This window comes from Pseudomonas sp. M20, assembly GCF_045037865.1.
GTDB lineage: Bacteria > Pseudomonadota > Gammaproteobacteria > Pseudomonadales > Pseudomonadaceae > Aquipseudomonas.
The window spans coordinates 6,287,678-6,345,348 of sequence record NZ_CP173611.1 but is presented as its reverse complement, the minus strand read 5'-3'; the positions used below and the strand labels follow the sequence as shown (position 1 = coordinate 6,345,348).

At 59.4% G+C, this 57,671-nt stretch carries 47 protein-coding genes and 1 tRNA gene (2 of these 48 running past the window's edge); 31 read left to right on the top strand and 17 right to left on the bottom strand.

Features of this window, described 5'->3' with window-relative positions; all coding sequences use genetic code 11:
- A protein-coding gene (locus ACI514_RS28210; protein ID WP_160059654.1) for a multifunctional CCA addition/repair protein crosses the window boundary here: on the top strand, positions 1-510 show its end. 720 nt of this gene lie to the left of the window's left edge; only the last 510 of its 1,230 coding nucleotides appear in the window; its start codon lies off the left edge, out of view; the stop codon is at positions 508-510.
- Positions 511-594: 84 nt separating this feature from the next.
- Here ACI514_RS28210 and folK read toward each other — a convergent pair whose 3' ends face one another.
- Positions 595-1,113 (bottom strand): 2-amino-4-hydroxy-6-hydroxymethyldihydropteridine diphosphokinase, encoded by a 519-nt coding sequence (gene folK, locus ACI514_RS28205; protein WP_160059655.1) that lies wholly within the window; start codon positions 1,111-1,113, stop codon positions 595-597.
- Positions 1,104-1,460 carry a dihydroneopterin aldolase gene (gene folB, locus ACI514_RS28200; RefSeq protein WP_160059656.1) on the bottom strand — a complete coding sequence of 119 codons (357 nt, stop codon included), beginning with the start codon at positions 1,458-1,460 and terminating at the stop codon, positions 1,104-1,106. The genes folK and folB overlap by 10 nt, the downstream gene beginning before the upstream one ends.
- Positions 1,461-1,534: 74 nt before the next feature.
- Between folB and plsY the strand changes: the two genes are divergently transcribed.
- Complete coding sequence (plsY, locus tag ACI514_RS28195) at positions 1,535-2,104, top strand: glycerol-3-phosphate 1-O-acyltransferase PlsY (RefSeq protein WP_038363312.1); 570 nt, start codon at positions 1,535-1,537, stop codon at positions 2,102-2,104.
- Between the two features lie 23 nt (positions 2,105-2,127).
- On the opposite strand, the gene tsaD is transcribed toward plsY, so the two are convergent.
- The gene (gene tsaD / locus ACI514_RS28190) at positions 2,128-3,153 is read right to left on the bottom strand and encodes a tRNA (adenosine(37)-N6)-threonylcarbamoyltransferase complex transferase subunit TsaD (RefSeq protein WP_405122763.1); all 1,026 of its coding nucleotides are present in this window, start codon (positions 3,151-3,153) and stop codon (positions 2,128-2,130) included.
- A 199-nt stretch (positions 3,154-3,352) separates the two neighbouring features.
- Here tsaD and rpsU point away from each other — a divergent pair, with 199 nt between their 5' ends.
- The 16 genes from rpsU to ACI514_RS28110 all read left to right on the top strand — a co-directional run bounded on the left by rpsU (position 3,353) and on the right by ACI514_RS28110 (position 24,167).
- Positions 3,353-3,568 (top strand): 30S ribosomal protein S21, encoded by a 216-nt coding sequence (gene rpsU / locus ACI514_RS28185; protein WP_002551877.1) that lies wholly within the window; start codon positions 3,353-3,355, stop codon positions 3,566-3,568.
- A 486-nt stretch (positions 3,569-4,054) separates the two neighbouring features.
- Positions 4,055-6,019, top strand: coding sequence for a DNA primase (gene dnaG / locus ACI514_RS28180; protein ID WP_405122762.1), 1,965 nt, complete (start codon positions 4,055-4,057; stop codon positions 6,017-6,019).
- A gap of 67 nt (positions 6,020-6,086) precedes the next feature.
- On the top strand, positions 6,087-7,931 hold the full coding sequence (gene rpoD / locus ACI514_RS28175) for an RNA polymerase sigma factor RpoD (RefSeq protein WP_077574775.1): 1,845 nt from the start codon (positions 6,087-6,089) through the stop codon (positions 7,929-7,931).
- Positions 7,932-8,057: 126 nt separating this feature from the next.
- Positions 8,058-11,804 carry a bifunctional diguanylate cyclase/phosphodiesterase gene (locus ACI514_RS28170; protein ID WP_160059659.1) on the top strand — a complete coding sequence of 1,249 codons (3,747 nt, stop codon included), beginning with the start codon at positions 8,058-8,060 and terminating at the stop codon, positions 11,802-11,804.
- A gap of 15 nt (positions 11,805-11,819) precedes the next feature.
- A tRNA-Ile gene (locus ACI514_RS28165) sits at positions 11,820-11,896 on the top strand.
- Positions 11,897-12,043: 147 nt separating this feature from the next.
- Positions 12,044-13,123: an acyltransferase family protein gene (locus tag ACI514_RS28160; protein ID WP_405122761.1), complete on the top strand. Its 1,080-nt coding sequence runs from the start codon at positions 12,044-12,046 to the stop codon at positions 13,121-13,123.
- A gap of 119 nt (positions 13,124-13,242) precedes the next feature.
- Complete coding sequence (locus tag ACI514_RS28155) at positions 13,243-13,704, top strand: Lrp/AsnC family transcriptional regulator (RefSeq protein ID WP_160059661.1); 462 nt, start codon at positions 13,243-13,245, stop codon at positions 13,702-13,704.
- 222 nt (positions 13,705-13,926) lie between these two features.
- Positions 13,927-15,609 (top strand): flavin monoamine oxidase family protein, encoded by a 1,683-nt coding sequence (locus tag ACI514_RS28150; protein WP_405122760.1) that lies wholly within the window; start codon positions 13,927-13,929, stop codon positions 15,607-15,609.
- 12 nt (positions 15,610-15,621) lie between these two features.
- Complete coding sequence (locus ACI514_RS28145; protein ID WP_405122759.1) at positions 15,622-16,416, top strand: carbon-nitrogen hydrolase family protein; 795 nt, start codon at positions 15,622-15,624, stop codon at positions 16,414-16,416.
- A 38-nt stretch (positions 16,417-16,454) separates the two neighbouring features.
- Complete coding sequence (gene pqqF / locus ACI514_RS28140) at positions 16,455-18,869, top strand: pyrroloquinoline quinone biosynthesis protein PqqF (RefSeq protein ID WP_405122758.1); 2,415 nt, start codon at positions 16,455-16,457, stop codon at positions 18,867-18,869.
- Between the two features lie 156 nt (positions 18,870-19,025).
- Complete coding sequence (pqqA, locus tag ACI514_RS28135; RefSeq protein ID WP_003422658.1) at positions 19,026-19,100, top strand: pyrroloquinoline quinone precursor peptide PqqA; 75 nt, start codon at positions 19,026-19,028, stop codon at positions 19,098-19,100.
- A gap of 81 nt (positions 19,101-19,181) precedes the next feature.
- Positions 19,182-20,093 (top strand): pyrroloquinoline quinone biosynthesis protein PqqB, encoded by a 912-nt coding sequence (pqqB, locus tag ACI514_RS28130; RefSeq protein ID WP_405122757.1) that lies wholly within the window; start codon positions 19,182-19,184, stop codon positions 20,091-20,093.
- 140 nt (positions 20,094-20,233) lie between these two features.
- A complete protein-coding gene (gene pqqC, locus ACI514_RS28125) occupies positions 20,234-20,986 on the top strand; it encodes a pyrroloquinoline-quinone synthase PqqC (RefSeq protein WP_093429953.1) in 753 nt (250 codons plus the stop codon).
- Entirely contained in the window at positions 20,983-21,258 is a 276-nt protein-coding gene (pqqD, locus tag ACI514_RS28120) for a pyrroloquinoline quinone biosynthesis peptide chaperone PqqD (protein ID WP_007910068.1), read from the top strand. The genes pqqC and pqqD overlap by 4 nt, the downstream gene beginning before the upstream one ends.
- Positions 21,251-22,390 carry a pyrroloquinoline quinone biosynthesis protein PqqE gene (pqqE, locus tag ACI514_RS28115; RefSeq protein ID WP_405124249.1) on the top strand — a complete coding sequence of 380 codons (1,140 nt, stop codon included), beginning with the start codon at positions 21,251-21,253 and terminating at the stop codon, positions 22,388-22,390. Before pqqD ends, pqqE begins: the two co-directional genes overlap by 8 nt.
- Positions 22,356-24,167: a S9 family peptidase gene (locus tag ACI514_RS28110; protein ID WP_160059667.1), complete on the top strand. Its 1,812-nt coding sequence runs from the start codon at positions 22,356-22,358 to the stop codon at positions 24,165-24,167. Before pqqE ends, ACI514_RS28110 begins: the two co-directional genes overlap by 35 nt.
- A gap of 111 nt (positions 24,168-24,278) precedes the next feature.
- Here ACI514_RS28110 and ACI514_RS28105 read toward each other — a convergent pair whose 3' ends face one another.
- Together ACI514_RS28105 and ACI514_RS28100 are read right to left on the bottom strand one after the other, a co-directional pair.
- Complete coding sequence (locus ACI514_RS28105; protein ID WP_003228885.1) at positions 24,279-24,437, bottom strand: YqaE/Pmp3 family membrane protein; 159 nt, start codon at positions 24,435-24,437, stop codon at positions 24,279-24,281.
- 194 nt (positions 24,438-24,631) lie between these two features.
- Positions 24,632-25,915 carry an aspartate aminotransferase family protein gene (locus tag ACI514_RS28100; RefSeq protein WP_160059668.1) on the bottom strand — a complete coding sequence of 428 codons (1,284 nt, stop codon included), beginning with the start codon at positions 25,913-25,915 and terminating at the stop codon, positions 24,632-24,634.
- 169 nt (positions 25,916-26,084) lie between these two features.
- Here ACI514_RS28100 and ACI514_RS28095 point away from each other — a divergent pair, with 169 nt between their 5' ends.
- A complete protein-coding gene (locus ACI514_RS28095; protein ID WP_077574788.1) occupies positions 26,085-26,999 on the top strand; it encodes a LysR family transcriptional regulator in 915 nt (304 codons plus the stop codon).
- A gap of 227 nt (positions 27,000-27,226) precedes the next feature.
- Here the strand turns inward: ACI514_RS28095 and ACI514_RS28090 are convergent, their stop codons facing one another.
- From ACI514_RS28090 to bioB, 10 genes are all read right to left on the bottom strand, one after another.
- A complete protein-coding gene (locus ACI514_RS28090) occupies positions 27,227-29,005 on the bottom strand; it encodes an acyl-CoA dehydrogenase C-terminal domain-containing protein (protein ID WP_405122756.1) in 1,779 nt (592 codons plus the stop codon).
- Positions 29,006-29,217: 212 nt separating this feature from the next.
- On the bottom strand, positions 29,218-31,014 hold the full coding sequence (locus tag ACI514_RS28085; protein ID WP_405122755.1) for an acyl-CoA dehydrogenase C-terminal domain-containing protein: 1,797 nt from the start codon (positions 31,012-31,014) through the stop codon (positions 29,218-29,220).
- A gap of 90 nt (positions 31,015-31,104) precedes the next feature.
- Entirely contained in the window at positions 31,105-32,394 is a 1,290-nt protein-coding gene (locus ACI514_RS28080) for a GGDEF domain-containing protein (RefSeq protein WP_095050296.1), read from the bottom strand.
- A 298-nt stretch (positions 32,395-32,692) separates the two neighbouring features.
- Positions 32,693-34,498: a phenylacyl-CoA dehydrogenase gene (locus tag ACI514_RS28075; protein ID WP_077574793.1), complete on the bottom strand. Its 1,806-nt coding sequence runs from the start codon at positions 34,496-34,498 to the stop codon at positions 32,693-32,695.
- Between the two features lie 275 nt (positions 34,499-34,773).
- Positions 34,774-35,070: a pyrroloquinoline quinone biosynthesis protein PqqE gene (locus ACI514_RS28070; RefSeq protein ID WP_160059671.1), complete on the bottom strand. Its 297-nt coding sequence runs from the start codon at positions 35,068-35,070 to the stop codon at positions 34,774-34,776.
- Positions 35,071-35,177: 107 nt separating this feature from the next.
- Positions 35,178-35,858, bottom strand: coding sequence for a dethiobiotin synthase (gene bioD, locus ACI514_RS28065; RefSeq protein WP_134178024.1), 681 nt, complete (start codon positions 35,856-35,858; stop codon positions 35,178-35,180).
- Positions 35,855-36,664: a malonyl-ACP O-methyltransferase BioC gene (gene bioC / locus ACI514_RS28060; RefSeq protein ID WP_160059672.1), complete on the bottom strand. Its 810-nt coding sequence runs from the start codon at positions 36,662-36,664 to the stop codon at positions 35,855-35,857. The genes bioD and bioC overlap by 4 nt, the downstream gene beginning before the upstream one ends.
- Positions 36,657-37,388: an alpha/beta fold hydrolase gene (locus tag ACI514_RS28055; protein ID WP_160059673.1), complete on the bottom strand. Its 732-nt coding sequence runs from the start codon at positions 37,386-37,388 to the stop codon at positions 36,657-36,659. Before ACI514_RS28055 ends, bioC begins: the two co-directional genes overlap by 8 nt.
- A gap of 10 nt (positions 37,389-37,398) precedes the next feature.
- Positions 37,399-38,559 carry an 8-amino-7-oxononanoate synthase gene (bioF, locus tag ACI514_RS28050; RefSeq protein ID WP_405122754.1) on the bottom strand — a complete coding sequence of 387 codons (1,161 nt, stop codon included), beginning with the start codon at positions 38,557-38,559 and terminating at the stop codon, positions 37,399-37,401.
- Positions 38,560-38,707: 148 nt separating this feature from the next.
- Positions 38,708-39,763: a biotin synthase BioB gene (bioB, locus tag ACI514_RS28045; RefSeq protein WP_160059674.1), complete on the bottom strand. Its 1,056-nt coding sequence runs from the start codon at positions 39,761-39,763 to the stop codon at positions 38,708-38,710.
- A gap of 91 nt (positions 39,764-39,854) precedes the next feature.
- On the opposite strand from bioB, the gene ACI514_RS28040 reads away from it, so the two are divergent.
- The 5 genes from ACI514_RS28040 (at position 39,855) to rarD (ending at position 45,737) form a co-directional block, all read left to right on the top strand.
- Positions 39,855-40,589 carry a ComF family protein gene (locus ACI514_RS28040; protein ID WP_405122753.1) on the top strand — a complete coding sequence of 245 codons (735 nt, stop codon included), beginning with the start codon at positions 39,855-39,857 and terminating at the stop codon, positions 40,587-40,589.
- 176 nt (positions 40,590-40,765) lie between these two features.
- Complete coding sequence (locus ACI514_RS28035) at positions 40,766-41,530, top strand: TOBE domain-containing protein (RefSeq protein WP_160059676.1); 765 nt, start codon at positions 40,766-40,768, stop codon at positions 41,528-41,530.
- A 70-nt stretch (positions 41,531-41,600) separates the two neighbouring features.
- Positions 41,601-43,502 carry a PhoX family phosphatase gene (locus ACI514_RS28030; RefSeq protein ID WP_160059677.1) on the top strand — a complete coding sequence of 634 codons (1,902 nt, stop codon included), beginning with the start codon at positions 41,601-41,603 and terminating at the stop codon, positions 43,500-43,502.
- Positions 43,503-43,669: 167 nt separating this feature from the next.
- Positions 43,670-44,644, top strand: coding sequence for a serine/threonine protein kinase (locus ACI514_RS28025; protein ID WP_016983182.1), 975 nt, complete (start codon positions 43,670-43,672; stop codon positions 44,642-44,644).
- A 205-nt stretch (positions 44,645-44,849) separates the two neighbouring features.
- A complete protein-coding gene (gene rarD, locus ACI514_RS28020) occupies positions 44,850-45,737 on the top strand; it encodes an EamA family transporter RarD (protein ID WP_160059678.1) in 888 nt (295 codons plus the stop codon).
- 223 nt (positions 45,738-45,960) lie between these two features.
- Here the strand turns inward: rarD and ACI514_RS28015 are convergent, their stop codons facing one another.
- On the bottom strand, positions 45,961-46,479 hold the full coding sequence (locus tag ACI514_RS28015) for a glycine cleavage system protein R (protein WP_160059679.1): 519 nt from the start codon (positions 46,477-46,479) through the stop codon (positions 45,961-45,963).
- A gap of 504 nt (positions 46,480-46,983) precedes the next feature.
- Between ACI514_RS28015 and ACI514_RS28010 the strand changes: the two genes are divergently transcribed.
- The gene (locus tag ACI514_RS28010) at positions 46,984-49,161 is read left to right on the top strand and encodes a malate synthase G (protein WP_160059680.1); all 2,178 of its coding nucleotides are present in this window, start codon (positions 46,984-46,986) and stop codon (positions 49,159-49,161) included.
- Between the two features lie 261 nt (positions 49,162-49,422).
- Here the strand turns inward: ACI514_RS28010 and ACI514_RS28005 are convergent, their stop codons facing one another.
- Positions 49,423-49,869 (bottom strand): response regulator, encoded by a 447-nt coding sequence (locus ACI514_RS28005; protein WP_160059681.1) that lies wholly within the window; start codon positions 49,867-49,869, stop codon positions 49,423-49,425.
- 258 nt (positions 49,870-50,127) lie between these two features.
- Here ACI514_RS28005 and ACI514_RS28000 point away from each other — a divergent pair, with 258 nt between their 5' ends.
- The 6 genes from ACI514_RS28000 to ACI514_RS27975 form a co-directional block, all read left to right on the top strand.
- Positions 50,128-52,062 (top strand): putative nucleotidyltransferase substrate binding domain-containing protein, encoded by a 1,935-nt coding sequence (locus tag ACI514_RS28000; protein ID WP_342794316.1) that lies wholly within the window; start codon positions 50,128-50,130, stop codon positions 52,060-52,062.
- On the top strand, positions 52,059-52,766 hold the full coding sequence (locus ACI514_RS27995) for a PolC-type DNA polymerase III (protein ID WP_405122752.1): 708 nt from the start codon (positions 52,059-52,061) through the stop codon (positions 52,764-52,766). The genes ACI514_RS28000 and ACI514_RS27995 overlap by 4 nt, the downstream gene beginning before the upstream one ends.
- A gap of 353 nt (positions 52,767-53,119) precedes the next feature.
- Positions 53,120-53,596, top strand: coding sequence for an RNA polymerase sigma factor (locus ACI514_RS27990; RefSeq protein ID WP_189684071.1), 477 nt, complete (start codon positions 53,120-53,122; stop codon positions 53,594-53,596).
- Complete coding sequence (locus ACI514_RS27985) at positions 53,593-54,567, top strand: FecR domain-containing protein (RefSeq protein ID WP_405122751.1); 975 nt, start codon at positions 53,593-53,595, stop codon at positions 54,565-54,567. The genes ACI514_RS27990 and ACI514_RS27985 overlap by 4 nt, the downstream gene beginning before the upstream one ends.
- Before the next feature lie 208 nt (positions 54,568-54,775).
- Positions 54,776-57,202 (top strand): TonB-dependent siderophore receptor, encoded by a 2,427-nt coding sequence (locus tag ACI514_RS27980; protein WP_405122750.1) that lies wholly within the window; start codon positions 54,776-54,778, stop codon positions 57,200-57,202.
- A 74-nt stretch (positions 57,203-57,276) separates the two neighbouring features.
- Positions 57,277-57,671 carry the start of a PepSY-associated TM helix domain-containing protein gene (locus ACI514_RS27975; RefSeq protein WP_405122749.1) on the top strand. It continues 736 nt past the right edge of the window, so 395 of the gene's 1,131 nt are visible here — the first part of the coding sequence; its start codon is at positions 57,277-57,279; the stop codon falls past the right edge of the window.

Here is a 57,671-nt window from a genome sequence, read left to right as displayed (position 1 = left end):
CTGCACAAACAACCGCTGACCGTGCGCTGGGCGTGTCTGCTGCACGACCTCGGCAAAGGCCTGACCCCGGAAGAAGAGTGGCCACGACACATCGCCCATGAGCACAAAGGGCTGAAGCTGATCAAAGCGGTCAATGAACGTTTCAAGGCTCCGAAGGACTGCCAGGAATTGGCTTTGCTGGTAGGCCAGTTCCACACCCACGGTCATCGGGCGCTGGAGCTGAAAGCCTCGACACTACTGGAGTTACTGCAAAGTTTTGATGTGTATCGCCGACCACAGCGCTTTGAAGAGTTTATTGCGGCATGCGAAATGGATGCTCGCGGACGCAAAGGGCTCGAGCAGAGAAGTTATCCACAGGCCGATTATTTACGTGGTGCGGCGAAGGCAGCACGGGAAGTCGCGGTGCAGCCATTGCTAGAGAAGGGATTCAAAGGCCCGGAGCTAGGCGAAGCGCTGAAGCGTGAGCGACTGAAGGCGCTGAAAGCCTACAAAGACGCGGCGTCCGCTTGAAAAGCTTCGCGAGCAGGCTCGCTCCCACATTTTGGAATGCATTTCCCTGTGGGAGCGAGCCTGCTCGCGAAGACGTCAGTCGATCTAAAGCAAATCTGAAGGCGTGAGCCGCTGCCCGCGCCACTCGAACGCAACCGGCGCCAGCACCTGATCAATCTGCGCCTCAGCCCACAACGTCGCGAAGCTTTTTCCCACACCCGGATGCATGCGATCCGGCGCAATCAGCGACAACGGCCACAACACAAAGGCATTTTTCAGAATCTCGGCACGCGGCAAAACCAACCCGTCGAAATTCCCCGCCAGTTCGCCATACAGCAGCACGTCGATATCCAGCGGCAAGCCTTTGCGATCAGGCGCGTAGCGGCCGTTATCCGCCTCAATGAATTTCAAGCGGCGATCCAGTTCCATCAACGGCAGGTCGGTATACGCCGACACCACAAAATTGAAGAACGGCCCGCTCTTGATCCCCACTGGCTGGCTCTCGAACACCGCGGAACAGCGGATATCCACCAGAAACGTCGCCAAAGCGTCGAGACCAGCGCACAAATGGATTTCGCGCTCGATATTGCTACCGAGCCCGAGGTACACCTGAGTCAGCGACATCCGCGCTCGATCTCCACACCCACGCCGCCCTTAGCCGCTGGCACCGCACCAGGCTTGGTCAGCTTCAGCCGCACCCAGGTGATGTCGAATTCGCTCATCAGTACTTCGACCAGACGCTCGGCGAATGTCTCGACCAGTTGGAACTGAGCCTGTTCGGCAAAAGCCTGAATGCGCGTGGACACGCTGGCATAGTCGAGCGCCAGGGTCAGGTCGTCACCGGCGGCGGCCGGGCGATTGTCCCAGGCGAAGCTCAGATCAAGTCGCAGGCACTGTCGGATGCCGCGCTCCCAGTCGTAGGCACCGATCACGGTGTCGACTTCCAGGCCCTCGATAAACACTCTGTCCAAGCACTTCTCTCCACTGCACGACAAGGGCGCAATGCGCCGTTAGAATCAGGGCGTCCTCGCCCGGAATAGTTAGCATGTTTTGGTTACTGGCGACTTTCGCCTACCTGCTCGGCTCGCTGTCCTTCGCCATTTTGCTCAGCCGCCTGACCGGAAATCCGGACCCGCGAATGAGTGGCTCGGGCAATGCCGGCGCCACCAACATGCTGCGCCTGGCCGGTCGCAAACTGGCGATCCTGACCCTGCTGGGTGACCTGTGCAAAGGCCTGGTGCCGGTGCTGATCGCCTCGGCTGTCGGCCTTTCGCTGCAGGATCAGGCGTGGATCGGCGTGTGCGCCGTGATCGGTCACCTGTTCCCGCTGTACTTTCGCTTTCGTGGCGGCAAGGGTGTCGCCACCGCTGCCGGCATGCTGCTGGGCCTGTATCCGCCCGCCGCGCTGCTGGCAGTATGCGCTTGGTTGCTGACGTTTTACCTGACCCGCACCAGCTCGCTTGCAGCGCTGATCGCCACGCCACTGACCCTACCGTTGCTGGCCTGGCAGGAACCGGAGGCGCTGTTGCCGATGAGCGCGCTGACACTGCTGATCGTCTGGCGCCACCGCGGCAATCTACGCGACCTGTTTGCCGGGCGCGAACGGCATTTCTGAATACCGTCCATGAGCGCCACTCATCACAGCGCCGACAACTGCTCCATCGGCCAGCGCGCCTGCACGCTGATTGCCAGACTTTCCTGCTGACCGGCCTGCAAGCGCTGGCAACCGGCAAACGCGATCATCGCGCCATTGTCGGTGCAGAACTCGGGACGGGCGTAGAACACCTCACCTTTCATGTCGCCGAGCATCTTTTCCAGCGAAACGCGCAGGGCCTTGTTGGCGCTGACGCCACCAGCGATCACCAGACGCTTCATGCCGGCCTGCTTAAGGGCCCGTTTGCACTTGATGGTCAAAGTCTCCACCACGGCCTGCTGGAACGCCAGCGCGATGTCGCAACGGGCTTGCTCATTGTCGTCCCCGGCGCTGACGCACTGCTGCCAGGCGTTGAGAGCAGAGGTTTTCAGACCACTGAAGCTGAATTGCAGACCCGGACGATCACACATCGGACGCGGGAAGGTAAAACGTCCTGCGCCCCCCTTCTCGGCCAGTTTGGCGATTTCCGGGCCACCCGGATAATTGAGGCCCATCATTTTCGCGGTTTTGTCGAACGCTTCGCCGGCGGCATCGTCGAGCGTTTCGCCAAGCAGACTGTATTGACCGATGCCATCGACCTGAACCAGCTGCGTATGACCGCCGGAAACCAACAAAGCGACGAACGGGAATTCTGGCGGTTTCGGCTCCAGCATCGGCGCCAGCAAATGCCCTTCCATATGGTGCACACCGAGCGCCGGAATGCCCCAGGCAAAGGCCAGCGCCTGAGCACAGGAAGCACCGACCAGCAGCGCGCCAACAAGCCCAGGACCCGCGGTATAGGCGATCGCATCGATCTCGGTCGGCACGCAGTCCGCCTCGGCCAACACCTGACGAATCAAGGGCAGCATGCGCTTGACGTGGTCACGCGAGGCCAGTTCCGGCACCACGCCGCCATAGGCGCGGTGCAGGTCGATCTGGCTGAACAGCGCGTCAGCCAACAGGCCACGCTCACTGTCGTATAATGCGACGCCGGTTTCGTCGCAGGAGGTTTCTAATCCCAGTACTAGCATGGGTTTGCGCCTTGTTTAGGCTGAATTCGAAGGCGCGCATAATAGTCCCCGCGTGATGCCCCGACCAGCGGTTTTCGATCAGAGGCTTTGCATTCCGAGCGATGAGGGGTTAACATCCGCAACCCTTAAAAACCGACGTCTTCAAGTGCTCTTTTGCCGCGAGGATGTTGACCCCGGTAATGAATGAAGGTAGCTCTGGATGCCAGCCGTCAAAGTTAAAGAGAACGAACCCTTCGACGTAGCTCTGCGTCGTTTCAAGCGCTCCTGCGAAAAAGCCGGTGTACTGGCTGAAGTTCGTAGCCGCGAATTTTACGAGAAGCCAACTTCTGAGCGTAAGCGCAAAGCAGCAGCCGCTGTTAAGCGTCACGCCAAGAAAGTTCAGCGCGAACAGCGCCGCGCCGTTCGTCTGTACTAATACACAGACGTTCGTTGCAAGCTTCTTTGCCTAAGCCCGGCTCTCAGCCGGGCTAATGGCATTTGCGTAAAACGCTTGATGCTTCAACGTCGAAGCCGCACACGCGACCTAGACGAATCTGCTTCACACGTCAGACCTGGCTCTTTTGCCAGCGGTGCACGTCTTTTCTGACGAGCCTTTCAAGGCTACTGACGAGCACACCCACTGATTCCTCTTACGACGATCAGCCCAAGGCACCTGCATGCGTGCCCGCTTTATTGAGCTATCCGAGGCCCCTAACCGGCCGTCAGCGGATTCAGCGCAACACTTTCAAATAGTCGAAGACTGATGAGTACTAACGTCAGGGGATTTTCGGCAGATACACTTCCCGACAGCGATTACGCAGACGACACCGGTCGAGCCGCATATTTTGCGCGCTTCAAACAATGACCCGCGTCCGGCAGCCTTACGCATCGGACTTATTACAGCGCAGACGACGAGTACGCCATGGCCGGGCTGATTCCCCAGAGCTTCATTGACGACCTGCTGAACCGCACCGACATCGTCGATGTGGTCAGTTCGCGCGTGCAATTGAAGAAGGCCGGCAAGAACTACACCGCTTGTTGCCCGTTTCACAAAGAGAAAACCCCGTCTTTCAGCGTCAGCCCCGATAAGCAGTTCTATTACTGCTTCGGCTGCGGCGCCGGCGGCAATGCCCTCGGCTTTCTCATGGATCACGACAACCTGGATTTCCCCCAGGCCGTCGAAGATCTGGCGAAAGCCGCCGGCATGGAAATCCCTCGCGAAGAAAGCGGCCGCCCGCACAAACCGCGCCAGCCAACCGATTCGCCGCTGTATCCGCTACTCACCGCTGCCGCCGATTTTTACCGGCAAGCCCTCAAGAGCCATCCATCGCGCAAAGCTGCGGTGGATTACCTCAAGGGCCGCGGCCTGACTGGCGAGATCGCCCGGGATTTCGGGCTCGGCTTCGCGCCGCCCGGCTGGGACAACCTGTTCAAACATTTGAGCAGCGACACGCTTCAACAGAAAGCCATGATCGACGCCGGCCTGCTGATCGAGAACGCCGAAACCGGCAAACGCTATGACCGCTTCCGCGATCGCGTGATGTTCCCGATCCGCGACACCCGTGGGCGCATCATCGCCTTCGGCGGCCGCGTACTCGGCGACGACAAGCCCAAGTACCTGAACTCACCGGAAACCCCGGTATTCCATAAAGGTCAGGAACTCTACGGCCTTTATGAAGCACGCAAGAACAACCGTAACCTCGACGAAATCATCGTCGTCGAAGGCTATATGGACGTCATCGCCCTCGCTCAGCAAGGGCTGAAGAATGCCGTCGCGACGCTCGGCACCGCGACCAGCGAAGAACATTTGAAGCGTCTGTTCCGCGTAGTGCCGAACGTGCTGTTTTGCTTCGACGGCGACCAGGCCGGCCGCAACGCCGCATGGCGCGCACTGGAAGCAACGCTTTCAAGCCTGCAGGACGGGCGTCGTGCACGCTTTCTGTTTCTACCCGAAGGCGAAGACCCGGACACCTTGGTTCGTGCCGAAGGCACTGACGCATTCAAGGCCCGGATCAATCAGCACGCTCAGCCGTTGGCGGATTATTTCTTCCAGCAACTGACCGAAGAAGCCGACCCGCGCTCGCTTGAGGGCAAGGCGCACATGGCCACCCTTGCCGCACCGCTGATCGACAAAGTACCCGGGGCAAACCTGCGCATTCTGATGCGTCAGCGCCTGACCGAAATTACTGGCCTAAGCAGCGAGACCGTCAGTCAGCTAGCACAAAGTGCGCCGCAGGAAGCACCGCCCGCCTACGATCCGGGTATCGATTACGACGCGATGCCGGATTACAGCGACTACCATCAGCCGCAGGCACAGGACATGTATGTGCCGCAGCAGGAGTGGACGCCAAAGAAACCCGGCGCTGGCGGCAAAAAGTGGGACAAGAAGCCCTGGGACAAGAGCGGCAAACGTGGTGAGCGCGGCCCATATGTACCACCCCGCACCGAAATCGCGGTCGAACCTCCAATATTTACCGCAATTCGCACCCTTATCCACCACCCCGATATGGCTGCCAAGGTTGAAAGCGCCGACCATTTTGCTAATGAGGCAAACAAGTATGCGCAACTACTGGTAGCCCTCATTGAGTCCTTGCAGAAAAATCCTCAGCTAAACTCATTTCAGTTGATGTCCAGATGGCACGGTACTGATCAGGGCCGCCTACTCAAGCAGCTCACGGAAAAGGAATGGTTAATTCAGGGGGATAACCTTGAACAACAGTTTTTAGACACCATTACTAAGATATCCGCTGGCCAAAACATACAAACTCTGGACGAGCTCATCAAAAAGGCGAGCGACCCAGCAATGACCGCGGAACAAAAAATGCAGATAGCAATCCAGATGCGCGACCTATTTTCCGCATCAAACCCGACCTCAACTGGCGCGTGAGGTCATAGCTCAGGTATAATCCTCGGCTTGTTTTTTGCCCGCCAAGACCTTCAGTGGATAGGGTGTTATGTCCGGAAAAGCGCAACAGCAGTCTCGTATTATTGAGTTGATCAAACTGGGTCGTGAGCAGAAGTATCTGACTTACGCCGAGGTCAACGACCACCTGCCCGAGGATATTTCAGATCCTGAGCAGGTGGAAGACATCATCCGCATGATTAACGACATGGGGATCCCCGTACACGAGAGTGCTCCGGATGCGGACGCCCTTATGTTGGCCGACGCCGATACCGACGAGGCCGCTGCGGAAGAAGCAGCAGCCGCGTTGGCAGCGGTGGAGACCGATATCGGTCGCACCACTGACCCAGTGCGCATGTACATGCGTGAAATGGGTACGGTCGAGCTTCTGACTCGTGAAGGCGAAATCGAAATCGCCAAGCGTATCGAAGAGGGCATCCGTGAAGTGATGAGCGCAATCGCGCACTTCCCTGGCACGGTTGACCACATTCTCTCCGAGTACACCCGCGTCACCACCGAAGGTGGTCGCCTGTCCGACGTCCTGAGCGGTTATATCGACCCGGACGACGGCATTGCGCCGCCAGCCGAAGTGCCGCCGCCTGTCGAAGCGAAAGTGGCGAAAGCCGACGACGAGACCGACGACGATGAAGCCGAATCTTCCGATGACGAAGAAGAAGCCGAAAGCGGTCCGGATCCGGTCATTGCTGCCCAGCGCTTTGGCGCCGTGGCTGATCAGATGGAAATCACCCGCAAGGCCCTGAAAAAGCACGGTCGCAACAACAAGGCAGCGATTGCCGAGTTGCTGGCACTGGCCGAGCTGTTCATGCCGATCAAACTGGTACCGAAGCAATTCGAAGGCCTGGTCGAGCGTGTTCGCGGTGCCCTGGATCGTCTGCGTCAGCAAGAGCGCGCGATCATGCAACTGTGTGTACGTGATGCACGTATGCCACGCGCCGATTTCCTGCGTCAGTTCCCGAGCAACGAAGTCGACGAAAGCTGGTCCGACGCCCTGGCCAAAGGCAAGAGCAAGTACGCCGAAGCCATTGGCCGCGTGCAGCCGGATATCATTCGTTGCCAGCAGAAACTGATCGCGCTGGAAACCGAGACCGGTCTGACCATCGCAGAAATCAAGGACATCAACCGTCGCATGTCGATCGGTGAGGCCAAGGCCCGCCGCGCGAAGAAAGAGATGGTTGAAGCCAACCTGCGTCTGGTTATCTCGATCGCCAAGAAGTACACCAACCGCGGCCTGCAATTCCTCGATCTGATCCAGGAAGGCAACATCGGCCTGATGAAAGCGGTGGACAAGTTCGAATACCGTCGTGGTTACAAGTTCTCGACTTATGCCACCTGGTGGATCCGTCAGGCGATCACTCGCTCGATCGCCGACCAGGCCCGCACCATCCGTATTCCGGTGCACATGATCGAGACGATCAACAAGCTCAACCGTATTTCCCGGCAGATGTTGCAGGAAATGGGTCGCGAACCGACCCCGGAAGAGCTGGGCGAACGCATGGAAATGCCTGAGGACAAGATCCGCAAGGTATTGAAGATCGCTAAAGAGCCGATCTCCATGGAAACCCCGATCGGTGATGACGAAGACTCCCACTTGGGTGACTTCATCGAAGACTCGACCATGCAGTCGCCAATCGATGTCGCCACTGTTGAGAGCCTGAAAGAAGCGACTCGCGAAGTGCTGTCTGGCCTCACTGCCCGTGAAGCCAAAGTACTGCGCATGCGTTTCGGTATCGACATGAACACCGACCACACGCTCGAAGAAGTGGGCAAACAGTTTGACGTAACGCGTGAGCGGATCCGTCAGATCGAAGCCAAGGCGCTGCGCAAGCTGCGCCACCCGACGCGAAGCGAGCATCTGCGCTCCTTCCTCGACGAGTGATACCAGAACCCCCGGCCCAGGCCGGGGGTTTTGTTTATATGGCAGATTAAATCCTTCGCAACACCCCTCCCCCGCATACCCCGTCTACACTCGAAACAATCATCCCCGAGCCATAACGAGAGCGTTATGCCCAGATTGGCGTCCGTGCTTTTTTTGCTGTCACTGATGATCTGGACCGCAACGGCTGACGCGCTGACTCTGACTGATGAAGAACGTAGCTGGCTGGCGGCTCACCCGGACTTGCGCCTGGGTGTAGATGCTTCGTGGCCGCCCTTTGAATTTCGCGACGACCAGAATCGCTATCAGGGCTTGGCGGCCGACTATATCGATGTGATTCGCCAACGCCTGGCGATCAAGTTGACCCCCATTGAGCCAGTGAGCTGGACGGTGGTGCTGGAGCAGGTCAAATCGGGCAAAATCGATCTTCTCCCCGGCATCATGTCCACCCCTGAGCGCCAGACCTACCTGTCGTTCACCCGCCCTTATCTTGATTTCCCGATTGTCATACTTGCCCACATCGGCGGCGCGCAACCGCGCAAGCTCGACGACTTGTACGGTTTGAAAATCGCCGTGGTGGAAAACTATGCACCCCACGAACTGCTGCGCACCCACCACCCTGATCTGAATCTGGTGGCCATGCCCAATGTCAGTTCGGCGTTGCAGGCACTGGCGACCGACGAAGTGGACGCTGTGGTCGGCGACCTCGCTTCGAGTGTCTGGAGCCTGCGCCAGCTCAAGCTCGACGGCCTGTACGTCAGTGGCGAAACCCCGTATCGCTACCAACTGGCAATGGCCGTGCCCCGCGATAACAAGGTACTGGTGGGGATTCTCGACAAAGTGCTCGCGGACATGAGTCCTGATGAAATCAGCAGCATTCAGGAGCACTGGGTCGGTAACGTCCTTGATCATCGGACATTCTGGTCGGATCTGTTGATCTACGGTTTGCCGGGGCTGTTGCTACTGGTGACGATCCTCGCCGTGGTGATCCGTATCAACCGCCGCCTGAGCTCGGAAATCGCCCGACGCATCGACCTCGAACAGGAGCTGCGCAGCAGCGAATATCACTATCGCGGACTGGTCGAGAGCCTGTCAGCCATCGCCTGGGAAGCGCGGATGAGCGACTTCACCTACAGCTATGTCTCGCCCCACGCCGAAGACTTGCTCGGCTATCCACAATCGCACTGGTTGATCCCCGGCTTCTGGCACAACATCATTCACCCGGCGGATCTGACCCGTACGCAGAGTTACTGCAAAGAAGCCCTCAGCGAGGGCCGTGATCACATCGTCGACTATCGAGTGATCACCGCCGACGGTCGCTGCTTGTGGGTGCGCGACATCGTCAGCCTGATCGAACATGGCCATGAGCCTGTGATGCGCGGTTTGATGATCGACATCAGCGAAATCAAGCGCACTGAAGAAGCACTGCAGCTCTCGGAGCAAAAGTTCGCCTCGGTCTTCCAGCAGTGCCCGGACATTCTGGTGATTGCACGGCTGTCCGACGGTTGCCTGCTCGAGGTCAACGAAGCGTTTGAAGAACAGATCGGACTGAAAGCTGAAGAAGTGCTGGGGCAAACGGCGACCGACCTGAATATCTGGGGCATTCCCGGCGTCGGTCCGGGACTGCTGCAACGTTTGCAGGCGGGCAGCATTCGCAACCTGGAGATGCCCTTTCGCCGCAACAACGGCCAACTGTTCACTGGCCTGATTTCCGCCGAGCCGTTCGATCTGGACACCACGCCAGCGCTGGTGGTCGTTGTGCGTGACATCACCCAGCTCAAGGAAACCCAACAGCAACTGCAAACATCCGAGGAGAAGTTCGCCAAAGCCTTCCATGCCTCACCGGACGGTTTGTTGTTGTCGCGCCAGAGCGATGGTTTGCTGCTGGAGGTCAACGAAGGTTTCAGTCGCATTACCGGTTTCAATAGCGCCATGTCGGTGGATCGTTCAGCGCTGGATCTGGGGATCTGGGTCAACCTCAACGAGCGCAAACAGATGCTCGATCTGTTGCATCGCGACGGCTTCGTCCGTGACTTCACCTGCCATATCCGCCGCAGTGACGGGCAGATTCGCCTCTGCGAAGTCTCCAGTCGTCCGCTGCCGATCGGCGAAGAAGACTGCATGCTGACCATCGCCCGGGACATAACCGAGCGCCATTTGATGCAGGAAAAACTGCAACAGGCCGCCACCGTGTTCGAAAGCACCGCTGAAGGCGTATTGATCACCGACACCCAACAGCACATCAGTGCCGTCAACCGCGCCTTCACCGAGATTACCGGTTACAGCGAAAGCGAAGCGCTCGGCCATACACCACGCTTGCTCGCCTCCGGCCTGCATGACAGCGCGTTCTACGCGGCAATGTGGCACCAGTTGACCGACGAAGGTCACTGGCAGGGCGAGATCTCCAACCGGCGCAAGAACGGCGAGTTGTACCCGAGCTGGCTGACCATCAGTGCTGTGCGCAACCGCGACAAGTTCATCACCCACTTTGTCGCGGTGTTTGCCGATATCTCCAGCCTCAAGCACGCACAGGCCAAGCTCGACTATCAGGCGCACCACGACCCACTTACCGGCCTGCCGAACCGCACGCTGTTCGAAAACCGTTTGTTGATGGCGTTGAACAGTCAGCAGGAAAACGGCGGTCAGGGCGCGGTGCTGTTTCTCGATCTCGACCGCTTCAAACACATCAATGACAGCCTCGGTCACCCGGTTGGCGACCTGCTGCTCAAGGGCATCGCCGTGCGCCTGAAAGAGCAACTGCGCGACATCGATACCGTGGCGCGTCTGGGCGGTGACGAATTCATCATTCTGCTGCCCGGCCTGCAACAGGCCAGTGATGCCGACAACATCGCCACCAAACTGCTCAATTGTTTCGGTGCGCCGTTCCAGGCTGGCGAACATGAGTTCTTCATCAGCGCCAGCATTGGCACAAGTCTCTATCCTCGGGACGGCTGCGACGTCGCCACGCTGGTGAAAAACGCCGACGCGGCGATGTACCGCTCCAAGGCCAAGGGCCGCAACCGCGTCGAGAGCTACACCCGCGACCTCACTGCCCAGGCCAGCGAGCGCATTGCACTTGAGCACGAACTGCGCCGGGCCATTGAACGGGATGAGTTGTTCCTCTACTACCAGCCGAAAATCAGCCTCGACGACCACCGCCTGGTCGGTGCTGAAGCGCTGATCCGCTGGCGTCACCCAACCTTCGGCGATGTACCGCCAGAACATTTCATTCCGCTGGCCGAAGAAAACGGCATGATCCTGCAAATCGGTGACTGGGTGCTCGAGACCGCGTGCCGGCAGATGTTCGAATGGAATCAGGTCTACGACAGCCTCGGCCCACTCTCGGTGAACCTCGCCGGCGCGCAACTGCGTCAACCAAATCTGCTCGGGCGCATCGAACAACTGCTCAACGACAACCGCCTGCAGCCGGATTTACTGCAACTGGAAATTACCGAGAATTTCATCATGAGTCAGGCCGAAGAGGCGCTGGCCGTGCTGCACCAGCTCAAACACCTCGGCGTACAACTAGCGATTGACGACTTTGGTACCGGTTATTCTTCGCTCAGTTACCTCAAACGCCTGCCGCTGGACATCCTCAAGATCGACCAGTCATTCGTCCGCGGACTGCCCGACGACCCCCATGACGCGGCCATTGTCCGGGCCATCATCGCGCTGGGACGGAGCATGCAATTCACCGTCATCGCCGAGGGCGTGGAAACCCAGGCCCAACAACAATTTCTGGCTGCTGAAGGCTGCGAACAGATCCAGGGCTACATCGTCAGCCTGCCGTTACCGCCGGAAGAATTCGCGGCAACGTTTCTTCGTGTAACCGTATCGGATTTTTCGGATAGCACAGCCGAGAAACCGTCGCTATAATCCGCGGCCTACTGAGGGCCTATAGCTCAGTTGGTTAGAGCAGAGGACTCATAATCCTTTGGTCCACGGTTCAAGTCCGTGTGGGCCCACCAAATACGAAAGCCGTGCTAAATGCGCGGCTTTCGCGTTTCTGGCGTTTGAAAGTAGCCAGCCCACCCCACGCTGTCATACTTGCGCCCGTGAAGTGTAACTTCCAGAATGCCAGCACAGGATGTCTTTCGGATTAGGGATAAATAACCGTGTACAAACTCTCCTCGCTACAAGCTGCCAGAGGACTGGCGGCGCTTTTTGTCGTAGCGTTTCACTCACTCTTCATCAATGCCAAATATGTGCAAGGCGAAAGCCTGTTACCGGAGCTATTTGTTTTTGGCCAAACCGGCGTGGATCTGTTTTTTGTCATCAGTGGTTTTGTGATGGTTCTGGCTTTTCGCAACAAGTTTGGTCTTAAAGGCCAAGTCGCTGGCTTTCTCAAAGGGCGATTCCTGCGAATTTATCCGACCTACTGGGTTTATTTTCTCGCCCTCTTCTTTGTCGCTCAGATCAAACCTGAACTGGTCGGTGGCTCCCAAAATGGGACTGTCGACATGACGTCATCATTTTTCCTGCTCCCGGATTCAGCGTTACCGCTATTAATGGTTGCCTGGTCGCTTATCCACGAAGTCTGGTTTTATCTGGTGTTTGCCTTGATTCTTATGCTGCCGGCCAAGTGGATGACCCATGCATTTGCGTTCTGGCTAATCACGATCATCGGCGTTTCGATCTTCACCCATACGTCAGACAACCCCTATCTTCGAGTGATGTTCCATGAGTTCTCCATTGAATTCATCTTCGGCGCCTTGGCCGGAATCGCATATCTGCGGCTTTCGCTGGTTACCTCACCGCCCCTTTTCAGCATTCTCCTGATGGTACTGGCTGGACTGGCCGGCCTCGTCTACGCACTTGCTTCAGACGTAGTCGGCGACGCCGATGTCATTCAATCGATAACCCTGGAGCGTGCATTTGCGATCGGTGGCGGTTACACGCTTTTACTGTTGGCATTTGCACTGCTGGAAGCAAAAGGTAAATGGATGGCATCCGGTCTGCTCAGATCGGTCGGAGATATGTCCTACTCGCTATACCTGTCGCATGTTCTGACACTCAGCGTGTGCGGGCGCCTCTGGGTCATGACGGGACTTAACGGTAACAGCGTCTGGCATGCGCTATTGTTCTGGGCGGTGTCCTACACTGCAGTGCTTGTGGTGGCTTACTTCAGTTATCAGTTGATAGAGCGCAAATTGTTGAATCTCTCGCACCACTTTCGACTGCCTGTACGCGCGTAAAAAAACCGCGCTTTTGCGCGTTTTTTTCAGGTCTGAGTTCAGCTTCATCACCTGCAAGCGGTCCGCAGACTGAGCCTGTAACATGCGCAGGCCAACTATCCGCGCCAATGGAGCCGCCCTTGCCAGACATCCGCCCGCCCGTGCTCGATGAAATCGATCGTCAGTTGATCGCCGCCCTGCAGATCAATGCCCGTGAGAGCGTGGCCATGCTCGCCCGGCAATTGGGCATTGCGCGCACCACCGTGACGTCGCGTCTGGCGCGGCTGGAAAGGGCTAAAGTGATCACCGGTTATGGCGTACGCCTCGGCCAGCGAGTGGTCGACGGCGGCTTGCAAGCGTATGTCGGGATCAAGGTACAGCCACGCTCTGGCAAAGAGGTGCTACGCCGGTTGAGTGCAATGGCGCAGGTGCAGCAGTTGTGTGCGGTGAGTGGGGAGTTTGACTATGTCGCCTGGTTGCGTACGGATTCGCCGGAGCAACTGGATCAGTTGCTGGATCAGATTGGCGGAGTGGACGGGGTGGAGAAGACCACGACGTCGATCATTTTGAGTAGCAAGATTGATCGAGGGCAGCCGGTCTAAGATTTTGATCGGGCTTCTCCGGTGAATTCCAGGGCCTCTTCGCGAGCAGGCTCGCTCCCACATTTTGGTCGGTGTGCAGTCTAAAATCGTCATATTGATCGTTAATCTGGCAAAACGACGACAATTTGCGTCTTATTAACGTGTTCTACGCTCCCTAGAATGGCTGGCATCTTTTCCTATACTCAGACGCGCATCCGCGTCGGGTCGCCAGCAAGGTCAGCCATGAACAAGAACAATCGCCATCCTGCAGACGGTAAGAAGCCAGTCACCATTTTCGGCCCGGACTTTCCGTTCGCGTTCGACGACTGGATCGAACACCCGGCCGGTCTCGGCAGCATTCCTGAGCACAATCACGGCGCTGAAGTGGCGATCGTCGGCGCTGGAATCGCCGGGTTGGTAGCCGCATACGAGTTGATGAAACTCGGCTTGAAACCGGTGGTTTACGAAGCCTCGAAACTGGGTGGCCGTCTGCGCTCGCAGGCTTTCAACGGCACCGACGGCATCGTCGCTGAACTCGGTGGCATGCGCTTCCCGGTGTCCTCCACCGCGTTCTATCACTACGTCGACAAGCTCGGTCTGGAAACCAAACCGTTCCCGAACCCGTTGACGCCAGCCTCCGGCAGCACCGTGATCGACCTGGAAGGCAAAACCCATTACGCACGGAAGCTGGCGGACCTGCCTGCATTGTTTCAGGAAGTGGCTGACGCCTGGGCGGATGCGCTGGAGGCCGGTTCGCAATTCGCCGATATCCAGCAGGCTATTCGCGATCGCGATGTACCCCGTCTGAAAGAGCTGTGGAACACGCTGGTGCCGCTGTGGGATGACCGCACGTTTTATGACTTTGTCGCCACCTCGGAAGCCTTCGCCAAACTGTCGTTCCATCACCGCGAAGTGTTCGGTCAGGTTGGTTTCGGTACCGGCGGTTGGGACTCGGACTTCCCCAACTCGATGCTGGAAATCTTTCGCGTGGTAATGACCAACTGCGACGATCACCAACACCTCGTGGTCGGCGGCGTCGAGCAAGTGCCGCAGGGCATCTGGCGGCATGTGCCGGAACGCTGCGTGCACTGGCCCGAAGGCACCAGCCTGAAATCCCTGCACCGTGGCGCGCCGCGCTCCGGCGTGAAGAAAATCGCCCACGCGCCAGATGGCCGTTTCGCGGTCACCGACAACAACGGCGACACCCGCGAATACGCCGCCGTGCTGACCACTTGCCAGAGCTGGCTGCTGACCACGCAGATCGAATGCGACGAAAGCCTGTTTTCGCAGAAGATGTGGATGGCCCTGGACCGTACGCGCTACATGCAGTCGTCGAAAACATTCGTGATGGTCGACCGGCCATTCTGGAAGGACAAAGACCCGGAAACCGGCCGCGACCTGATGAGCATGACCCTCACCGATCGCCTGACCCGTGGCACGTATCTGTTCGACAACGGCGACGACAAGCCGGGCGTGATCTGCCTATCGTACTCGTGGATGAGTGACGCGCTGAAGATGCTCCCGCATCCGGTGGAAAAACGCGTCGAACTGGCGCTGAACGCGTTGAAAAAGATCTACCCGAAAGTCGACATCGCTGCACGGATCATCGGCGATCCGATCACCGTGTCGTGGGAAGCCGACCCGTACTTCCTTGGCGCCTTCAAAGGTGCCCTGCCCGGCCACTATCGCTACAACCAGCGCATGTACGCGCACTTCATGCAGGACGAGATGCCGGCCGAGCAGCGCGGGATTTTCATCGCCGGCGACGACGTTTCGTGGACTCCAGCATGGGTCGAAGGCGCAGTGCAGACGTCGCTCAACGCGGTGTGGGGGATCATGAAGCATTTCGGTGGCTCGACACATAAAGCGAACCCCGGCCCGGGTGATGTGTTCAAAGACATCGGCCCTATCGCCCTGCCCGAGTAAGAGGAATCCCTGATGCGTGTAGCCCTTTACCAATGTCCACCGCTGCCACTGGACCCCGCCACCAACCTGCAACGCTTGCATCAACTGGCGATGGAGGCCAAGGGCGCTGACCTGCTGGTGCTGCCGGAGATGTTCATGACTGGTTACAACATCGGCGCCGAAGCGGTCAGCACATTGGCCGAGGTCTACAACGGTGAATGGGCGCAGCAGATCGGACGAATCGCCAAAGCCGCAGGTTTGGCGATTGTTTACGGCTATCCGGAGCGCACTGCCGACGGGCAGATCTACAACGCCGTGCAGTTGATCGATTCGCACGGCGAGCGCCTGTGCAATTATCGCAAGACGCATCTTTTCGGCGATCTGGATCGTTCGATGTTCAGCCCCGGCGATGATCATTTCCCCATCGTCGAACTCAACGGCTGGAAACTCGGCTTCCTGATCTGTTACGACCTGGAGTTTCCGGAAAACACTCGCCGTCTGGCACTCGCCGGCGCCGAACTGATTCTGGTGCCGACGGCGAACATGATTCCGTTCGACTTCGTCGCCGATGTCACCGTGCGTTCGCGCGCCTTCGAAAACCAGTGCTATGTGGCCTACGCCAACTACTGCGGTCACGAAGGTGACATCCATTATTGCGGGCAAAGCAGCCTCGCCGCGCCTGATGGCAGCCGCACCGCTCAGGCCGGACTCGACGAAGCATTGATCATCGGAGAACTGGATCGCCAGCTAATGATCGATTCGCGCGCCGCCAATCGTTACCTCGGCGACCGCCGCCCGGAGCTTTACGCCGCGCTGAATCAGCGCTAATCCGCTAGCATTGGCACTTCACTGTTCTGGAAGTGCCCATGCCTGCGCCGACTCACCCCCGCCCTCACACTGAAACCCTGGCCAACGGCTTGCGCGTGACCCTGCGTCATGCGCCCGGCCTGAAGCGTAGCGCCGCCGCTCTGCGCGTGGCTGCCGGTAGTCATGACGTGCCGTTGGCGTGGCCGGGGCTGGCGCATTTTCTCGAGCATTTGCTGTTTCTCGGCACCGAGCGTTTCCCGGCGAATGAAGGGCTGATGGCTTACGTGCAAGGTCACGGTGGCCAGGTGAATGCCAGCACCCGCGAACGCACCACTGATTTTTTCTTTGAGTTGCCGACACAAGCGTTCAGCGCTGGGCTGGAGCGTCTGTCAGACATGCTCGCCAGGCCGCGTAAGAATCTGGACGATCAGTTGCGCGAACGCGAAGTGCTGCAAGCAGAATTTGTCGCTTGGTCGCAGGATACTGCGGCGCAGCAGCAGTTTGCCGTGTACGAAGGTTTACCGGCAGAGCATCCGTTGCGCGGATTTCATGCAGGGAATCGTGACAGCCTGCAAGTCGAACAGCCTGCGTTTCAACAGGCCTTGAAGGACTTCCACCAGCAGTTTTATCAGACTGGGCAGATGACCCTGAGCCTGGTCGGACCGCAGAGCCTCGCAGAACTAAAAGCACTGGCTGAACAATTTGCGGCGGTTTTGCCCGTTGGGGATAAAGTTGCGCAGGCGGCATCCCTACCGCTGGCGGTAAAAAGTTATCAACTGCTCGGTGAGCGACGCGGCAACCTGATGTTTGCGTTCGATGCCTTGCCTGAGTCGTCTGTCGAGGCTTTGACGTTTCTTTGCCATTGGATGAACAGCACCAAACCCGGCGGGTTACTGGCGCATTTGCAGCAGCAGAATCTGGCTGATGGTTTAAAAGCTGCGCCGGTCTATCACTTTGACAGCCAGGCGTTGCTGCATCTGGAGTTCATCGCAGCTTCCGAATCGTTAAACGCCATTGGCGCGCAGGTGCTGGATTGGCTGAGTTTCTTTGCTCAACAAGATTGGGCGCCACTGCGCAAAGAATACGCAACTCTGCTTCAGCGCCAGCAGCAAGTCAGCGGCGCGCTGCAGTTGGCGCGACTCGACAGTGAACAGTTGGAAAATGGCCTGTCTGAGGCAGGCGTTGAGGCCCTTGTTCACATCCTCGGTGAAATCGGCACTGTGGATAACTTCAGCGATCACTGGAGCCTGCCTGCTGCCAATCCTTTTCTGCGAGCCAGCGAACCCTTGGCCAACGCCGGACTGATTCGCGGCCAGACCAGCGCCCACCGGGGGCTGCGCACGTTCGCTCAGGATCGCTCACGCGGTCGTCGTGAGCGCTCGCCGATGCAATTCAGCCAGGCGCTGCCAGACACTGGCGATGAAGGTGCGATCTATCTGCGTTGGCAAGTAGAAGCCGCAGCCGGTGCTGATCTGCAATCGCGGTTGCAGCGCAGTCTGCAGCAAACTCAGCAAGACGCGCGGGAGGCCGGTGTCGGTCTGTCTTTCAGCGTCTCTGGCAATCAATGGCTGCTGAAGCTCACCGGCCTGCAAGAACCGATGCCCAGTGTCCTCGAACACGCGCTGAAATGTCTGACGCAAGTTGATGCGGATTCCCTGCGCAGCGAGCCGGAAACGCCGCTTGTCGCCATCCGCCAGCTGCTTAAAGCGCTGCCGGAACATGTTCTGCAATCAGCCGAAACCGGCGACGACGCTAAACACCTGTGGACAACTTCGCGCTGGGACGGCCTAGCTCTGGGACTTAACCAGCAGACGCAATCCGCCATGGGCCTGGCCTTGAGCCGTATTCCCGGGATCCCTGACAATCAGTTGGCTGCGCCGACGACGATTCCCGCGCAAAAACTCTGGCGACATATCGATACCGTCTCCAGCGAACACGCCTTGTTGCTGTGCTGCCTGCCCCCCAGCCGCGACATCACCGACGAAGCCGCGCGGCGACTATTGGCGCAGTTGTGCCAGACACCTTTCTACCAGCGCCTGCGGGTCGAATTGCAATTGGGCTATGCAGTATTCAGCGCACTGCGCCAGATTCACGGGCAAACGGCCATGCTGTTCGGCGTGCAATCCCCAAGCAGCGCACCAGGGGAACTGCTAGGCCACATTCAGCAATTCCTCGAAACCCTTCCAATGCGAATCGAACAATTGGATGAGGCGAGTTTTGAACAGCAGCGCAAGAGCCTCGCCGATCAATTCGACGACGCCAACCTGTCCAGCAAAGACGCCGCCGAACTGCTTTGGCAGGCCAGGCTTGCAGGTCACTCGTCGGATTATCTTGAGCAATTGATCGCCGCCATCGGCCAACTGGATAGCCAGACATTACTCAGCGCTGCTCAGCGTTTAGTCAACGCCGAAGGCGGCTGGCTCTGCCTTGCCAGCGATCCAGCGCCCGAAACCCCGTGGCAAGCGACAAATTGATCATTACCGAGGCTGCAAGGAGCTTTCTCAAAGATTCATGGGCATTTACCCGGAAATTTTGAGTAACATAGCAGCCTAACTATTTGGAACATCTATGCGCTGCCGTGGACTATAACTATGGACAGCGCTATCCCACCCACCCTGAAGGAGACACCCATGTCCTGGACAAAACCTGCTTACACCGACCTGCGTATCGGCTTCGAAGTCACCATGTACTTCGCCAGCCGCTGAGTTCTGCTTACGTAGAATTGCAGTGCAACGCCTCGGCTCGCCGGGGCGTTTTATTTTCCGCGTTGAAATGATGGAGTGTTCATGTTCGTCCAGATTCTGGGTTCGGCCGCTGGCGGCGGTTTTCCGCAGTGGAACTGCAACTGCGTCAACTGCGCAGGCTTTCGCGACGGCAGCCTGAATGCCAAGGCCCGCACCCAATCGTCCATCGCGATCTCCGATGACGGCGTGAACTGGGTGTTGTGCAACGCCTCGCCGGATATCCGCGCGCAGCTGCAAAGCTTCGCCCCGATGCAACCGGGACGCGCCCTGCGTGACACCGGCATCAGCGCGATCATCCTGATGGACAGCCAGATCGACCACACCACCGGCCTGCTCAGCCTGCGCGAAGGCTGCCCGCATCAGGTCTGGTGTACGGACATGGTTCACGAAGACCTCAGCACCGGTTTCCCGCTGTTCAAGATGCTCACCCACTGGAACGGCGGGCTGGACTGGAACCGCATCGAACTCGACCAGAGCTTCACCGTGACCGCATGCCCGAACCTGCGTTTCACCCCGCTGCCATTGCGCAGCGCCGCGCCACCGTACTCGCCGCACCGCTTCGATCCGCATCCGGGCGACAACATCGGTCTGATCGTTGAAGACCTGAAGACCGGCGGCAAATTGTTCTATGCGCCGGGGCTGGGCAAGGTCGATGCACCGCTGCTGGAGATCATGGCGAGCAGCGATTGCCTGTTGGTCGACGGCACGATGTGGGACGACGATGAAATGCAGCGCCGAGGCGTCGGCACCCGCACCGGTCGCGAGATGGGCCACCTGGCGCAGAACGGACCTGGCGGCATGCTCGAAGTGCTGGAGCAACTGCCTGAGCAGCGCAAGGTGCTTATCCACATCAACAACACCAACCCGATTCTCGATGAAGATTCGCCGGAGCGTGCCGAGCTGGCGCGGCGTAATGTTGAAGTGGCGTTCGATGGCATGAGTATTGTGCTGTAAGCATTTGAGACCGCTGCGCGGTCTATCGCGAGCAGGCTCACTCCTACATTGGAATGCGATCACCTGTAGGAGTGAGCCTGCTCGCGATAAGGCCGGCACAGACACCAGATATTTCTAGGGTTGTTCCCCGGAGAACCGCAATGACCGACACCCCGCTGTCCCCGGCCGAATTCGAAGCGGCCCTGCGCGCCAAAGGCGCCTACTACCACATCCACCACCCGTACCACGTGGCGATGTACCAAGGCCGTGCTACTCGCGAGCAGATTCAGGGCTGGGTCGCCAACCGCTTCTACTATCAGGTGAACATCCCCCTGAAAGACGCGGCGATCCTTGCCAACTGCCCGGACCGCGAAATCCGTCGCGAGTGGATCCAGCGCCTGCTCGACCACGACGGCGCCCCCGGCGAAGACGGCGGCATCGAAGCCTGGCTGCGTCTCGGCCAAGCGGTGGGTCTCGACCCGGATCAACTGCGTTCCCAGGAACTGGTACTGCCCGGCGTACGTTTCGCCGTCGACGCCTACGTCAACTTCGCCCGCCGCGCCAGCTGGCAGGAAGCCGCCAGCAGTTCGCTCACCGAACTGTTCGCGCCGCAGATCCACCAATCGCGCCTCGACAGCTGGCCGCAGCATTACCCGTGGATCGACCCGGCCGGCTACGAATACTTTCGCACCCGCCTTGGTCAGGCGCGGCGCGATGTCGAGCACGGTCTGGCGATCACGCTGGAGCACTACAAGACGCGCGAAGGTCAGGAGCGCATGCTGGAAATTCTCCAGTTCAAACTGGACATTCTTTGGAGCATGCTCGATGCCATGAGCATGGCCTACGAACTGAACCGTCCGCCGTATCACAGCGTGACCGAACAACGCGTCTGGCATAAAGGAATCACCTTATGAGTTTCGACCGCAGCAAAGTCCCGACCTGGCGTCCCGGCTACCGCTTCCAGTACGAACCGGCGCAAAAAGGCCACGTGCTGCTGTACCCGGAAGGCATGATCAAGCTCAACGACAGCGCCGCATTGATCGGTGGTTTGATCGACGGTGAGCGCGATGTGGCGGCGATCATCGCCAAACTCGATGAACAGTTCCCCGGCGTGCCTGAGCTCGGTGACGACATCGAGCAATTCATGGAGGTTGCCCGTGCGCAGCACTGGATCGAACTTGCCTGATCTGCCGCCCAAACCTGAAGTCGGCCTGCCGCTGTGGCTGCTCGCCGAGCTGACCTACCGCTGCCCGCTGCAATGCCCGTACTGCTCCAATCCACTGGATTTCGCCGAGCAGGGCAAAGAGCTGAGCACCGAGCAGTGGATCAAAGTCTTTCGCGAAGCGCGGGAGATGGGCGCGGCGCAACTGGGCTTTTCCGGTGGTGAACCGCTGGTGCGGCAGGATCTCGCCGAGCTGATCCATGAAGCGCGACAGTTGGGTTTCTACACCAACCTGATCACCTCAGGCATCGGTCTGACCGAGCAGAAAATCAGCGACTTCAAGAAGGCCGGCCTCGATCACATCCAGATCAGTTTTCAGGCCAGCGACGAGCAAGTGAACAACCTGCTCGCCGGCTCGAAAAAAGCCTTCGCGCAGAAGCTGGAAATGGCCCGCGCGGTTAAGGCCCATGGCTATCCGATGGTGCTGAACTTCGTCACCCATCGGCACAATATCGACAAGATCGACCGCATCATCGAGCTGTGCATCGCGCTGGAAGCCGACTTCGTCGAACTCGCCACCTGCCAGTTCTACGGTTGGGCGCAGCTCAATCGTGTCGGCCTGTTGCCGACCAAGGAACAACTGGCGCGTGCCGAACGCATCACCAACGAATACCGCGCAAAACTGGAAGCCGAAGGGCATCCGTGCAAGCTGATTTTCGTCACCCCCGACTACTACGAAGAACGCCCGAAAGCCTGCATGAACGGCTGGGGAAGCATCTTTCTGACGGTCACGCCGGACGGCACCGCCCTGCCCTGCCACGGTGCCCGGCAGATGCCGGTGCAATTTCCCAATGTGCGCGATCACAGCATGCAGCATATCTGGTACGACTCGTTTGGCTTCAACCGCTTCCGCGGTTACGACTGGATGCCCGAGCCGTGCCGCTCCTGCGACGAGAAAGAAAAAGACTTCGGCGGCTGCCGCTGCCAGGCATTCATGCTCACCGGCGATGCGAGCAATGCCGACCCGGTGTGCAGCAAGTCCGAACATCACGGCGTGATTCTCAAGGCTCGCGAAGAAGCCGAGACCGCCACTCAAACCATCGAACAGTTGGCCTTTCGCAATGAACGAAACTCACGCCTCATCGCCAAGGGCTGAGCCTTTCAGCGCCTCGCAAGCCGTCGCTGCCGGCATGGACTTCGCCGAGCTGCAGCTCGGCGCTAATGGGCTGTTCTGGAATGAATATCGTCCGGAAGATGCCGCGTGCCGGATCTGGCATTGGCGCGATGGCGTGGCGAAATGTCTGACGCCGGATGGCTTCAGTGTGCGCAGTCGCGTGTACGAATATGGCGGTGGCGCGTTTTGTCTGACGCCGGATGGGGTGGTTTTCGTTGCTGAGGCGGATCAGCAGTTGTATCGGCAGAGGATGGATGGAAAACCTGAGGCGCTGACCTCGGGTGAGTGTCGTTATGGCGATCTGCATTTCGCTTTCGGTCAAGTGCTGGCGGTAGAAGAACAGCACGATCAGCATCGACTGGTAGCGATTGATCTGGCTGACGGCAGTCGACACTTGCTGGCTGAAGGTGTGGATTTTTATGCTGCGCCAACCCTCAGCCCGGATGGCCAGCGTTTGGCTTGGGTCGAGTGGAGTCGCCCGCATCAGCCGTGGACCTCGACTCGGTTGATGGTCGCTGAACGCAGGACCGACGGCGCATTCAGTTCGCCGCGATGCGTTGCCGGCGGTGAGATTGAAGAATCCATTCAACAACCACGATTTGATGCTCAAGGTCAGTTGTATTGCCTGACTGATCGCGGTGGTTTCTGGCAGCCGTGGGTTGAGACTTCCGACGGCTTGAAACCATTGCCCGCTGCTCAGGCCGATCATGCACCGGCGCCTTGGCAACTCGGCGGCTGCACCTGGTTTCCTGTTGGGGATTGCGTTCTCGCCAGTTGGAGCGAAGGTGGTTTTGGGCGCCTTACGCTTGGCGATGAAGATTACACGGGGGATTACTGCCGCTTCCGCCACTTGGCGCTGGATGCACAGAACATCTACTGCATCGCCGCGTCGCCGATCAGCCCTTCGGCGGTCATCGCTATTGATCGAACGAGCCGCGAAGTGAAAGTGCTGGCCGGTGGTGTTGCGCCCCTGCCCGCTGAGCGCATCAGCCGTCCGCAAACCCTGCGCTACCCAAGCGGTTCGGGCGAAGCGCACGGCTTCTTCTATCCAGCCATGAGCGGCGAGACAAAACCGCCGCTGGTGGTGTTCATCCACGGTGGCCCGACATCGGCCTGCTACCCGACGCTCGACCCACGCATTCAATACTGGACGCAACGCGGCTTCGCCGTCGCCGATCTCAACTATCGCGGCAGCAGCGGTTATGGCCGGGAGTATCGTCAGGCGTTGCATCTGAGCTGGGGTGAGGTGGATGTCGAGGATGCTTGTGGCGTCGTTGCGTATCTTGCCGAACAGGGCTTGATCGACGGGGAACGGGCATTCATTCGAGGTGGCAGCGCAGGCGGCTACACCACGTTATGTGCGCTGGCGTTCAAACACGTCTTCCGCGCCGGAGCGAGTTTGTACGGCGTTAGCGACCCGATTGCATTGGCTCGGGCAACGCACAAATTCGAGGGTGATTATCTGGACTGGCTGATCGGCGATCCCGAGCAAGACGCCGAACGCTACGCCGCCCGCACGCCATTACTGCATGCCGACGACATCCGCGTGCCGGTGATTTTCTTTCAGGGCGAACTGGACGCAGTGGTTGTCCCGCAACAGACTCGCGACATGGTCACGGCCCTGGAGCAGAACGGCATCCCGGTCGAAGCCCATTACTACCCCGACGAACGCCACGGCTTCCGCCGCGCCACCAATCAGGCGCATGCGCTGGAACAGGAGTGGAAATTCTATCGACGGGTGATGGGATTTACAGACTGAAACCCTCTCCCTGTAGGAGCTGCGGCACGCTGCGATCTTTTGATCCTGATCCTCGAATTAAAATCAAAAGATCGCAGCGTGCCGCAGCTCCTACAGGTTTATGCCGCTGACTCAGCGCTTGGCGATGATGTACACCGCATGCACGATCCCCGGAATATACCCGCACAACGTCAGCAGAATGTTCAGCCAGAACGCCCCGCCAAACCCGACCTGCAGAAACACGCCCAGTGGTGGCAACAGAATAGCGATGATGATGCGAATGAAATCCATGGGGCAGCTCCTGTATGGGGGTTGGCTCACTTGAGCCATACAAGCTAATCGACCTGCGCCGTTCGTCAGGGTTCAGTGCAACTGCCATTTGATCGCCATCACCTCACAAAAAAACGCCCCACGCCAAAAGAGTCAGGCGTGGGGCGTGCGTTATACCGCGAGACGGTTCTTGGAATCGGGTAGGAAACTTCAGTTCAAACTGCAATCCCCTTGCGGCATTGCAGTTGTGCGGTGCGCACTCGCGAGAAGGCGCGGCCCAGGCGCAGGAGCATTTCGTCGATGTTGGCTTTGCTGACCGTGAGTGCCGGGGTGAAGCGCAGGCAGTTGGCTTGCGGGGCGTTGAGCAGCAGGCCTTCGTGGAGGGCGGCGTGGACCACAGCTTCGGCGCAATCGTCTGACAGGGTCAGCCCGTAGAAAAGGCCTTGGCCGCGCAGTTCGCCGTGGTCGTAGCGGTGCGCCAATCGGGTAAGGCCTTCACGCAGATGCTGGCCGTTGTCGTTGACCTGCTGGAGAAAGCTGCGGTCGTGCACGCTGTCGAGTACCACTAAACCGGCCGCTGTCATCAGCGCATTGCCGTGATGCGTACCTCCGAGTTCGCCCGCCTCAAAACAGCATGCATTGCCCCGTGCCAGCAGTGCCGCCAACGGCACACCGCCGCCAAGCCCTTTGCCGAGCACGACGATATCGGCGCGCACGCCGTAGGATTGTTCTGCGAGCAAGGTGCCGCAGCGACCTAAGCCAGTTTGCACTTCGTCGAGAATCAGCAGAATGCCCAATTCGCGGCACAGTCGTTCGACACCTTTAAGGTAATGCCCGGTTGCCGGAACAACGCCGGCATCACTTTGGATCGGCTCCAGCATGATCGCTACAGTCTGCGCATCGACCGCCGCGTGCAACGCCGGCAAGTCGTTGAACGGTACCAGATCGAAACCCGGCAGCAACGGCGCAAACCGGTTGTGCAGGTTGCAGCTGTCCGAGGCGGAAATTGTCGCCAGACTGCGACCGTGACAACCCTGCTTCGCGACAATGATCCGCGAGGCGCCGCCGCGATGCAGCTGCCCCCACTTGCGCGCGAGTTTGATCGCTGCTTCACAGGCTTCGCTGCCGCTGTTGAGCAAGTAGGCCTGATCGCTGAAAGTGGCGGCGCACAGACGCTCGGCAAGGCTGAGCATGCCGCGATTATGCAGATTGAAACCGGGATTGATCAGCGCTTGCGCCTGACTGCTGATGGCTTTGACCAATGCCGAAGGGCTGTGGCCAAGGCTATTGGCACCGCCGGCCTGGGAAAAATCGAGGTAAGCGCGGTCGTTACTGTCCCACAACCATGAACCCTGCCCCCGGACGAACACCTGTTGCGGCCTTTCGACGCTGGGCATCAGCCTTTCAGCGCTAGGATTTTCGCTGCTTTCAGCGGGATCGGCCTCGAAGGCGAGGTCATCAAGACTCGGCATCTGGCGCCGCAAACTGAACAGATTCATTGGAAAAAGCCTCTTTCGAGGTTTTTTGAACTGCCTATGCAAACACTATCGAAGCGAACGCTATTCATCGCGCTTTCTGGCCCTGTAAGCCTTGTGAATGCGGTTAGACTAGGCTCACCCAGGCTTGCGGGCCATTTCGATTTATCAGCATTTTCGATAAGCGTTACTTATGGATTTCAAACAACTGCGTTATTTCGTCGCGGTCTACGAAGAAGGCCATGTCGGCCGTGCCGCTGAACGCCTGTCGATCTCGCAACCGGCGCTGTCGCAGCAGATCCGCCAGCTCGAACAGAACCTCGACGTCACCCTGTTCGAGCGCAGCAGCAAACGCCTGCTGCCTACCCTCGCCGCGCACACGCTGTACAACCACGCTTTGCCATTGCTCGACGGCTTGCAACGGGCGCGCGAAGCATTGGGCAACTTCAAGGGCCAGGCCTTGCGCACGCTGGCGATCGGCGTGCTGCAAACGGTGCACACAAGTCTGGTGCCGCAAATGCTCGAGCGGGTGCGCAAGGCGCAGCCGCATCTAGTGGTGCAGATTTATGAATTGACCGGACTTGAGATCGAGCGGCGTCTGCTCAACGGGTCGCTGGACATCGGCATCAGTTATCTGCCGCCGCGCCAACCGGGGCTGCATGGGGTGATGTTGTACGAAGATGAACTGACACTGGTGATCCCGGCGGATCATCCGTTGCGCGAATTCAAGAAAGTCTCGATGCGCCAGGCCGCTGAATTGCCGATGTTGCTATTGGGCGAAGAGTTTCAGATTCGCCAGATCTGGCAGGCGCAACTCACTGCCCTCGGGCGACGTCCGCAGGTGCAGGCCGAGCTGAATAATATGGTGGGGATTCTCGACAGTCTGCCGCACACCAAACTGGCAACGGTGCTGCCGGGCCGTTCGCAGAAGGAATACGACGATCAGGATCTGCTGTGGAAACCGCTGAGCGAGCCACGGGTGCCGCTGAAGGTTGGGCTGGTCTGTCGCGATGTGCAGCGCCAGCAGGCACCTTTGGCGCTATTGCAGACATTGCTGGAAGAAGTGATGGAGCGCGAAGTAAAGCCAGCGCTGGATCCGTTGGCCTGACTACTTTTCTACAGGCAAAAGAAAACCCCGCCGAAGCGGGGCTTTGCAGACTGTTTCCCTGACATCCATTTCACTCCGCCACCCTGGCAGAATCCTACGTGTCCGTGTTGTTGCTTTGCGCTTCCTGCGCGACGTCCATGAAATGTAGATTAGCCGTGGATCCAATCCGCGCATATGGGAGAACAGCAGCACGTCATGTAAGAGAATGCTTACATGACGCTATCGCATCAGAATTGCGCCGCATCCAGCAGGAACAGCGACTCGCTACCGGCCTTCACTGACGCGCTCAACGAGTGAATTCGCGGCAGCAGACGGGCGAAGTAGAAGCGCGCGGTGCCGAGCTTGCTGGCATAGAAATCGTCTTGCGCTTCTTTGCCCAGTGAGGCTTTGGCCATCAATGCCCACATGTAGGCGTAGGAAACGTATCCGAACGCTTGCAGATATTCGACCGAAGCCGCGCCGATTTCGTTCGGGTTGTTTTTCGCCCGATCCAGCAGCCACGAGGTCAGCTCGTCGAGGGTGTCGACGGCATCGTTCAGCGGTTTGGTGAATTCGCCCAGATCGGCGCTGGCCGTCGCGGTGAAATGACGGATCTCGTCAGCGAACAACTTGTAGAACGCGCCGCCGCTGCCGACGATCTTGCGACCGACCAGGTCCAGCGCCTGAATGCCGTTGGTGCCTTCGTAGATCTGGGTGATGCGCACGTCACGCACCAGTTGCTCCTGGCCCCACTCACGGATGTAGCCGTGGCCGCCAAAAATTTGCTGGCCGTGAACGGTGGTTTCCAGACCCAGATCGGTGAGGAATGCCTTGGCCACCGGCGTCAGCAGCGCGACCAGATCTTCCGCACGTTTGCGCGTGGTGGCATCTTCGCTGAACTTGGCGGTGTCGAGTTGCATTGCCACGTAGGTGGAAAACGCACGGCCGCCCTCGTTCGAGGCTTTCATGGTCAGCAGCATGCGCCGCACGTCCGGGTGGACGATGATCGGGTCAGCGACTTTGTCTTTGTTCTGCGCGCCAGTCGGCGAACGGCTTTGCAGACGGTCGCGGGCGTATTCAACGGCATTCTGGTAGGAACGCTCACCAGTGGCCAAGCCTTGAATGCCGACGCCCAGACGCTCGTAATTCATCATGGTGAACATCGCGGCCAGGCCTTTGTTCGGCTCGCCGACCAGGTAACCCACGGCTTCGTCGAAGTTCATCACGCAGGTCGCGGAGGCCTGGATACCCATCTTGTGTTCGATCGAACCGCAGTTCGCCGGGTTGCGCGCGCCCAGGCTGCCGTCGGCATTGACCATGAACTTCGGCACGAGGAACAGCGAGATGCCCTTCGGGCCCGCCGGGGCGTCCGGCAGCTTGGCCAGCACCAGGTGAATGATGTTTTCGGTGAGGTCGTGTTCGCCACCGGTGATGAAGATCTTGGTGCCGCTGACCTTGTAGGACCCGTCTGCCTGAGGCTCGGCCTTGGTGCGGATGATCCCCAGGTCGGTGCCGGCGTGCGGCTCGGTCAGGCACATGGAACCTGCCCAGACGCCAGCGTACATGTTCGGCAGGTACGCAGCTTTCAGCTCTTCGCTGGCGTGGGCGTTGATCGACAGGCAGGCGCCGGCAGTCAACATCGGGTACAGACCGAAGGACAGGCTGGCAGAGTTGACCATTTCTTCGACCTGCGCCGACACGGCTTTGGGCATGCCCATGCCGCCGAACTCGGGATCACCGCCCACGCCGACCCAACCGCCTTCGGCATAAGTCTGATAAGCCTGTGGGAAACCGGCCGGAGTGGTGACGGCGCCGTCGGCCCAATGGCAACCTTCTTCGTCAGCCGCACGGCTCAGCGGCGCGATGCTTTTGCTGGTGACCTTGCCGGCCTCTTCGAGAATGGCTTCAACGGTTTCGGCGTCGACAGTCTCGGCCAGCGCCGGCAGTTCGGCCCAGAGTTTGGCGACCTCGAACACTTCATTGAGGACGAAGCGCATATCGCGCAGCGGCGCTTTGTAGTCAGCCATGGCAAACCTCGCAAGATCTAAACGGTGATTCGTGGAAGGGTGTTTTCGTTGAGCCGGAGTGTACCTCAACAACTTTTGCGACACATAGGGTCAACCGGTGACTGCTTTGTTATTTTTAGTCACCAAAAAAAGATCACAGCCTACGCCAGCGCCTACAGGTAAAACGCGATCCTATGTAGGAGCTGCCGAAGGCTGCGATCTTTTGATCTTCCTTAAAGCGCAAACAGTTCAGCAGGCAGCTTCATCAAACAATCACTCCCCGCCTCGATCGCCATCCGATGCGCCGCCGCACGCGGCAACAAACGCTTGAAGTAAAACTCGCACGTCGCCAATTTCCCGCGCAGGTAATCCGCCTCGCCCTCGCCCGCCTCCAGCTGCGCCTGCGCCACCAACGCCATGCGCAACCACAGATAACCGAGAATGATGTACCCGCTGTACATCAGGTAATCCACCGACGCCGCGCCCACTTCATCCGGATTCTTCATCGCCGCCATGCCGACCTTTATGGTCAGGTCGCCCCACTGCTGGTTCAACTCATTGAGTTGCGCAAGGAAACTGCCCAGTTGCGGATGCTCGGCGTTGGCTACACAGAATTTGTGGACGATTTTGGTGAAGCCACGCAGCAACTTGCCCTGACTGCCCAACACCTTGCGCCCAAGCAGATCCAGCGCCTGAATGCCGTTGGTGCCTTCGTAGATCGGTGCAATCCGGCAATCGCGCACCAACTGTTCCATGCCCCATTCGCGAATGAAGCCGTGGCCACCAAACACCTGCATGCCGTGGTTGGTGACTTCCAGCCCGGTGTCGGTCATGAACGCCTTGCAGATCGGCGTGAGGAACGCCAACAGGTCTTCGGCTTCCTGACGCGCCTCGGCATCGTTGCTCAGGTGCGCGACGTCGAGCATCTGCGCGGTGAAATAGGTCAGCGCGCGGTTGCCTTCGTTGAAGGCCTTCATGGTCAGCAACATGCGCCGCACATCCGGGTGGACGATGATCGGGTCGGCGGCCTTGTCCGGAGCTTTGGCGCCGGTCAGCGAGCGCATCTGCAACCGATCGTTGGCGTATTTGATCGCGCCCTGGAAACTTGCCTCGCCCAGACACAAACCCTGCATACCGGTGCCGAGGCGCGCGTGGTTCATCATGGTGAACATGCAGTTCAGGCCTTTGTTCGCCTCGCCAATCAGATAGCCCTTGGCGCCGTCGAAGTTAAGCACGCAAGTGGCTGACGCCTTGATGCCCATCTTGTGTTCGATCGAACCGCAGGAAACGCCATTGCGCTCGCCTGCTTCGCCCGCCGCATCCGGCAAGAACTTCGGCACGATAAACAGCGAAATCCCTTTAGTCCCGGCCGGTGCGTCCGGCAGTTTGGCCAACACCAGATGGATGATGTTGTCGCTCATGTCGTGCTCGCCGGCAGATATGAAAATCTTGCTGCCGGTGACTGCATAACTGCCGTCAGCTTGAGGCACGGCGCGGGTCTTGATGATGCCTAGGTCGGTGCCGCAATGGGCTTCGGTCAGGCACATGGTGCCGGTCCACTGGCCGGCGGTGAGTTTGTTCAGGTAGGTTTCTTTTTGCTCGGCGCTGCCATGGGCGTGAATCGCTGACATCGCGCCGTGAGTCAGCCCCGGGTACATGCCCCAGGACGTGTTGCTGGAGCCGACCATTTCGCTGATCACCAGCCCCAGCGAACTCGGCAGGCCCTGGCCGCCGTAGGTCGGGTCTGCGGCCAGACCGTGCCAGCCGCCCTCGACGTATTGTGCGAAAGCCTGCTTGAAGCCTGTAGGCGTTGTCACCACGCCATTGTCGAAATGGCAGCCCTCTTCGTCACCGCTGCGATTGAGCGGCGCCAGAATGTTCTCGCAGAACTTCGCGCCCTCTTCAAGGATCGCGTTGATCATGTCCGGGCTGGCGTCGTGCGCACCGAGGGCGGCGTAATTGGCGTGGAAGTCGAAGACGTGGTCGATCAGAAAGCGCATGTCGCGCAGGGGAGCTTTGTACTCAGGCATGGTGGCTTCTCCGTCAGCAGATTTCTCCAACCTACTGCCGGCCACCACGCCCCACAATCATTGTGCAGACGCTGAATGCGCCGTCATCACTCAACCTGCGGCCGTGTCCATGCGCACCGCGCCGCGGCGGTTCTGGCCGAATGCGACCACGCAGTTACGTCCTGCGCCTTTAGCCGCGTAAAGCGCTTCGTCGGCAGATTTCAGCACTTGTTCCGGATTGCGCTGCTCCACTCGTTCAGCGACGCCGATGCTCACCGTCACCGATACGCTGGAGGCACCCGAGCCGGCACGACGCTGACGACCCTGTTGGTCATCCTGCGGGCGGTTCTCCTGATTACGCAGCTGAATGCTGTAGGAAGCAATCGACTCGCGGATCACTTCAAGATGCGGCATGCACTCTTCAAGGGTTTTGCCTGCAAACACCAGGGCGAATTCCTCACCACCATAGCGATACGCCCTACCGCCACCGCTGATTTTCGACAGCTTGCTCGCGACCAGACGCAGCACCTGGTCACCGACATCGTGGCCGTGGGTGTCGTTGAATTTCTTGAAGTGATCGACATCGCTCATCGCCAGTACGTAATTGCGCCCGAGACGCTGCATGCGTTCGTTGAGCGCACGACGACCCGGCAGACCGGTGAGTTCGTCGCGGAAGGCCATTTGATAAGCCTCGTGCGCAACCGCAGCGGCAATCATCAACATGACCTGGCTGCACATGATGTTCAGGGTGAACGGCAGGATGAAGGTTTTCGGCAACATCCAGAACACGCCGAGCAGGCCGACCAGTTGCGCCGCGTGCAGCGGGCGCGGATTGCGCCAGTATTGCCAGGCGAGCAACAGGAATGCCGAGATAAACACCGGGTAGGACAGCTGGATCAGGCTCATCCACGCGCCGTGCAGCGCCGGCCAGCGGATTTCCGAGAGCCACATCAGCAGTGCCTGGGGATAACTTTGCTCAAGGCCCAACGCGACACTGCCAAAGGCCAGCAACACGGCGAAGCGCGCAACCATGTCCTGAAACAGATGCGTGCGCTCCTGCCACGCCGCGAACAGGCCGAACAGCAGCGGCAGCAGCAAACAGACGAGGTGGAACACCACGGCAGCGTCTTCGCGGACCTTGCCGTTGTCGCGGTAATAATCGGTCTGGGTATCGAGCAAGAAGTAGGCGATGTACACCGTGAGCATCAGAAACAGTTCGCGCTGACGTCGGTAAACCGCGCAATAAGCGCCACCCAACAGCAGCACCAAGGTCGGCAACACATTGAACAGCGAAGTGAAGAACACACTGAGGTCTTTGACGTACGCAGCCGCCAACCCCGCAAGTAACAACAGCAGTGATGGTAGGAAATGGCTGAAACGTACAGCGGAAGAACGCGGCAAGGGTAAAGCTCCGACCCGTCATATCAAAGAGATGGCATTGTGCCTGCAATGTGACCAGTTAAGCACACACAATGTGATCCAGATCACACGCAGTCTCTTTAACGGCCGGAAACGCTGATTTCTGAGCCTTCGGCCAAGGTTTTTTGCCCCCTTGGAGATGAAATCTCCTTCATGGCCATCATGCTTGATGGCCACGTCGGGAATTTCTTTCAGGAATACCCACGACCGGAGGAAATCCGCGCATAAAAAAACCGCTGCTCCAAGGGAGCAGCGGTTTTTCAATAGACCGCGTTAAGGCTTAGTAGCCCAGTGCGAAGTCTTCCTCTTTCATGTCCATCAGGTTGTTGGCGCCCGACAGCATGGTCGCCACGTGCGTACGGGTACGCGGCAGGATGCGCTGGAAGTAGAAGCGCGCGGTTTGCAGCTTGGCGGTGTAGAACGCTGCGTCGCCAGTGCCTTCTGCCAGCTTTTCAGCGGCCAGACGCGCCATGTCGGCCCAGAAGTAAGCCAGGCAGGCATAACCGGAGTACATCAGATAGTCCACGGAGGCCGCGCCAACTTCTTCGCGATCTTTCATGGCGGCCATACCGACCTTCATGGTCAACTCGCCCCACTCTTTGTTGATGGCTGCCAGCGGTGCAACGAACTCTGCAACGGCTTCGTTGCCTTCGTTGTTCTGGCAGAACTTGTGAACGATCTTGGTGAAGCCTTTCAGGGCCTCGCCTTGCGTCATCAGCACTTTACGGCCGAGCAGGTCGAGTGCCTGGATACCGGTGGTGCCTTCGTACAGCATCGAAATGCGGCTGTCGCGAACGTTCTGCTCCATGCCCCACTCGGCGATGAAGCCGTGGCCGCCGTAGATCTGTACGCCGTGGTTGGCGGATTCGAAACCGACTTCGGTCATGAACGCTTTAGCGATCGGAGTCATGAAGGCCAGCAGTGCGTCGGCTTTCTTTTTCTCTTCTTCATCGACGCCGTATTTGACGATGTCGACCTGTTTGGCGGTGAAGTACACCATCGCGCGGTTGCCTTCGGCGAAAGCCTTCATGGTCAACAGCATGCGGCGTACATCTGGATGCACGATGATTGGGTCAGCGGCTTTGTCCGGCGCTTTCGGGCCAGTCAGCGAGCGCATTTGCAGACGGTCGCGAGCGTATTTCAGGCCACCCTGGAAACCGATTTCGGCATGGGCCAGACCTTGCAGTGCAGTCCCCAGACGAGCGGTGTTCATAAAGGTGAACATGCAGTTCAGACCTTTGTTCGCCGGGCCGATCAGGTAACCAGTAGCGCCGTCGAAGTTCATCACGCAGGTGGCGTTGCCGTGAATGCCCATCTTGTGTTCCAGCGAACCGCAAGTCACAGCGTTGCGTGCACCGACGGTGCCATCGGCATTCGGCATGAACTTTGGAACGATGAACAGCGAGATGCCTTTGGTGCCAGCCGGTGCGTCCGGCAGGCGGGCCAGCACGATGTGGACGATGTTGTCGGCCATGTCGTGTTCGCCGGCCGAGATGAAGATCTTGGTGCCGGAAACCTTGTAGGAACCGTCGGCCTGAGGTTCGGCCTTGGTGCGCAGCATGCCCAGGTCGGTGCCGCAGTGCGGTTCGGTCAAGCACATGGTGCCGGTCCATTCGCCGGAGACCAGTTTGGTCAGATAGGCTTCTTGCTGCTCTGGAGTGCCGTGCTCGGAGATGGTGTTCATCGCACCGTGCGACAGGCCTGGGTACATGCCCCACGACCAGTTGGCTTCGCCAACCATTTCGCTCACTGCCAGACCCAGCGACTCCGGCAGGCCTTGGCCGCCGTGCTCAACGTCGTGCGCCAGGCTTGGCCAGCCGCCTTCAACGAATTGCTTGTAAGCCTCTTTGAAGCCGGTCGGGGTTTTCACGCCGGACTCGCTCCAGGTGCAACCTTCGAGATCGCCCACGCGGTTCAGCGGTGCCAGTACCTGCTCACAAAACTTGGCGCCTTCTTCGAGAATGGCGTCAACCATGTCCGGAGTTGCGTCTGCGCAAGCCGGAAGGCTCTGATAGTGCGCTTCGTAGCCGAGCAGTTCGTCACGAACGAAGCGAATATCACGCAAGGGGGCCTTGTAGTCAGGCATAGCGATAAACCTCTGCTGATGTAACCGGGAATGAACGACCGTGTTGATTTGTTGTGACGGTCAAACAGTTGTTTGAAACATACGTTTACGCCGAAATCTTGTCAAGCATCGATCTTTTGCCGTTCGTCCCCGTATCTTTCAAACAGCGGACGCAGCAAACCGCCATAGACTTGAACGAGCCACGGGCGCTGAAAAAAGATTAGTTGAGGGAGAAGGACTTACAACGAAAAACGCCGCGACAAGGCGCGGCGTTCAAAATGCAGATTGGAAAAAGATCAGGCAAACGTATCGATGATTGTACCGAGCACTTCGTCGGACGCCTTGGCGACCTTCACGCCCAGCTCTGCCTGGATCTTGCCCTGGGACATCTCGACCATATTGCTGGCCAGATCCGATTGCTGGGCACGATCCACACCGCGTAGACGGTCAACCTGCACTTCGGACGACTGGCTGGTCACCGAGCGCTCGATAGTATTGTTGGCAATCTGGCTGGCAGCCTGATCGACGCGGTTCTGCCCGTTCTGAATCGAGCTCAGACCTGCATAAAAAGCTGTGTTACCGGAGATTTCCATAACATTTCTCATCCTTGGGAAGGATCAATGACGCCATTGAAGCAGAGGCGCCAGAAAAACACCCGTCAAAAACACTAATGGCACAGTGCCTGCCCATAGAGAAAAGCTTAGTCGAGCAGATCCAATTGCAAATGATCCGCCACCGCTTCCGCGCTCAAGGTCTTGAGTTTAGGCACGCGCCCCAGACACGGCGCCGGAATCCGCTCGGCCAGCGTCGCGAGGTTTTCTTCCAGCCGCGAAGTCTTCGGATCAATGATATTCGCCACCCACCCGGCCAACTGCAGCCCATCACGGGCAATCGCCTCGGCCGTCAGTAACGCATGACTGATGCACCCCAGCCGTACGCCCACCACCAGAATCACCGGCAGCTTCAGCGCAATCGCCAGATCCGATAGATTGTCCTGATCAGCCAACGGCACCCGCCAGCCGCCCGCGCCTTCGATCAGAGTGAAATCGGCATTCATCGCCAGAATCTCGCGCATCGGCGCCAGCAGCGATTGCACGGTCAACGCTACTCCGGCCTCGCGCGCTGCCAGGTGCGGAGCAATCGCAGGCTCGAACGCCACGGGATTGACCTGTTGATAAGTCAGCGGCAGCGAACATTCGGCCAACAGCGCCAACGCATCGGAATTGCGCAGCCCCTTGGGCGTCACTTCACACCCTGACGCCACCGGTTTGCCCGCCGCCGTACTCAGCCCCGCAGAACGTGCCGCATGCAGCAACCCGGCGGCAACGGTGGTCTTGCCGACGTCAGTGTCGGTTCCGGTGATGAAATAGGCTGCGCTCATACGGGTTTCTCCAACACGGCGTAGACCACCTGATAAGTCGCCGGCAACCCCGACGCCTCACGGAACTGCTCGTAAGCTTCCACCAGCCCGAGAATCCGCGCCCGCCCGGTCAAACCACCCGGCCTTCCGGGATTCAAATTGTGTGCACCCAAGGCTTTCAATTCATGGGTCAGACTGCGGACATCCGGGTAATGCAATACGTGCGGTTGTTGCTTCAGGCTCAACGCCCGTAAACCGCTGGAGGCACATAACTGCTCATAGCGGGCGAACTCGCGGAAGCGGTTGACGTGCACCAGCCCGTCGACCTGCCGCCAGCTGTCGCGCAACTCAAACAGCGTCCCTACACAAAGACTAGCAAACGCAAAAATCCCGCCCGGTTTCAGCACGCGAAAGGCTTCGCTGAGCACCGCATCGAAGTCCGCGCACCACTGCACGGCGAGGCTGGAGAAAATCAGATCGCAGGTTGAATCCTGCAACGGCAGCCGCTCCGCATCGCCAGCAATGAAATGGTCGGCGCCGCCCAATGGCCGCGCGTGATTGAGCATGCCCTCGGCAATGTCCAGCGCCAGACCGTGGCCCTCGGCAAACCGCGAAGCCAACGCGCGGGTGAAATAACCCGTGCCACAACCCAGATCCAGCCAACGCGCCGGCACGAATTCCTGCGGCAAACGCTCAATCAACTGTGTACCGACATCACGTTGCAACTCGGCGACGCTGTCGTAACTGGCCGCCGCGCGGGAAAAAGAGGCCGCGACCTGGCGTTTGTCAGGCAAGCCGCCAGGCAGCACAAGAGACAAATCAGTCATCACCGCACTCATGTAGAAAAGCCTGGATAGCACCCGCCAGTCCGTGGGGGTCTTCCAGAAGAAACGCATGACAGGCCTGTTCGATCAGACCTATTTCGATATCCGGCAACAGGGCGAACAACGCCCCCGCCGCTTCCGCCGGGACCAGAGCGTCCTGTCCGGCGAACAGATGAAATTGCGGACCGCGAAATGCTTGCAGTGCTTCGCGGGTGTCCAGTTGCGCGAGCAATTCCAGGCCCGCCATCAGCGCCGCCGGCGCGGTGTTCGGCGCGCCGCCCAACAGCAATCGCGACAAGCCGCGCGGATCTTGCGCGCCTTGAGCACAGAGCAGCGAGAACCGTTTGAGAGTTGTGCGCGGATCGGCCTGGCAACCGGCGAGAAACGCATCGAAGGTCTCGCCGGGCATCGCGTTCGGCCACTGTTCATGGGCAACGAAGGAAGGATTGCTCGCCAGCGTCAGCAAACCGCAGCAACGCTCGCCACGGCGCGCCGCCAGTTCGGACGCGAGCATGCCGCCCAGCGACCAGCCACCGAGCCAAACGTCTTGAGGAATACGTTCATCGAGTTCATCGAGCCAGTCTTGCAGATCGCTGGAATCCAGCTCCGGCAGCGGCTCGATTTCCACGTTCAGATGCTCGTCGAGCCCTTGCAATGCTGCGGCCAGAGGCTCCATCGGCGACACACCGAGACCCCAACCGGGCAGCAGAATCAGGCGATCACGCATGGCTTGGCTCCTACGACAGTTGGGCAAAGCAATCGGCCAGTCCCTCTAACAATAGCTGCACCTGCGCCTCGCTGTGCGCGGCGGTCAGGGTTACGCGCAAGCGAGCGCTGCCGGCAGGCACGGTCGGCGGACGAATTGCGGTGACCATCAATCCGCGCTCGCGCAACATCTGCGACAGGCGCACCGCGCGCCCGGCATCGCCAATCATGATCGGCTGAATCGGCGTGAAGCTGTCCATCAGTTCCAGGCCGATCTGCTCGGCGCCCTGGCGGAACTGGCGAATCAACGTTTGCAGATGCTCACGACGCCAGTGTTCAGTGCGCAGCAGCTCCAGACTTTTCAGCGTCGCGCAGGCCAGCGCCGGTGGCTGGCTGGTGGTGTAGATGTACGGACGGGCGAACTGGATCAGGCTTTCGATCAGCTCTTCACTGCCCGCGACGAAGGCGCCTGCTGTGCCGAACGCTTTGCCGAGGGTGCCAACCAGTACCGGCACATCCTCCTGACTCAAACCGAAATGCTCGACAATCCCGCCGCCATTCGCACCCAGCGGCCCGAAACCGTGAGCGTCATCGACCATCAACCACGCGCCTTTGGCCTTGGCTTCACGGGCCAGCGCCGGCAGATCCGCGAGGTCGCCGTCCATGCTGAACACACCGTCGGTGACCACCAACGTATTGCCGGTGGCTTTCTCCAGACGTTTGGCCAGACTCACCGCGTCGTTGTGCAGATAGCGATTGAAACGCGCCCCGGATAACAGACCCGCATCCAATAACGAAGCGTGATTGAGGCGGTCTTCCAGCACCGTGTCGCCCTGCCCGACCAGAGCCGTAACGGCACCAAGGTTGGCCATGTAGCCAGTGGTGAACAGCAACGCACGCGGGCGACCGGTGAGGTCAGCCAATGCTTCTTCCAGTGCGTGATGCGGGCCGCTGTGGCCGATAACCAGATGCGATGCACCGCCACCGACGCCCCAGCGTTCAGCACCGGCGCGCCAGGCTTCGATGACTTGCGGGTGATTGGCCAGACCGAGGTAATCGTTGTTACAAAAGGCGAGCAACGGTTTGCCGTCGACCACCACTTCAGGTCCCTGCGGGGACTCAAGCAGCGGGCGCTGGCGATAGAGGTTTTCGGCACGACGAGCAGCAAGGCGTGCGGCGAGATCGAAAGACATGCAGGCCTCGACTTTTTTAATGACACACATCTTATGTAGGAGTGAGCCTGCTCGCGATGGCGGTGTATCAGCCGACATCAATGGTGAATGTCAGACCGCTATCGCGAGCAGGCTCACTCCTACAGGGGTTTTGCATTTCAAGTTGCGGTTAGACGGCGGCGTTGTAGAACTGCTCGCTGCTCTTCTGCTCAACCAGTGCCTGCTCGATCGCGGCCTGGTGAACCTCATCGGAATGTTCTTCTCGGGCTTCCGGCTGGATGCCCAGGCGCGCAAACAGTTGCATGTCCTTGTCCGCCTGCGGGTTGGCGGTGGTCAGCAACTTGTCGCCGTAGAAAATCGAGTTGGCGCCGGCGAAGAATGCGAGGGCCTGCATCTGCTCGTTCATCGCTTCGCGGCCGGCAGACAGGCGCACGTGGGATTGCGGCATGAGGATGCGCGCTACGGCGAGCATGCGGATGAAGTCGAACGGGTCGATGTCTTCGGCGTTTTCCAGCGGCGTACCGGCGACTTTCACCAGCATGTTGATCGGCACCGATTCCGGATGCTCCGGCAGGTTGGCCAACTGGATCAGCAGATTGGCGCGGTCATCCAGCGACTCGCCCATGCCGAGGATGCCGCCGGAGCAGATCTTCATTCCCGATTCACGTACATAGGCCAGTGTTTGCAGGCGCTCGCTGTAGGTGCGGGTAGTGATGATGCTGCCGTAGAACTCAGGCGAGGTGTCGAGATTGTGGTTGTAGTAATCGAGGCCGGCCTTGGCCAGCGCTTCGGTCTGATCCTGATCGAGACGCCCCAGGGTCATGCAGGTTTCCAGACCCATGGCTTTCACGCCTTCAACCATTTTCAGTACGTACGGCATGTCTTTGGCCGACGGGTGTTTCCACGCCGCGCCCATGCAGAAACGCGTCGAGCCGATGGCCTTGGCGCGGGCAGCCTCTTCGAGGACTTTCTGCACTTCCATCAGCTTTTCTTTTTCCAGACCGGTGTTGTAGTGACCGGACTGCGGGCAGTACTTGCAGTCTTCCGGACAGGCGCCGGTCTTGATCGACAGCAGGGTCGAGACCTGCACGCGGTTGGCGTTGAAATGTGCGCGGTGCACCGTTTGCGCCTGGAACAGCAAGTCGTTGAATGGCTGTACGAAGAGCGCTTTGACTTCGGCCAGGGACCAGTCGTGACGCAGGGTGGCGGTGGTGCTCGCGCTCATGGGTAGTTCCTTGGTTATGCTTGGCTAGCGGCTGCGGGAACGGAATACCCACAGGCGCGACACGGATGTTCGGCATATTTAAGGAAGAGTCATGCGCTGTCAACCACGATACGAAGGACCGGTTTACATCTGTTTAAATAATGTACAGATCTGCTTGCTTTGCGATGAGCCGGCAGAAGCAGAAATGCCAATCTGCGTGGCCTGCGAAACCGATCTGCCATGGCTCGGCGAGCAGTGCATCACCTGCGCTTTGCCGTTATCCACAGCGGACCTGACCTGCGGCGAGTGCCTGCTAGAGCCGCCGGCGTTCGAACAGGTGGTCGTGCCATGGCTGTATGGCTTCCCTGTTGACAGTTTGATTACGCGCTTTAAACACAACGCGAAATGGCCGTTTGGCCACCTGCTCGCCGACGTTCTCGGGCAGTACCTGCAACATCGCTTCGAAGAGGACGTACCAAGACCGGAGGCGCTGTTGCCGGTACCGATGGCGAAACAACGTTTGCGTCAGCGTGGTTTCAATCAGGCTGCGATGCTGGCGCGATGGCTGGGCAAGTCGCTTGATCTGCCGTGCGAGGAGCAGGTCCTGCGCAGGCTGCAGAACACCAGCGCCCAGCAGGATCTCGACGCCAAGGCGCGTAAACGCAATCTGCTGCAAGCCTTCAGCCTCAATCCCGATGCACAGGTGAAGGGCCGACATCTGGCGTTGATCGATGATGTGCTGACGACCGGCGCCACGGCCCAAGCGTTAGCTAGATTGTTAATGAATGCCGGCGCAGCAAGAGTTGACGTTTACTGCCTGGCCCGCACGCCAAAACCCGGAACCTGAAGCCAACACATCCCCCCTGTAGGAGCTGCGGCACGCTGCAATCTTTTGATCTTGTTTTTAAAGATCAAAAGATTGCAGCGTGCCGCAGCTCCTATAGGGGATTGGGTTTGGCTTGACTCTGGCGTTGCAAGCGGCGAACTTCACTTCCCACCGCCACAGCTAAAAAGCCCCCATTCATGTCCATGCCTTCCCTGTTGTCCCAGCACATCGTCCGCCGTCCGCAGCGCATCGCTTTGCTGCAACACATCGCCGAACAAGGCTCGATCACCCGCGCCGCAAAGACCGCAGGCCTGAGCTACAAAGCGGCGTGGGATGCCATCGATGAATTGAACAACCTCGCGCAGAAACCTCTGGTCGAACGCGCCGTCGGTGGCAAGGGCGGCGGCGGTGCAAAACTGTCCAGCGAGGGCGAACGCGTCCTGCGTCTTTATCAAAAGCTGCAAGCCTTGCAGGCCCAGGTTTTGGAAGCCGCTGAGGATGCCAGCGATCTGGATCTGCTCGGTCGCTTGATGCTCAGAACCAGTGCACGCAATCAGTTGCACGGCAAAGTCGTGGCGATTGAAGCGCAGGGCCGCAACGATCTGATCCGCCTCGAACTGGCTGAAGGGCTGCACCTTGACGCGCAGATCACCCACGACAGCACCCTGCATCTGGAGCTGCAGGCCGGCACCGAAGTGGTGGCCCTGATCAAGGCCGGCTGGCTGGAATTGCTGAGCAGCGAGCAATCTGCAACGTCTGGTCACAATCTTCTCAACGGCACCATCGAAGCGATTCTCGACGCCGAAGACGGCCCGAGCGAAGTGCGGATCACCCTGCCCAACGGCCATACCCTCTGCGCGTTGGCGGACCCGCTGGACTTGCGCACTCGCGGGCTGACAGTAGAGCAACCGGTGCAGGTGCAGTTTTCGCCGTCCAATGTGCTGATCGGCACGCCGCTGTAATCCGGCGCTGCAACGAAAGCGTCATCGACGCTCATTAAGGTAGCTGCCAAAACCAAGCAGGGAGCCTGATGTGAGCCTATTAGAAGAAAACCAATCCACTGACCTGGAAAAAATGGTCGGCCTCAGCCGTCGCGGTTTCATCGGTGCCGGTGCACTGTGCGGCGCGGCAATGTTCCTCGGCGGCAGTCTGTTGAGCCGTAGCGCACTGGCCACCGGTGTCAGTGCTGGCAACAGCCGCTTGCTCGGTTTCGAGAGCATTCCCGCCGCGACCACTGACGTCATCACGCTGCCCAAGGGCTACAAATCTTCGGTGCTGATCAGTTGGGGCCAGCCATTGCAAAAAAACGGCCCGGCGTTCGACCCGAGCGGCAACGGCACCGCGGCCGCACAGGAAGTGCAGTTCGGCGACAACAACGACGGCATGAGCCTGTTCGCCTTCCCCGACGACCGCAACCGCGCGTTGATGGCGATCAACAACGAATACACCAACTACCGCTACCTCTACCCGCACGGCGGCATGCCGCAATCGGCCGAAGACGTGCGCAAGGCGCTGGCCTGCGAAGGCGTTTCGGTGATTGAAGTGCAGCGCAAGAACGGTCAATGGCAGTTCGTTCAGGGCTCGCGCTACAACCGGCGCATCCACGGCAACTCGCCGCTACGTATCAGCGGCCCGGCGGCCGGTCATGACCTGATGAAAACCGCTGCCGACAAACACGGCAAGAAAGTTCTCGGCACCTTCCAGAACTGCGCCAACGGTAAAACCCCGTGGGGCACTTACCTGACCTGTGAAGAAAACTTCACCGACTGTTTCGGCAGCAGCAATGCCCAGCAACAGTTCGACCCGGCGCAAAAGCGCTACGGCGTCTCGGTCGCCAGCCGCGAGATCAACTGGCACCCGTACGACCCACGCTTCGACATGGCGAAAAACCCCAACGAACTCAACCGTCACGGCTGGGTGGTCGAGATCGATCCGTTCGACCCGCAATCGACCCCGGTCAAACGCACGGCGCTGGGCCGCTTCAAGCATGAAAACGCCGCACTGGCCGAGACCGACGACGGTCGCGCCGTGGTGTACATGGGCGACGACGAGCGTGGCGAATTCATCTACAAATTCGTCAGCCGCGACCGCATCAACCACCGCAACGCCAAGGCCAACCGCGACATCCTCGACCACGGCACCCTGTATGTGGCGAAATTCGATAATGGCGACAGCAACCCCGATCACCCGAAAGGCCAGGGCCAGTGGATCGAGCTGACCCACGGCAAAAACGGCATCGACGCCAGCAGCGGTTTCGCCGACCAGGCCGAAGTGCTGATCCATGCACGCCTCGCCGCCAGTGTCGTCGGCGCGACGCGCATGGACCGCCCGGAATGGATCGTTGTCAGCCCGAAGGATGGCCAGGTCTATTGCACACTGACCAACAACGCCAAGCGTGGCGAGGACGGCCAGCCGGTGGGCGGACCGAACCCGCGTGAGAAGAACGTCTACGGACAGATTCTGCGCTGGCGCACCGACCGCGACGATCATGCGGCGAAGACGTTTGCCTGGGATCTGTTTGTGGTCGCCGGTAATCCGGGCGTGCATGCCGGGACGCCGAAGGGCGGCTCGAAGAACATCACCCCGCAGAACATGTTCAACAGCCCGGATGGCTTGGGCTTCGACAAGGCCGGGCGTTTGTGGATTCTCACCGATGGCGACTCCAGTAACGCTGGGGACTTTGCCGGGATGGGCAATAACCAGATGCTGTGCGCCGACCCCAAGACCGGTGAAATTCGTCGGTTCATGGTTGGGCCGATTGGTTGTGAGGTCACCGGGATCAGTTTCTCGCCGGATCAGAAAACCCTGTTTGTCGGGATTCAGCATCCGGGGGAGAACGGTGGTTCGACCTTCCCTGAGCATTTGCCGAATGGTAAGCCAAGGTCTTCGGTGATGGCGATTACCCGTGAGGATGGTGGGATCGTCGGCGCCTGATCCATCGCCTTCGCGAGCAGGCTCGCTCCCACAGGGGAATTGCACTCCAAATGTGGGAGCTGGCTTGCCAGCGATGGCGCCAGCACAGACACCAACCAACTCCCCCGCAGCCATCTGCGCTACCATGCTGGGCCGGACGCGGCAGCCTGCTGCGCGCAGGAGTCAGCATGGCCCACCCGTTTGAAACCCTCACACCCGACCTCGTCCTCGATGCCGTTGAAAGCATCGGTTTCCTCAGTGATGCGCGCATTCTGGCGCTCAACAGCTATGAAAACCGCGTTTATCAAGTCGGCATCGAAGACTCCGAGCCGCTGATCGCCAAGTTCTACCGCCCGCAGCGCTGGACCAACGAAGCCATCCTCGAAGAACACAAGTTCACCTTCGAGCTGGCCGACGTCGAAATCCCGGTCGTGGCGCCGCTGATCCACAACGGCGAAACCCTGCACGAGCATGCCGGTTTCCGCTTCACCCTGTTCCCGCGTCGCGGCGGCCGGGCGCCGGAGCCGGGTAATCTCGATCAGTTGTATCGCCTCGGCCAGTTGCTCGGGCGGATTCACGCGGTCGGCGCGACCAAGCCGTTCGAACACCGTGAAGCCCTCGCCGTGCAGAACTTCGGCCACGCCTCGCTGAACACCTTGCTCGAAGGCAACTTCATTCCGAAAAGCCTGCTGCCGGCCTACGAGTCCGTCGCCCGCGACCTGCTCAAGCGCGTGGAAGATGCCTACGCCAACACGCCGCACCAGAACATCCGCATGCACGGCGACTGCCACCCCGGCAACATGATGTGCCGCGACGAGATGTTCCACATCGTCGACCTCGACGACTGCCGGATGGGCCCGGCGGTGCAGGACATCTGGATGATGCTCGCCGGGGATCGTCAGGAATGCCTCGGGCAGTTGTCGGAATTGATGGACGGCTACAACGAGTTTCACGATTTCGACCCGCGTGAGCTGGCGCTGATCGAACCGCTGCGCGCGCTGCGCCTGATGCACTACAGCGCCTGGCTCGCGCGGCGCTGGGATGACCCGGCGTTTCCGCACAGTTTCCCGTGGTTCGGCACCGAGCGGTATTGGGGCGATCAGGTGTTGGCGTTGCGTGAGCAACTGTCGGCACTGAATGAAGAACCGCTGAAACTCTTCTGATTCACCAATATCCTTGTGGGAGCGAGCCTGCTCGCGAATACGGACTGACATTCAACAGTGATGTCGACGGAAACGACGCCTTCGCGAGCAGGCTCGCTCCCACAATTGCCCGCTGTTCACAATTTCCCGACCTTTGCACTACGGCACTCGCCGACGAATCTCCTTACAATCCCTCCTTTGTCAGCTGCCTGAGCAAGGATTCTGCATGCAAGCCGCCAACCCGCGTCGCGGGTACATTCTGGGCCTGAGTGCCTACATCATCTGGGGCCTGTTCCCGATCTACTTCAAAGCCATTGCCGAAGTGCCGGCGGCCGAGATCATCATCCATCGGGTGTTGTGGTCGGCGCTGTTTGGTGCGCTGTTGCTGATGGTGTGGAAACACCCGGGCTGGTTGCGCGAGTTGCTCGACAACCCCAAACGTCTGGCGATTCTGGCCTTGAGCGGTACGCTGATCGCGGCCAACTGGCTGACCTACGTGTGGTCAGTGAACAACGGGCGCATGCTCGAAGCGAGTCTCGGTTACTACATCAACCCCTTGGTAAACGTGCTGTTGGGGATGTTGATCCTCGGCGAACGCTTGCGGCGGATGCAGTGGATTGCGGTCGGTCTGGCGGCGGTTGGTGTGGCGCAACAGGTGTGGCAGGTGGGCAGTCTGCCGTGGGTGTCGCTGGTGCTCGCGTTGACGTTCGGCTTCTACGGTCTGATCCGCAAACAGGCGCCAGTCAAGGCGTTGCCGGGGTTGGTGGTGGAAACCTGGATGTTGGTGCCGATCGCGATTGCCTGGCTGCTCTTCAACCAGACCGCGACCAGCGCTCAACCGGAGTTCTGGACCACGTCCCAAGCCTGGTGGCTGGTGGCGGCCGGTCCGGTGACATTGGTGCCGCTGGTGTGCTTCAACGCCGCCACGCGCCACTTGCCGTACACCACGATCGGTTTCCTGCAATACCTCGCCCCGACCCTGGTCCTGCTGCAAGCCGTGCTGTTGTTCGGTGAGCATCTCTCGTCCAGCACACTGATCGCGTTCATCTTCATTTGGGCCGGTCTGGCCGTTTATAGCGTCGACGCCGTGATCAGTTTGCGCCGGCGCAGCTGATCAAAAAACGCACAAACCCTCACAGGCCACGGTTCTCGTGGCCTGCATCGTTCCTTCCCAAGGTTATCCACAGCGTGATCCCCGCCGTTTGTGCGCAACTCACTGAATGTTGGCGGTTTTTTGATCAGCTGCAGCAAAGCCACGGCGGGCCTCGCGTTGCGGGGTGTCTCTACAGGTTATCCACAGGCAGGTGCACGTTTAAACTGGATAACCGCAGTCGCAGTTAAACGTCTGTGCGTAACACCAGGTCGACCATCAGATCGTCGGCCAGGGTTTCCAGACGCGACTGCAAGACATCGAGCGACAAGGTCAGCGGTACCGCGAGAATCGCCTCGGCATGGAACAGCGGCTCGCTGCTCATCGGTGCCGGGCGCACTTCGGTTACCAGCCGCTCAAGGTTGACGCCCTGCTCGCTCAGCAAGCGGGTGATGTCGCGCACAATCCCCGGCCGATCATTGCCCACCAACTCCATGGCGATCGGTTTCCAGGTGCAGGACTGCTCGATACCACTCTCGGCAATCAATACGCGGATGCCATGCGTAGACAGTGCTTGTAGGGAATCGACTAATTCGTCGTAAGCCTCCGCCGGTACGCCCACCCGAAGAATCCCGGCGAACTGCCCGGCCATCCGCGACATGCGGCTTTCCAACCAGTTACCGCCGTGTTCGGCGATGCATTGGGCGATGCGCTCGACCTGTCCGGGCTTGTCCGGGGCAAACACGGTGAGTACGAGATGGTCCATGGCGCAGCCCTCTTTTCATGACTTTTGTTATAGAAAGGGAAGTATAGGCAAGGGTCGATTTTGCGTTGAGGCGACCGATGCTTTCGCGAGCAGGCTCGCTCTCACATAAACCGCTGCCATAGCAGCCAAATACTATTTATGTGTACAACTTTTTATATTTAGCTGGAACAATCCAATGGTTTTTTGAGAACATCCCGTTCCGCGATGTGACCGCAATGCGACATGAGGTCGCAGAACGACGTAATTAGTCTGATTTTCACAAGCGCAACTCATCATGTAGTATGCCGCAGCGCGCACTACATAACGCCGGATCGATGTCTGCCCAAGGCCTGTTCGCAACCCTGAAAGCCCCGTCAGCAAGGCCCCAAGCCGTTGATTGGTCCCAGCCCAGCCGCCAGCAATGGCATGTACTGGTCGGCAGGTTTGTGGTTTAAATGGCCAGAGGCTTCATTGTCAAAATTGAAGAGCTGAAAAGCGAAATAGCTGAGCAGAGTGAGGCAAGCAATGACTGAACACGTTCAAGTCGGTGGCCTGCAGGTCGCCAAAGTCCTGTTCGACTTCGTGAACAACGAAGCCATTCCCGGTACCGGCCTCACCGCCGACAAATTCTGGGAAGGTGCCGACAAGGTCATTCATGACCTGGCGCCGAAGAACAAAGCCCTACTCGCCAAACGCGATGACTTCCAGGCTCGTATTGACGCCTGGCATCAGGAACGCAACGGTCAGGCGCACGACGCCGTGGCCTATAAAGCCTTCCTGCAAGAAATCGGTTATCTGCTGCCAGAAGCGGCTGATTTCCAGGCAACGACGCAAAATGTCGATGATGAAATCGCCCGCACCGCCGGTCCGCAACTCGTTGTGCCGGTGATGAACGCCCGCTTCGCTCTCAATGCTTCGAACGCCCGCTGGGGTTCGCTGTACGACGCCCTCTACGGCACCGACGCGATCAGCGAAGACGGTGGCGCGGAAAAAGGCAAAGGCTACAACAAGGTGCGGGGCGACAAAGTCATCGCCTTCGCTCGTGCCTTCCTCGACGAAGCTGCGCCATTGGCTGCTGGCTCTCACGTTGACTCGACCGGCTACAAAATCGCTGACGGCAAACTGCTGGTCACCCTCAAGGGCGGCAGCAACACTGGCCTGCGCGACGATGCACAACTGATCGGTTTCCAGGGCGACGCCAACGCGCCAATCGCGATCCTGCTGAAACACAATGGTCTGCATTTCGAAATCCAGGTCGACGCCAGCACCCCGGTTGGCCAGACCGACGCCGCCGGCGTCAAAGACATCCTGATGGAAGCCGCGCTGACCACCATCATGGACTGCGAAGACTCCGTGGCCGCCGTCGATGCCGACGACAAAGTGGTGATCTACCGCAACTGGCTCGGCCTGATGAAGGGCGACCTTTCGGAATCCGTTTCCAAGGGCGGCCAGACCTTCACCCGCACCATGAACCCGGACCGCACCTACGCCGCGCCGAATGGCGGTGAAGTGACCCTGCATGGCCGTTCGCTGTTGTTCGTGCGTAACGTTGGCCATCTGATGACCATCGACGCGATCCTCGACAAAGACGGTAACGAAGTGCCGGAAGGCATCCTCGACGGTCTGGTCACTTGCCTCGCGGCGATGCACAACCTCAACGGCAACACCTCGCGCCGCAACACCCGCACCGGTTCGGTCTACATCGTTAAGCCGAAGATGCACGGTCCGGAAGAAGCGGCGTTCACCAACGAGCTGTTCGGTCGCATCGAAGACGTGTTGGGCCTTACGCGCAACACCCTGAAAGTCGGGATCATGGACGAGGAACGCCGCACCACGGTCAACCTCAAGGCTTGCATCAAGGCTGCCAGTGAGCGCGTGGTGTTCATCAACACCGGTTTCCTCGACCGCACCGGCGACGAAATCCACACCTCCATGGAAGCCGGCCCGGTTGTGCGCAAGGCTGACATGAAGGCTGAGAAGTGGATCGGCGCGTACGAAAACTGGAACGTCGATATCGGTCTGAGCACCGGCCTGCAAGGTCGTGCGCAAATCGGTAAAGGCATGTGGGCGATGCCGGATCTGATGGCCGCGATGCTCGAGCAGAAAATCGCGCACCCATTGGCTGGCGCCAACACCGCTTGGGTTCCATCGCCGACTGCCGCTGCACTGCACGCGCTGCACTACCACAAGGTCGACGTGTTCGCCCGTCAGGCCGAACTGGCCAAACGTGCTCGCGCGTCCGTCGACGACATCCTGACCATCCCGCTGGCGGTCAACCCGAACTGGACGCCAGAGCAGATCAAGAACGAACTGGACAACAATGCCCAGGGCATTCTCGGTTACGTGGTGCGCTGGATCGACCAGGGTGTTGGCTGCTCGAAAGTGCCGGACATCAACGACGTCGGCCTGATGGAAGACCGTGCCACGCTGCGTATCTCCAGCCAGCACATCGCCAACTGGCTGCGCCACGGCGTAGTCACCGAAGCGCAAGTGATGGAAAGCCTCAAGCGCATGGCGCCGGTGGTTGATCGTCAGAACGCCAACGACCCGTTGTACCGTCCGCTGGCACCGAACTTCGACAGCAACATCGCCTTCCAGGCGGCGGTCGAACTGGTGATCGAAGGCACCAAACAGCCGAACGGTTACACCGAGCCGGTGCTGCACCGTCGTCGTCGCGAGTTCAAGAAGGCCAACGGCCTGTAACTTGCGCTGAATGCCGGACATGAAAAAGCCCTGATCGAGTGATCAGGGCTTTTTTGTTTGTGTTGGATTGGATTTTGGTGGTGGGCTTGAGATCCATCCCCCTCACCCCAGCCCTCTCCCCCAAGGGGCGAGGGGGAAAGGGAGCAGATTGAGGAAGCTTCAAGTTCTGAGTTCGACTCGGTAATTTCAAGTCGGTGTACCTTGCACATTCACCGCGGTCAGTCCCCTCTCCCTCTGGGAGAGGGCTAGGGTGAGGGGCTCTTAGGGATCGATACCCAACTCGTGTTTGACCAGACCGAGCAACTTGCCCGTATCAATCGGCTTGAGCAAAAAATCCACCACGCTCAAATGCATTGCCGCAATCGCGTCTTTCACATCGGCATCGCCGGAAACAATGATGATCGGCATCGCCGCCCGCACCGACTCACGCACTTGGCGGATCAGCTCGAGGCCATCGACATTGCCCATGCGCAGATCCGTGATCACCAGCCCAATCGAGGGTTTTTCAGCGAGCATCTTCAGCGCCGTTTCACCACTGGCAGCGGTCATGCAACGAATGCCGTCCAACGCGAGAATCTCCGACAACAGCTCCCGGGCGTCCTTGTCGTCATCAACGATCAATACACGCTGAGGTGGAAGATCAGGTTCGAGCATGACTGCACTGAGCGCTTCTCGCTCGGCATCGCTCAAAATATCGTGGTCGGACATGGCGTTCTCTAAGTATTCAAAACAGTCCCTTGGCAAGTGGTCAGACATCGCGGGGCAGAGCTTCAATGTGCACTTCGTCGGATTTTTTTCCAAGGGGGCAAACAAGGGAATTTCCGACTGTTTGCGTAGGGCATCTCCGAAACTGCGCCAATGGTGGCAAAACCTAGACTTACGTCCAATGGGCACCCTGTCCGTAGGGGTCGACCATGGCCGTAACGATCCGACAACAACAATTCGAAAAAGACTGCGGTAATGGTTATGAGTAAAGCGGACGCCTTCACCCAGGCAGGGAAAACCGCGGTATTGCAGAACATTCAGGGCACCCTGCAATTCCTCCAGCGCTTCCCGCCCTTCAATCAGATGGAACACGCCCACCTCGCGTATCTGGTGGAGCAATGTCAGCTGCGTTTCTATGGCCAGGGCGAAAGCATCATCAAACCCGCCGACGGCCCGGTCGAACACTTCCATATCGTCAAACAGGGTCGGGTGGTCGGTGAACGCCAGCACATCACCAAACCCGGCACCGAGACCACATTTGAAATCACCACCGGCGAATGTTTTCCGCTGGCCGCATTGCTCGGCGAACGCGCGACCCGCACCGAACATCTGGCCGGCGAAGACACCTTCTGCCTGCAACTGAACAAACTGGCGTTCATCAAACTGTTTGCCCTTTCCAACGCCTTTCGCGACTTCGCCTTGCGCGGGGTCAGCAGCCTGCTCGATCAGGTCAATCAGCAAGTGCAGCAGAAAGCCGTGGAAACCCTCGGCACGCAGTACTCGCTGAACACCCGACTCGGCGAACTGGCGATGCGTCACCCGGTAACCTGCAGCCCCGACACACCGTTGCGTGAAGCGGTGAAACTGATGCACGAGCAGCAGGTCGGCAGCATCGTCGCCGTGGATGAACACAAGGCACCGCTGGGGATTTTCACCCTGCGCGATTTGCGCCATGTCGTGGCCGAAGGCATCGGCGATTTCAGTGAAGCCATCGAGCGCCACATGACGCCTTCGCCCTTTTATCTTTCGCCGGATCACAGTGCCTTCGATGCAGCGATTGCGATGACCGAACGGCACATCGCGCACGTCTGTCTGGTCAAGGATCAACGCCTGTGCGGCGTGGTTTCCGAGCGCGATCTGTTTTCGCTGCAACGGGTCGACCTGGTGCATCTGGCCCGGACGATCCGCAGCGCCCAGCGTGTCGAACAACTGGTCAGCCTGCGTGGCGAGATCGGCCAACTGGTCGAGCGCATGCTCGCTCACGGTGCTTCTTCGACGCAGATCACCCACATCATCACCCTGCTCAACGATCACACCGTGTGCCGGGTGATCGAACTGACCCTCGCGGAAAAAGGCGACCCCGGCGTGCCGTTCAGTTGGCTGTGCTTCGGCAGCGAAGGCCGCCGCGAGCAGACGCTGCACACCGATCAGGACAACGGCATTCTGTTCGACGCCCGGGACGCAGCACATGCGGCGGAAATTCGCGGCAAGCTGCTGCCGATCGCCCAGCAGATCAACCAGAGTCTGGCGCTGTGCGGCTTCACCCTGTGCAAGGGCAACATCATGGCCGGCAACCCCGAGCTGTGTCTGTCGCGAGCGGAATGGGCACGGCGTTTTGCGGCGTTTATTCGCGAGGCGACGCCGGAGAATCTGCTCGGGTCGAGCATTTATTTCGACTTGCGCGTGGTCTGGGGTGATGAACAAGGCTGTGAACAACTGCGCCGGGGCATTCTCGATCAGGTCGGCGACAACCGTTTGTTCCAGCGCATGATGGCCGAAAACGCCCTGCGCAACCGTCCACCAGTGGGGCGTTTCCGCGAGTTTGTGCTGGCGCGCAAGAATGGCGAAAAAGCCACGCTGGACCTCAAGGTGCAGGGGCTGACGCCGTTCGTGGATGGCGCGCGACTGCTCGCACTGGCCAACGGCATCGACGCCAACAACACCCTCGAACGCTTCCGTCAGTTGGTCGAGAAAGAAGTCATCGAGCGACTGGATGGCGCGGCGTATGAAGAGGCGTATCACTTCATTCAGCAAACGCGTATGCAACAGCATCAATTGCAGACACGGGAGAACCTGCCCTATTCCAACCGCGTCGACCCGGACAGCCTCAATCATCTCGACCGGCGCATCCTGCGAGAATCCCTGCGCCAGGCCCAGCGCCTGCAAAGCAGCCTGACCTTGCGGTATCAGCTATGAGCCTGTTCTCGTGGCTGCGCCCGGCGAGTGCGGTGGTGCCGGTGGATTTGCAGCAACGTCTGGCGAAGTTGCCGGCGATCAACGAGTTGAGCGAATGCACGTTGCGCGAACAGCGCTGGGTGGTGCTGGATCTGGAAACCACCGGACTGAACCTGAACAAGGATCGCGTGGTGTCGATTGGCGCGGTGGTGATCGAGGATGGCGCGATCGATTTCAGTCAGCAATTCGAACGCACGTTGCGGTGTCGTGAATTGAAGCTCAGCCCAAGCGTGTTGATTCACGGCTTGGGACCGAACGCGATTGCAGCCGGCAGTGAACCGGCCGAGGCATTGTTGGAGTTGCTGGAGTTTGTCGGTGACAGCCCGGTATTGGCGTTTCATGCGCCGTTCGACCAACACATGCTTGGACGTGCGCTAAAGGAGCATCTGGGGCACAAGTTGCAGCAGGTGTTTCTCGATGTCGCCGACATTGCACCGTTGGTGTGTCCGCAGGCGCAGATTCGTGAGGCCGGGCTGGATGAGTGGATCGACTGGTTCAAGCTTGAAGTGTTCGAGCGGCACAACGCGAGCGCCGATGCGCTGGCCACGGCGGAACTGGCGTTGATTCTGTTCAACCGGGCGCGGGGGCAGCAGATTCATAGTCCGTTGAATTTGCAGCAGCGGTTGAGTCAGTGGAAGCGGCGGCAGCAGGCGCCTTCGTTCTGAAATTGAGTCAAGTCCAAGATCCATCTCCCTCACCCCAGCCCTCTCCCAGAGGGAGAGGGCGCCGACCGAGGTGTCTCGGGTTTTCCATCGACCTGAGAAACCGCGTCGATTATGGATTCAGCAGAAATCTTTCACGTCGGCGTATTGCGTCAATATCCCCCGATCAGTCCCCTCTCCCTCTGGGAGAGGGCTAGGGTGAGGGTCTGCCTTTAACCGCCCACCTGACCAGTGGCCAATTGCTAACCATTCCCACCTCTGCCACAATCGCGAACAATTCGCGTTAGTTAACATTTCCCAATCGGTGATGTCCGGTGTCGTCAGTCCCAAGCCCTAACAGTGAGCTCGTCGGTGCGATGTATCGCGACCATCGCGGTTGGCTGCTGGCATGGTTGCGGCGCAATGTGGCTTGCCCGCAGCGCGCCGAGGACTTGAGCCAGGACACCTTCGTGCGCCTGCTCGGTCGCGACGAAATGCTGACACCGCGCGAGCCACGCGCCTTTCTGGTGGCAATCGCCAAAGGCTTGCTGTTCGACTACTTCCGTCGCGCGGCGCTGGAACAGGCCTACCTCACCGAACTGATGCTGATCCCCGAAGGCGAACAACCTTCGGTGGAAGAACAGCAAATGATCCTCGAAGACCTCAAAGCCATCGACCGCTTGCTCGGCAAACTGTCGACCAAAGCCCGCGCCGCTTTCCTTTATAACCGCCTCGATGGCCTCAGCCATGCCGAGATTGCCGACAAGCTCGGCGTTTCGGTGCCGCGTGTGCGCCAGTATCTGGCGCAAGGCATTCGCCAGTGCTACATCGCCCTGTACGGTGAGCCGACGTGAGTCCGGCCAGTTCCAGACCAGTACCGGCGCATGTGCTGGACGCGGCGATTGCCTGGCAGTTGACCCTCGACTCGAGCAGTCCGCTGGAACGTGAAGAGTTCGCCAAATGGCATGCGGCCAATGAAGAGCACGCCCGCGCCTGGCGCCAACTGGGCATGCTCGATCAGCGTTTCAGCGTGGCCAAAGGCCCGGCTCGCAGCGCCTTGTTGCAATCGCGCGAAGGCATTCGCCGACGGGTACGCAAGCTCGGCAGTGGGCTGGCCAGCGTTGTGGTGCTGGTCGGTGTGGGGCTGTTTGCCAGTGAACGCTTTCTGCCGCTGGATTACTGGCTTGCCGATCAACGCACCGCGACCGGTGAGCAGCGCACTGTGCGTCTGGCTGACGGCACCGTGCTGAATCTCAACACCCACAGTGCAGTAGATGTGCGGTTCGATGACAAGCGCCGATTGATCGTGTTGCAGGAAGGCGAAATTCTCGTCGAGACCGGTCATGGCGACGCGCGGCCCTTTATCGTCGAAACCCGCGAAGGCAGCATGCGCGCCCTGGGTACGCGGTTTCTGGTCAAGCGTGAAGACCAAGGCACGCGTCTGAGCGTGTTGCAGTCGGCGGTCGCGGCGCACCCGCAATCCAACCCTGAAGAGCAAATCCTCCATGAAGGCCAGCAAGTGCTGCTGCGCAGTGATGGATTGGGTTCGATCGTCGCGCTCAACCCCGGCGCTGATGCCTGGACGCGCGGCATGTTGGTGGTGGATAACGCGCGCCTCGGCGATCTGGTGCATGAACTGGGGCGTTATCGTCGCGGGCATCTGGGCGTGGCGCCGGAAGTGGCGGATCTACGGATTACCGGCAGCTTCCCGCTGCATGACACCGACAAAGCCTTGAGCGCATTGCTGCCGACCCTGCCGGTGCAGATCGAGCGGCATACGCCGTATTGGGTCACAGTCGCGAAGGCTGATATCAAGCCTGAGTAGTGGGCTGGTAGAACTATCGCTTTCGCGAGCAGGCTCGCTCCCACAGGAGAATGTATTCCAAATGTGGGAGCGAGCCTGCTCGCGAAGGCGTCATCCGCGGCAACACTATTTCCAGCTAATAAAAATTATTTTCATCCAGCCCTATCACTTTTTGCTTTTCATCCGGCACACAGGCAATTGAGAAATATTTCCATTCAGGAGCCGCCGTATGTCCCGTTCGCTAGACACCTTGTTGCGCCCCAGTCTGCTGGCCGTCGCCATCGCGCTCAGCGCACCGCTGATCAGCAGTCCGTTGCTCGCCGCGGAACAAGCGTCCAGCGTACGCGCCTACAACCTGCCGGCGGCGCCACTGTCGACCACGCTGAACCAGATCGCCAGCCAGGGCGGCATTGCGCTGTCGCTGAATCCGTCGCTGGCGGCGGGCAAGACTTCGGCACCGGTGAACGGCCAGTACGATGCGACTGGCGCTCTGCGTGCGGCCCTGCGTGGCACGGGTCTGCAACTGGAGCAAAGCAGCACCGGCACTTACACCCTGGTCGCCGTGCCTGAAGGAACGCTGGCCCTGCCGGAAACTTCGGTCATCGGCGTGGAAAACTTCGAAAGCGCCTGGGGCCCGGTCGAAGGCTATACCGCCACTCGCACCGCCGCTGGCAGCAAGACCGACACCGCGCTGGTCGAAGCACCGCGTTCGATCTCCGTCGCTACCCGCCAGCAAATGGACGACCGCAGCGTGCACAGTCTCGACGATGCTGTGCGCTACATGCCGGGCATCACCGCCAGCAGCTACGGCAGCGACACCCGCGCCGACTGGCTGCGTGTGCGCGGTTTCGAACCGACCCAGTTCCTCGACGGTCTGCCGCTGCCAAAAGGCGTGTACGCCAACCCGAAACAGGAAACCTGGAACCTCGACCGCCTCGCCCTGCTGCGCGGCCCAGCCTCCTCGGTTTACGGCCAGACCCCACCGGGCGGCCTGCTGGACATGGTCAGCCGTCGTCCAAGTGCTGAAGCCAGCAACGAAATCCAGCTGCAATACGGCAGCGACAACCACCGTCAGATCAACTTCGCCAGCACCGGCAAGATCGATGACGCCGGTCAGTTTCTCTACGGCCTCAGCGGCGTGGTGCGCGACAGCGGCACCCAGGTCGATCACGTCGACAACAAGCGCTACAACATCGCGCCGAGCCTGACCTGGAACATCGATGACGACACCAAGCTCACCCTGCTGAGCCAGTTCACCCGCGACGATACCGGCATCACCAGCCAGTTCCTGCCGGTGCAGGGCACCAAGATCAAGTCACCGTTCGGCGATATCTCCCATCACAAGAATCTGGGTGATCCGGACTGGGAATATTACGATCGCACCTACTACGCGCTGGGTTATGCCTTCGAACATCGTCTGAACGATGTCTGGCAGTTCAAGCAGAACCTGCGCTACACCAAGTCGGATCTGTCGTTCCAGTCGCTGACGCCGGGTTCCTATCCGTTCGCGCAAGTTGACGATCAGGGCAACGTAAACCGCACCAGCACCAGTGTCGACGAAGACATCAGCCAGTTCGCTGTGGATAACAACTTCCAGGCCGACTTCGCCACCGGTGACATCCGCCACACCCTGCTGTTGGGCCTGGATCACCAGCGCAGCAACACCAACTACACCTCGATTTTCGGTGACGGCCTGCCCACCAACGTCATCACGCCGATCTACGGTCAGCCGATCGTGCGCCCGGCGCGCTCCACGGCGTTTTACGATTATGACCAGAAGACCTACCAGACCGGCCTGTACATCCAGGACCAGATGGCCCTCGACCAGTGGCGCCTGACCCTCGGCGGCCGTGAAGACTGGGTGCACACCAGCACAAAGTTCATCAACAAGGGCGATGCCACCAACACCCAGCGCGACAAGGCCTTCAGTGGCAACGCCGCGCTCAGCTACGTGTTCGACAACGGTTTCGTGCCGTATCTGTCGTACGCCGAGTCTTTCCAGCCGACCACCGGTGCCGACGCCTCGTCCACCGAGTCGCTCAAACCGACCGAAGGCAAGCAGTGGGAGCTGGGCATCAAGTACCAGCCACCGGGCAGCAAAACCCTGCTGACCGCTGCCGTGTATGACCTCACTCAGAAGAACGTCTCGGTCAACACCTTCGTCAACAACGTCTCGATCACCAGCCAGACCGGCGAAGTGAAAGTCAAAGGCCTGGAGCTGGAAGCGGTTTCCGACGTCACCGACAACCTTAAAGTCATCGCTGCCTACACCCTGGCCAAATCGGAAGTGCAGAATGGCGTCGACAAGGGCAATCGCCTGCAACTGATGCCGAACCAACAAGCGTCGCTGTGGACCGATTACACCTGGCACGCCGGCGTCCTCGACGGCTTCGGCATTGGCGGTGGCGTGCGTTACACCGGCAACACCTATGGCGACAAGGCCAACACCTGGCTGGGCAAGGCGGATGCCTACACCGTGTTCGACGCTTCGGTGCATTACGACCTCGGCCGTCTGGACAACAGCCTCAAAGGCGCGTCGCTGGCACTCAACGCGACCAACCTGTTCGACAAGGAATACATTTCCACCTGCGACAGCTTCTACTGCTACTACGGCGACACGCGCAGTGTCGTCGCCAGCGCCACTTACAAGTGGTAAGCGCTTGAGCTGAAACAGGCCCTGTGACCAGGCCGTCCTTCGTGGACGGCTTTGGTGTTTTTGAAGGTCATGAAATGAAAAGTAAAACAATTCGTCGCTGGTCGTTCATCCACACCTGGACCAGCCTGGTCTGTACCGTGTTTTTGCTGATGCTGGCCTTGACCGGTCTGCCGCTGATTTTCCATCACGAGATCGAACATCTGCTCGGCGATGCACCCGAAGTACGCGAGATGCCGGCCGACACGCCACGGCTGAACCTGGCGCAACTGGTCGAGGCCGCAGAAAAACATCGTCCCGACGAAGTCGTGCAGTACTTCGGCTTCGATGAGGATGAGCCGAACGCCGTGCTGACGATCATGGCGAAAACCGCTGGCACCGAACCGAATTCCTCGCACACGTTCATGCTCGATGCGCGAACCGGGGAAGCGCTGGAAACGCCTTCGGCCAATGGCGGCTTGATGCTGTTCAT

What these genes read in the sequence shown, in the direction of transcription:
- rpsU (WP_002551877.1), top strand. Translation starts at nt 3,353, where the DNA reads ATGCCAGCCGTCAAAGTTAAAGAGAACGAACCCTTCGACGTAGCTCTG.
- pqqB (WP_405122757.1), top strand. Translation starts at nt 19,182, where the DNA reads ATGTTCGTCCAGATTCTGGGTTCGGCCGCTGGCGGCGGTTTTCCGCAG.
- plsY (WP_038363312.1), top strand. Translation starts at nt 1,535, where the DNA reads ATGTTTTGGTTACTGGCGACTTTCGCCTACCTGCTCGGCTCGCTGTCC.
- ACI514_RS27980 (WP_405122750.1), top strand. Translation starts at nt 54,776, where the DNA reads ATGTCCCGTTCGCTAGACACCTTGTTGCGCCCCAGTCTGCTGGCCGTC.
- ACI514_RS28090 (WP_405122756.1), bottom strand. Translation starts at nt 29,005, where the DNA reads ATGGCTGACTACAAAGCGCCGCTGCGCGATATGCGCTTCGTCCTCAAT.
- pqqF (WP_405122758.1), top strand. Translation starts at nt 16,455, where the DNA reads ATGCCTGCGCCGACTCACCCCCGCCCTCACACTGAAACCCTGGCCAAC.
- ACI514_RS28110 (WP_160059667.1), top strand. Translation starts at nt 22,356, where the DNA reads ATGAACGAAACTCACGCCTCATCGCCAAGGGCTGAGCCTTTCAGCGCC.
- bioC (WP_160059672.1), bottom strand. Translation starts at nt 36,664, where the DNA reads ATGACTGATTTGTCTCTTGTGCTGCCTGGCGGCTTGCCTGACAAACGC.
- ACI514_RS28015 (WP_160059679.1), bottom strand. Translation starts at nt 46,479, where the DNA reads ATGGACCATCTCGTACTCACCGTGTTTGCCCCGGACAAGCCCGGACAG.
- ACI514_RS28035 (WP_160059676.1), top strand. Translation starts at nt 40,766, where the DNA reads ATGTCCATGCCTTCCCTGTTGTCCCAGCACATCGTCCGCCGTCCGCAG.
- ACI514_RS28145 (WP_405122759.1), top strand. Translation starts at nt 15,622, where the DNA reads ATGCGTGTAGCCCTTTACCAATGTCCACCGCTGCCACTGGACCCCGCC.
- ACI514_RS28005 (WP_160059681.1), bottom strand. Translation starts at nt 49,869, where the DNA reads ATGTCCGACCACGATATTTTGAGCGATGCCGAGCGAGAAGCGCTCAGT.
- ACI514_RS28010 (WP_160059680.1), top strand. Translation starts at nt 46,984, where the DNA reads ATGACTGAACACGTTCAAGTCGGTGGCCTGCAGGTCGCCAAAGTCCTG.
- pqqC (WP_093429953.1), top strand. Translation starts at nt 20,234, where the DNA reads ATGACCGACACCCCGCTGTCCCCGGCCGAATTCGAAGCGGCCCTGCGC.
- ACI514_RS28150 (WP_405122760.1), top strand. Translation starts at nt 13,927, where the DNA reads ATGAACAAGAACAATCGCCATCCTGCAGACGGTAAGAAGCCAGTCACC.
- ACI514_RS28000 (WP_342794316.1), top strand. Translation starts at nt 50,128, where the DNA reads ATGAGTAAAGCGGACGCCTTCACCCAGGCAGGGAAAACCGCGGTATTG.
- ACI514_RS28075 (WP_077574793.1), bottom strand. Translation starts at nt 34,498, where the DNA reads ATGCCTGACTACAAGGCCCCCTTGCGTGATATTCGCTTCGTTCGTGAC.
- ACI514_RS28025 (WP_016983182.1), top strand. Translation starts at nt 43,670, where the DNA reads ATGGCCCACCCGTTTGAAACCCTCACACCCGACCTCGTCCTCGATGCC.
- ACI514_RS27990 (WP_189684071.1), top strand. Translation starts at nt 53,120, where the DNA reads ATGTATCGCGACCATCGCGGTTGGCTGCTGGCATGGTTGCGGCGCAAT.
- ACI514_RS28170 (WP_160059659.1), top strand. Translation starts at nt 8,058, where the DNA reads ATGCCCAGATTGGCGTCCGTGCTTTTTTTGCTGTCACTGATGATCTGG.
- ACI514_RS28085 (WP_405122755.1), bottom strand. Translation starts at nt 31,014, where the DNA reads ATGCCTGAGTACAAAGCTCCCCTGCGCGACATGCGCTTTCTGATCGAC.
- ACI514_RS27995 (WP_405122752.1), top strand. Translation starts at nt 52,059, where the DNA reads ATGAGCCTGTTCTCGTGGCTGCGCCCGGCGAGTGCGGTGGTGCCGGTG.
- dnaG (WP_405122762.1), top strand. Translation starts at nt 4,055, where the DNA reads ATGGCCGGGCTGATTCCCCAGAGCTTCATTGACGACCTGCTGAACCGC.
- folK (WP_160059655.1), bottom strand. Translation starts at nt 1,113, where the DNA reads ATGTCGCTGACTCAGGTGTACCTCGGGCTCGGTAGCAATATCGAGCGC.
- ACI514_RS28040 (WP_405122753.1), top strand. Translation starts at nt 39,855, where the DNA reads ATGCGCTGTCAACCACGATACGAAGGACCGGTTTACATCTGTTTAAAT.
- ACI514_RS28100 (WP_160059668.1), bottom strand. Translation starts at nt 25,915, where the DNA reads ATGAATCTGTTCAGTTTGCGGCGCCAGATGCCGAGTCTTGATGACCTC.
- ACI514_RS28095 (WP_077574788.1), top strand. Translation starts at nt 26,085, where the DNA reads ATGGATTTCAAACAACTGCGTTATTTCGTCGCGGTCTACGAAGAAGGC.
- bioB (WP_160059674.1), bottom strand. Translation starts at nt 39,763, where the DNA reads ATGAGCGCGAGCACCACCGCCACCCTGCGTCACGACTGGTCCCTGGCC.
- bioF (WP_405122754.1), bottom strand. Translation starts at nt 38,559, where the DNA reads ATGTCTTTCGATCTCGCCGCACGCCTTGCTGCTCGTCGTGCCGAAAAC.
- rpoD (WP_077574775.1), top strand. Translation starts at nt 6,087, where the DNA reads ATGTCCGGAAAAGCGCAACAGCAGTCTCGTATTATTGAGTTGATCAAA.
- bioD (WP_134178024.1), bottom strand. Translation starts at nt 35,858, where the DNA reads ATGAGCGCAGCCTATTTCATCACCGGAACCGACACTGACGTCGGCAAG.
- ACI514_RS28055 (WP_160059673.1), bottom strand. Translation starts at nt 37,388, where the DNA reads ATGCGTGATCGCCTGATTCTGCTGCCCGGTTGGGGTCTCGGTGTGTCG.
- tsaD (WP_405122763.1), bottom strand. Translation starts at nt 3,153, where the DNA reads ATGCTAGTACTGGGATTAGAAACCTCCTGCGACGAAACCGGCGTCGCA.
- rarD (WP_160059678.1), top strand. Translation starts at nt 44,850, where the DNA reads ATGCAAGCCGCCAACCCGCGTCGCGGGTACATTCTGGGCCTGAGTGCC.
- ACI514_RS28070 (WP_160059671.1), bottom strand. Translation starts at nt 35,070, where the DNA reads ATGGAAATCTCCGGTAACACAGCTTTTTATGCAGGTCTGAGCTCGATT.
- pqqD (WP_007910068.1), top strand. Translation starts at nt 20,983, where the DNA reads ATGAGTTTCGACCGCAGCAAAGTCCCGACCTGGCGTCCCGGCTACCGC.
- ACI514_RS28105 (WP_003228885.1), bottom strand. Translation starts at nt 24,437, where the DNA reads ATGGATTTCATTCGCATCATCATCGCTATTCTGTTGCCACCACTGGGC.